The sequence below is a fragment of the Pseudomonas sp. AM4(2022) genome (genome assembly GCF_036346515.1).
GTDB classification, from domain to species: domain Bacteria; phylum Pseudomonadota; class Gammaproteobacteria; order Pseudomonadales; family Pseudomonadaceae; genus Aquipseudomonas; species Aquipseudomonas paracarnis.
On the sequence record NZ_JAOTNW010000002.1, the window covers coordinates 1 to 57,012 of the forward strand.

At 61.3% G+C, this 57,012-nt stretch carries 50 protein-coding genes and 1 pseudogene (1 of these 51 only partly in view); 21 read left to right on the forward strand and 30 right to left on the reverse strand.

Features of this window, described 5'->3' with window-relative positions; all coding sequences use genetic code 11:
- Window positions 1-84: 84 nt before the first annotated feature.
- The 4 genes from rpoH to ftsY form a co-directional block, all read right to left on the reverse strand.
- Entirely contained in the window at window positions 85-939 is an 855-nt protein-coding gene (gene rpoH, locus ODQ19_RS02325) for an RNA polymerase sigma factor RpoH (protein WP_003176698.1), read from the reverse strand.
- A gap of 130 nt (window positions 940-1,069) precedes the next feature.
- Window positions 1,070-2,092 carry a permease-like cell division protein FtsX gene (ftsX, locus tag ODQ19_RS02330; protein WP_330209243.1) on the reverse strand — a complete coding sequence of 341 codons (1,023 nt, stop codon included), beginning with the start codon at window positions 2,090-2,092 and terminating at the stop codon, window positions 1,070-1,072.
- Window positions 2,089-2,760 carry a cell division ATP-binding protein FtsE gene (ftsE, locus tag ODQ19_RS02335; protein WP_003195112.1) on the reverse strand — a complete coding sequence of 224 codons (672 nt, stop codon included), beginning with the start codon at window positions 2,758-2,760 and terminating at the stop codon, window positions 2,089-2,091. The genes ftsX and ftsE overlap by 4 nt, the downstream gene beginning before the upstream one ends.
- Window positions 2,757-4,157 carry a signal recognition particle-docking protein FtsY gene (gene ftsY, locus ODQ19_RS02340; protein ID WP_330209244.1) on the reverse strand — a complete coding sequence of 467 codons (1,401 nt, stop codon included), beginning with the start codon at window positions 4,155-4,157 and terminating at the stop codon, window positions 2,757-2,759. The genes ftsE and ftsY overlap by 4 nt, the downstream gene beginning before the upstream one ends.
- 232 nt (window positions 4,158-4,389) lie before the next feature.
- On the opposite strand from ftsY, the gene ODQ19_RS02345 reads away from it, so the two are divergent.
- The 4 genes from ODQ19_RS02345 to ODQ19_RS02360 all read left to right on the forward strand — a co-directional run bounded on the left by ODQ19_RS02345 (window position 4,390) and on the right by ODQ19_RS02360 (window position 8,941).
- On the forward strand, window positions 4,390-5,745 hold the full coding sequence (locus tag ODQ19_RS02345; RefSeq protein WP_116667649.1) for a M16 family metallopeptidase: 1,356 nt from the start codon (window positions 4,390-4,392) through the stop codon (window positions 5,743-5,745).
- The gene (locus tag ODQ19_RS02350; protein WP_032894697.1) at window positions 5,738-7,228 is read left to right on the forward strand and encodes a M16 family metallopeptidase; all 1,491 of its coding nucleotides are present in this window, start codon (window positions 5,738-5,740) and stop codon (window positions 7,226-7,228) included. Before ODQ19_RS02345 ends, ODQ19_RS02350 begins: the two co-directional genes overlap by 8 nt.
- Window positions 7,228-7,833: a 16S rRNA (guanine(966)-N(2))-methyltransferase RsmD gene (gene rsmD / locus ODQ19_RS02355; protein ID WP_116667648.1), complete on the forward strand. Its 606-nt coding sequence runs from the start codon at window positions 7,228-7,230 to the stop codon at window positions 7,831-7,833. The genes ODQ19_RS02350 and rsmD overlap by 1 nt, the downstream gene beginning before the upstream one ends.
- A 112-nt stretch (window positions 7,834-7,945) precedes the next feature.
- Window positions 7,946-8,941, forward strand: coding sequence for a hydrolase (locus tag ODQ19_RS02360; RefSeq protein ID WP_330209245.1), 996 nt, complete (start codon window positions 7,946-7,948; stop codon window positions 8,939-8,941).
- A 117-nt stretch (window positions 8,942-9,058) separates the two neighbouring features.
- On the opposite strand, the gene ODQ19_RS02365 is transcribed toward ODQ19_RS02360, so the two are convergent.
- Together ODQ19_RS02365 and ODQ19_RS02370 are read right to left on the reverse strand one after the other, a co-directional pair.
- Window positions 9,059-9,913 (reverse strand): sulfurtransferase, encoded by an 855-nt coding sequence (locus ODQ19_RS02365; protein ID WP_330209246.1) that lies wholly within the window; start codon window positions 9,911-9,913, stop codon window positions 9,059-9,061.
- A gap of 33 nt (window positions 9,914-9,946) precedes the next feature.
- Window positions 9,947-10,618, reverse strand: a complete 672-nt coding sequence (locus ODQ19_RS02370) for a TetR/AcrR family transcriptional regulator (protein WP_137204154.1) — start codon at window positions 10,616-10,618, stop codon at window positions 9,947-9,949.
- Between the two features lie 145 nt (window positions 10,619-10,763).
- On the opposite strand from ODQ19_RS02370, the gene ODQ19_RS02375 reads away from it, so the two are divergent.
- The 5 genes from ODQ19_RS02375 (at window position 10,764) to ODQ19_RS02395 (ending at window position 15,413) form a co-directional block, all read left to right on the forward strand.
- Window positions 10,764-12,191, forward strand: a complete 1,428-nt coding sequence (locus tag ODQ19_RS02375) for a coniferyl aldehyde dehydrogenase (RefSeq protein WP_330209247.1) — start codon at window positions 10,764-10,766, stop codon at window positions 12,189-12,191.
- 29 nt (window positions 12,192-12,220) lie between these two features.
- Window positions 12,221-12,766, forward strand: a complete 546-nt coding sequence (locus ODQ19_RS02380; RefSeq protein WP_330209248.1) for a twin-arginine translocation pathway signal protein — start codon at window positions 12,221-12,223, stop codon at window positions 12,764-12,766.
- Between the two features lie 54 nt (window positions 12,767-12,820).
- Window positions 12,821-14,416 carry a GMC family oxidoreductase gene (locus tag ODQ19_RS02385; protein ID WP_330209249.1) on the forward strand — a complete coding sequence of 532 codons (1,596 nt, stop codon included), beginning with the start codon at window positions 12,821-12,823 and terminating at the stop codon, window positions 14,414-14,416.
- A gap of 103 nt (window positions 14,417-14,519) precedes the next feature.
- On the forward strand, window positions 14,520-14,999 hold the full coding sequence (coaD, locus tag ODQ19_RS02390; protein WP_003195136.1) for a pantetheine-phosphate adenylyltransferase: 480 nt from the start codon (window positions 14,520-14,522) through the stop codon (window positions 14,997-14,999).
- A 162-nt stretch (window positions 15,000-15,161) separates the two neighbouring features.
- Window positions 15,162-15,413 (forward strand): YfhL family 4Fe-4S dicluster ferredoxin, encoded by a 252-nt coding sequence (locus tag ODQ19_RS02395; protein WP_003195146.1) that lies wholly within the window; start codon window positions 15,162-15,164, stop codon window positions 15,411-15,413.
- Between the two features lie 123 nt (window positions 15,414-15,536).
- Here ODQ19_RS02395 and mutM read toward each other — a convergent pair whose 3' ends face one another.
- Both mutM and ODQ19_RS02405 read right to left on the reverse strand, forming a co-directional pair.
- Window positions 15,537-16,349 (reverse strand): bifunctional DNA-formamidopyrimidine glycosylase/DNA-(apurinic or apyrimidinic site) lyase, encoded by an 813-nt coding sequence (mutM, locus tag ODQ19_RS02400; protein WP_330209250.1) that lies wholly within the window; start codon window positions 16,347-16,349, stop codon window positions 15,537-15,539.
- Between the two features lie 21 nt (window positions 16,350-16,370).
- On the reverse strand, window positions 16,371-17,183 hold the full coding sequence (locus ODQ19_RS02405; RefSeq protein ID WP_169918568.1) for an HDOD domain-containing protein: 813 nt from the start codon (window positions 17,181-17,183) through the stop codon (window positions 16,371-16,373).
- Window positions 17,184-17,460: 277 nt separating this feature from the next.
- Between ODQ19_RS02405 and ODQ19_RS02410 the strand changes: the two genes are divergently transcribed.
- The 4 genes from ODQ19_RS02410 (at window position 17,461) to ilvD (ending at window position 22,752) form a co-directional block, all read left to right on the forward strand.
- Window positions 17,461-18,657, forward strand: a complete 1,197-nt coding sequence (locus tag ODQ19_RS02410) for a class I SAM-dependent rRNA methyltransferase (protein WP_015886370.1) — start codon at window positions 17,461-17,463, stop codon at window positions 18,655-18,657.
- 223 nt (window positions 18,658-18,880) lie between these two features.
- Complete coding sequence (locus ODQ19_RS02415; protein WP_330209251.1) at window positions 18,881-20,041, forward strand: MFS transporter; 1,161 nt, start codon at window positions 18,881-18,883, stop codon at window positions 20,039-20,041.
- 81 nt (window positions 20,042-20,122) lie between these two features.
- The gene (locus ODQ19_RS02420) at window positions 20,123-20,548 is read left to right on the forward strand and encodes an REP-associated tyrosine transposase (protein ID WP_442962720.1); all 426 of its coding nucleotides are present in this window, start codon (window positions 20,123-20,125) and stop codon (window positions 20,546-20,548) included.
- Window positions 20,549-20,910: 362 nt separating this feature from the next.
- The gene (ilvD, locus tag ODQ19_RS02425; protein ID WP_003195159.1) at window positions 20,911-22,752 is read left to right on the forward strand and encodes a dihydroxy-acid dehydratase; all 1,842 of its coding nucleotides are present in this window, start codon (window positions 20,911-20,913) and stop codon (window positions 22,750-22,752) included.
- 225 nt (window positions 22,753-22,977) lie between these two features.
- Here the strand turns inward: ilvD and ODQ19_RS02430 are convergent, their stop codons facing one another.
- From ODQ19_RS02430 to ODQ19_RS02445, 4 genes are all read right to left on the reverse strand, one after another.
- Window positions 22,978-25,425: a TonB-dependent siderophore receptor gene (locus ODQ19_RS02430; protein WP_330209252.1), complete on the reverse strand. Its 2,448-nt coding sequence runs from the start codon at window positions 25,423-25,425 to the stop codon at window positions 22,978-22,980.
- A 130-nt stretch (window positions 25,426-25,555) separates the two neighbouring features.
- Complete coding sequence (locus ODQ19_RS02435) at window positions 25,556-26,512, reverse strand: FecR family protein (RefSeq protein WP_330209253.1); 957 nt, start codon at window positions 26,510-26,512, stop codon at window positions 25,556-25,558.
- Window positions 26,509-27,042 carry an RNA polymerase sigma factor gene (locus ODQ19_RS02440; RefSeq protein WP_330209254.1) on the reverse strand — a complete coding sequence of 178 codons (534 nt, stop codon included), beginning with the start codon at window positions 27,040-27,042 and terminating at the stop codon, window positions 26,509-26,511. Before ODQ19_RS02440 ends, ODQ19_RS02435 begins: the two co-directional genes overlap by 4 nt.
- A gap of 214 nt (window positions 27,043-27,256) precedes the next feature.
- Window positions 27,257-28,318: a haloacid dehalogenase-like hydrolase gene (locus tag ODQ19_RS02445; RefSeq protein WP_330209255.1), complete on the reverse strand. Its 1,062-nt coding sequence runs from the start codon at window positions 28,316-28,318 to the stop codon at window positions 27,257-27,259.
- Window positions 28,319-28,560: 242 nt separating this feature from the next.
- On the opposite strand from ODQ19_RS02445, the gene ODQ19_RS02450 reads away from it, so the two are divergent.
- On the forward strand, window positions 28,561-29,952 hold the full coding sequence (locus tag ODQ19_RS02450) for an L-cystine transporter (protein ID WP_116667633.1): 1,392 nt from the start codon (window positions 28,561-28,563) through the stop codon (window positions 29,950-29,952).
- Window positions 29,953-29,964: 12 nt separating this feature from the next.
- On the opposite strand, the pseudogene ODQ19_RS28130 reads toward ODQ19_RS02450, so the two are convergent.
- Together ODQ19_RS28130 and ODQ19_RS02455 are read right to left on the reverse strand one after the other, a co-directional pair.
- Window positions 29,965-30,051, reverse strand: a pseudogene (locus ODQ19_RS28130) (outer membrane lipoprotein carrier protein LolA); the annotation flags it as partial.
- 13 nt (window positions 30,052-30,064) lie between these two features.
- Window positions 30,065-30,577 (reverse strand): dihydrofolate reductase, encoded by a 513-nt coding sequence (locus ODQ19_RS02455; RefSeq protein WP_330209256.1) that lies wholly within the window; start codon window positions 30,575-30,577, stop codon window positions 30,065-30,067.
- Between the two features lie 69 nt (window positions 30,578-30,646).
- Between ODQ19_RS02455 and ODQ19_RS02460 the strand changes: the two genes are divergently transcribed.
- Together ODQ19_RS02460 and ODQ19_RS02465 are read left to right on the forward strand one after the other, a co-directional pair.
- On the forward strand, window positions 30,647-32,026 hold the full coding sequence (locus ODQ19_RS02460; RefSeq protein WP_330209257.1) for a DUF2868 domain-containing protein: 1,380 nt from the start codon (window positions 30,647-30,649) through the stop codon (window positions 32,024-32,026).
- Window positions 32,019-33,386: a DUF3482 domain-containing protein gene (locus ODQ19_RS02465; RefSeq protein WP_330209258.1), complete on the forward strand. Its 1,368-nt coding sequence runs from the start codon at window positions 32,019-32,021 to the stop codon at window positions 33,384-33,386. The genes ODQ19_RS02460 and ODQ19_RS02465 overlap by 8 nt, the downstream gene beginning before the upstream one ends.
- On the opposite strand, the gene ODQ19_RS02470 is transcribed toward ODQ19_RS02465, so the two are convergent.
- The 7 genes from ODQ19_RS02470 to ODQ19_RS02500 all read right to left on the reverse strand — a co-directional run bounded on the left by ODQ19_RS02470 (window position 33,383) and on the right by ODQ19_RS02500 (window position 42,459).
- Window positions 33,383-33,940 (reverse strand): phosphonate degradation HD-domain oxygenase, encoded by a 558-nt coding sequence (locus ODQ19_RS02470; protein ID WP_330209259.1) that lies wholly within the window; start codon window positions 33,938-33,940, stop codon window positions 33,383-33,385. The genes ODQ19_RS02465 and ODQ19_RS02470 overlap by 4 nt on opposite strands.
- Window positions 33,937-35,067, reverse strand: coding sequence for a TIGR03364 family FAD-dependent oxidoreductase (locus tag ODQ19_RS02475; protein ID WP_330209260.1), 1,131 nt, complete (start codon window positions 35,065-35,067; stop codon window positions 33,937-33,939). The genes ODQ19_RS02470 and ODQ19_RS02475 overlap by 4 nt, the downstream gene beginning before the upstream one ends.
- Before the next feature lie 123 nt (window positions 35,068-35,190).
- Complete coding sequence (locus ODQ19_RS02480) at window positions 35,191-36,204, reverse strand: putative 2-aminoethylphosphonate ABC transporter substrate-binding protein (protein WP_116667626.1); 1,014 nt, start codon at window positions 36,202-36,204, stop codon at window positions 35,191-35,193.
- A gap of 23 nt (window positions 36,205-36,227) precedes the next feature.
- Window positions 36,228-37,940 (reverse strand): putative 2-aminoethylphosphonate ABC transporter permease subunit, encoded by a 1,713-nt coding sequence (locus tag ODQ19_RS02485; protein WP_116667625.1) that lies wholly within the window; start codon window positions 37,938-37,940, stop codon window positions 36,228-36,230.
- Between the two features lies 1 nt (window position 37,941).
- Entirely contained in the window at window positions 37,942-39,006 is a 1,065-nt protein-coding gene (locus ODQ19_RS02490; RefSeq protein WP_003195180.1) for a putative 2-aminoethylphosphonate ABC transporter ATP-binding protein, read from the reverse strand.
- A 236-nt stretch (window positions 39,007-39,242) separates the two neighbouring features.
- Window positions 39,243-40,106, reverse strand: coding sequence for a LysR family transcriptional regulator (locus ODQ19_RS02495; RefSeq protein ID WP_330209261.1), 864 nt, complete (start codon window positions 40,104-40,106; stop codon window positions 39,243-39,245).
- Window positions 40,107-40,122: 16 nt separating this feature from the next.
- Window positions 40,123-42,459: a heavy metal translocating P-type ATPase gene (locus ODQ19_RS02500; protein WP_330209262.1), complete on the reverse strand. Its 2,337-nt coding sequence runs from the start codon at window positions 42,457-42,459 to the stop codon at window positions 40,123-40,125.
- An 85-nt stretch (window positions 42,460-42,544) separates the two neighbouring features.
- Between ODQ19_RS02500 and cadR the strand changes: the two genes are divergently transcribed.
- Window positions 42,545-42,985, forward strand: coding sequence for a Cd(II)/Pb(II)-responsive transcriptional regulator (gene cadR, locus ODQ19_RS02505; protein ID WP_020301838.1), 441 nt, complete (start codon window positions 42,545-42,547; stop codon window positions 42,983-42,985).
- A gap of 130 nt (window positions 42,986-43,115) precedes the next feature.
- On the opposite strand, the gene ODQ19_RS02510 is transcribed toward cadR, so the two are convergent.
- Both ODQ19_RS02510 and lgt read right to left on the reverse strand, forming a co-directional pair.
- Entirely contained in the window at window positions 43,116-43,949 is an 834-nt protein-coding gene (locus tag ODQ19_RS02510; RefSeq protein WP_330209263.1) for a thymidylate synthase, read from the reverse strand.
- A 51-nt stretch (window positions 43,950-44,000) separates the two neighbouring features.
- Entirely contained in the window at window positions 44,001-44,813 is an 813-nt protein-coding gene (gene lgt / locus ODQ19_RS02515) for a prolipoprotein diacylglyceryl transferase (RefSeq protein WP_003195189.1), read from the reverse strand.
- Window positions 44,814-45,029: 216 nt separating this feature from the next.
- On the opposite strand from lgt, the gene ODQ19_RS02520 reads away from it, so the two are divergent.
- On the forward strand, window positions 45,030-45,776 hold the full coding sequence (locus tag ODQ19_RS02520; RefSeq protein ID WP_330209264.1) for an NRDE family protein: 747 nt from the start codon (window positions 45,030-45,032) through the stop codon (window positions 45,774-45,776).
- Window positions 45,777-45,875: 99 nt separating this feature from the next.
- On the opposite strand, the gene ptsP is transcribed toward ODQ19_RS02520, so the two are convergent.
- Entirely contained in the window at window positions 45,876-48,155 is a 2,280-nt protein-coding gene (gene ptsP, locus ODQ19_RS02525; RefSeq protein ID WP_330209265.1) for a phosphoenolpyruvate--protein phosphotransferase, read from the reverse strand.
- Between the two features lie 22 nt (window positions 48,156-48,177).
- Window positions 48,178-48,657 (reverse strand): RNA pyrophosphohydrolase, encoded by a 480-nt coding sequence (locus ODQ19_RS02530; RefSeq protein WP_003176750.1) that lies wholly within the window; start codon window positions 48,655-48,657, stop codon window positions 48,178-48,180.
- A 143-nt stretch (window positions 48,658-48,800) separates the two neighbouring features.
- Between ODQ19_RS02530 and ODQ19_RS02535 the strand changes: the two genes are divergently transcribed.
- Window positions 48,801-49,457 (forward strand): HAD family hydrolase, encoded by a 657-nt coding sequence (locus ODQ19_RS02535; RefSeq protein ID WP_330209266.1) that lies wholly within the window; start codon window positions 48,801-48,803, stop codon window positions 49,455-49,457.
- A gap of 113 nt (window positions 49,458-49,570) precedes the next feature.
- On the opposite strand, the gene ODQ19_RS02540 is transcribed toward ODQ19_RS02535, so the two are convergent.
- Together ODQ19_RS02540 and ilvA are read right to left on the reverse strand one after the other, a co-directional pair.
- Complete coding sequence (locus tag ODQ19_RS02540) at window positions 49,571-49,984, reverse strand: DUF2269 family protein (protein WP_014720366.1); 414 nt, start codon at window positions 49,982-49,984, stop codon at window positions 49,571-49,573.
- A 40-nt stretch (window positions 49,985-50,024) separates the two neighbouring features.
- Window positions 50,025-51,539, reverse strand: coding sequence for a threonine ammonia-lyase, biosynthetic (ilvA, locus tag ODQ19_RS02545; protein ID WP_003195199.1), 1,515 nt, complete (start codon window positions 51,537-51,539; stop codon window positions 50,025-50,027).
- Between the two features lie 138 nt (window positions 51,540-51,677).
- On the opposite strand from ilvA, the gene rpiA reads away from it, so the two are divergent.
- Complete coding sequence (gene rpiA, locus ODQ19_RS02550; protein ID WP_330209267.1) at window positions 51,678-52,349, forward strand: ribose-5-phosphate isomerase RpiA; 672 nt, start codon at window positions 51,678-51,680, stop codon at window positions 52,347-52,349.
- Between the two features lie 346 nt (window positions 52,350-52,695).
- Window positions 52,696-54,642, forward strand: coding sequence for an autotransporter domain-containing protein (locus tag ODQ19_RS02555; RefSeq protein ID WP_330209268.1), 1,947 nt, complete (start codon window positions 52,696-52,698; stop codon window positions 54,640-54,642).
- Here the strand turns inward: ODQ19_RS02555 and ODQ19_RS02560 are convergent, their stop codons facing one another.
- From ODQ19_RS02560 to ODQ19_RS02570, 3 genes are all read right to left on the reverse strand, one after another.
- On the reverse strand, window positions 54,643-55,551 hold the full coding sequence (locus ODQ19_RS02560; RefSeq protein WP_330209269.1) for an SdiA-regulated domain-containing protein: 909 nt from the start codon (window positions 55,549-55,551) through the stop codon (window positions 54,643-54,645).
- A gap of 121 nt (window positions 55,552-55,672) precedes the next feature.
- Window positions 55,673-56,596 (reverse strand): SdiA-regulated domain-containing protein, encoded by a 924-nt coding sequence (locus ODQ19_RS02565; RefSeq protein WP_330209270.1) that lies wholly within the window; start codon window positions 56,594-56,596, stop codon window positions 55,673-55,675.
- A 247-nt stretch (window positions 56,597-56,843) separates the two neighbouring features.
- Window positions 56,844-57,012 carry the 3' end of a fumarylacetoacetate hydrolase family protein gene (locus ODQ19_RS02570; protein ID WP_034128983.1) on the reverse strand. Its footprint extends 497 nt past the window's final position, so 169 of the gene's 666 nt are visible here — the last part of the coding sequence; the start codon falls outside the window, past its right edge — the gene reads right to left on this strand; its stop codon occupies window positions 56,844-56,846.

Consider the following 57,012-nt stretch of genomic DNA (forward strand, 5'->3'; position numbering starts at 1 on the left):
GTGGACTGCGCTGGGTTTGAAATTTACGAGCACATACAAAAATGCCCCGATCTTTGGACCGGGGCATTTTTTGTTCGCTGCGTGTTAGGCGGCAATCGACAACTTCAGCTTGTTCATCGCGCTTTTCTCAAGCTGACGAATCCGCTCGGCCGACACGTTGTACTTCTGCGCTAGGTCGTGCAGCGTGGCTTTTTCTTCTGCCAGCCAACGCTGGTAGAGGATGTCACGGCTGCGGTCGTCCAGCACTTCCAGCGCTTCGTGCAGATTGTGGTTGGAGTTGTCGCTCCAGTCGGCGTCTTCCAGTTGACGCGCCGGGTCGTACCGGTGGTCTTCCAGGTAGTTGGCCGGCGATTGGAAGGCGCTGTCGTCATCCGCTTCGGCGGCTGGGTCAAAGGCCATGTCATGGCCGGTCAGGCGGCTTTCCATCTCGCGCACTTCACGCGGCTCCACGCCGAGGCTTTCGGCCACGCGGTGGACTTCTTCGTTGTTCAGCCACGCCAGGCGTTTTTTCTGGCTGCGCAGGTTGAAGAACAGCTTGCGCTGGGCCTTGGTGGTGGCCACTTTCACGATGCGCCAGTTGCGCAGGATGAACTCGTGGATTTCCGCCTTGATCCAGTGCACGGCAAACGACACCAGGCGCACCCCCATTTCAGGGTTGAAACGCTTCACAGCCTTCATCAGGCCTACGTTGCCTTCCTGAATCAGGTCGGCCTGGGCCAGACCGTAGCCGCTATAGCTACGGGCGATATGTACGACAAAACGCAGGTGGGCGAGCACCATCTGCCGAGCCGCCCCCAAATCCTGCTCATAGTAGAGACTCTCGGCCAGTTCACGCTCCTGCTCGGGCGTCAGCAATGGAATGCTGTTGACCGTGTGCACATAGGCCTCCAGGTTCGCACCCGGGACCAAGGCATAAGCAGGTTGCAAAGAAGTGGTCATACGAAAAAACCTCCGACTCACATAACTCGTGCAGTTCAGCACTGCGAAAATTGACCTGGGAACCGTAGGACAAGTTCCCTAAACCGCTGATACGGTCAATACAAACGAAACCAGATTAATCTGGCATTAACTACTTCGGCGCCAGCTCACGTAAATGCCGTGCCACCGCAATCCACGCACCGATATACCCCAACAACACCGCGCCAAGCAAGAGACTCAGACCATCGGCTACCGGCACACCGGCCAGCGCGAAATCACTGCCGTAAAGCCCGGCCAAGCCGACAACCGCGTCGTTCAACCAATCCAGGCCAAACGCCAGTACGCCCCAGGACAAGATCCCCGCACCCAGGCCATACAGCGCGCCCATGTACAGGAAAGGCCGACGCACATAGCTGTCTGTGCCGCCCACCAGTTTAATCACTTCTATCTCGGTGCGACGGTTTTCAATATGAAGACGAATGGTATTACCTATCACCAAAAGTAATGCAGACACTAATAACACCGTCAGGCCGAACACAAAGCGGTCACCCAACTTGAGGATTGCGGCCAGGCGCTCCACCCAGACTAGATCAAGTTGCGCCTGTTGCACCTTCGGCATCTCTGCGAGTTTTTGTCGCAGGGCTTCCAGCGCCGGCTTGTCGACCTCGTTCGGCGTTACCAGCACCACGCCCGGCAGGGGGTTCTGCGGCAGCTCCTTGAGCGCCTCGCCCAGGCCGGATTGCTGCTGGAACTCTTCGAGGGCCTGGTCGCGGCTGATGTACTCGGCCTCGGCTACCCCCGGGATGCTCTTGATGTCGTCACGCAGCGCTTCGCCTTCCTTGCTGCTGGTGTCCAGGTTCAGGTACAGCGAAATCTGCGCCGCCCGCTGCCAGGAACCGCCCAGGCGCTCCACATTATTAAGCAATAGCGACAAGCCCATCGGCAGGCTCAAGGCCACGGCCATGACCAGGCAGGTGAAAAAGCTGCCGATGGGCTGCTTGCCCAGGCGTCGCAGGCTGTCCAGCAGGCTGGCGCGATGGCTTTCGATCCAGGCGTGCACCAGGGTGCCGAAGTCCGGGCCGTCGTCGTCGTCGTGTTTTTTCTTTTTCGGTTGCGGGTCGGCCGGTTTCGGCGCCACGCGTTCGGATACTTTAGGGCTGCGTGTAGCACTCATACGCCCGCCTCCCCATCGCCGATCAGGCGGCCGCGTTGCAGGGTGAGCATGCGATGGCGCATGCGAGCAATCAGGGCCAGGTCGTGGCTGGCGATCAATACGCTGGTGCCCAGGCGGTTGATGTCTTCGAACACCCCCATGATCTCGGCCGCCAGCCGCGGGTCGAGGTTACCCGTGGGTTCGTCCGCCAGCAGCAAAGCCGGGCGATGGACGATGGCACGGGCGATACCGACACGCTGTTGCTGACCGGTGGACAGGTCGCCGGGGAAGAGGTCGGTCTTGTCCGACAAGGCCACGCGCTCCAAGGCCGAATCCACGCGTTTGACGATCTCGGCCTTGGACAGCCCGAGGATCTGCAACGGCAGGGCCACGTTGTTGAACACCGTACGGTCGAACAGCAACTGGTGGTTCTGGAACACCACGCCGATCTGGCGGCGCAGGAATGGAATTTGCGCATTGCTGATAGTGGCCAGATCCTGGCCCGCCAGCAGCAACTTGCCGGTCGTCGGGCGTTCCATGGCCAGCAGCAGGCGCAACAGCGTACTTTTGCCCGCGCCCGAATGGCCGGTGACAAACAAGAATTCGCCGCGACGCACTCGAAAGCTCAGCTCATGCAAGCCCACATGCCCGTTGGCATAGCGTTTACCGACCTGTTCGAATCGAATCATGAACGCTCCCGCTCGGCAAACAATGCCTGTACAAAGGGTTCGGCTTCAAAGGTGCGCAGGTCGTCGATGCCTTCACCGACGCCGATATAACGAATCGGCAACCCGAACTGTTTGGCCAGGGCGAAAATCACCCCGCCCTTGGCCGTGCCGTCGAGCTTAGTCAATGCCAGGCCGGTCAGTTGCACGGTCTGGTTGAATTGCTTGGCCTGGCTGATGGCGTTCTGGCCGGTACCGGCGTCGAGCACCAGCAGGACTTCATGGGGTGCATCGGCGTCAAGCTTGCCGATCACGCGGCGCACTTTCTTCAGCTCTTCCATCAAATTGTCTTTGGTGTGCAGGCGGCCGGCTGTATCGGCGATCAGCACATCAATGTTGCGCGCCTTGGCGGCTTGCACGGCATCGAAGATCACCGACGCAGAGTCGGCACCGGTGTGCTGGGCGATCACCGGGATCTTGTTGCGCTCGCCCCACACCTGCAACTGCTCGACGGCTGCGGCACGGAAGGTGTCACCGGCGGCGAGCATGACTTTCTTGCCCTCACCCTGCAGCTTCTTGGCCAGTTTGCCGATGGTGGTGGTCTTGCCTGCGCCGTTTACACCTACAACGAGGATGACGAACGGCTTTTTCGGCGTGATCACCAGCGGCGCTTCAACCGGCTTGAGCATGGCGGCCAGCTCAGCCTGCAGGGATTTGTACAGCGCATCGGCGTCGGTCAACTGCTTACGCGCAACCTTTTGCGTCAGGCTCTGGATGATCACGGCGGTGGCTTCGACGCCCACGTCGGCGGTGAGCAGGCGGGTCTCGATGTCTTCCAGCAGCTCGTCATCAATGACTTTCTTGCCCAGAAACAGGCTGGCCATGCCTTCGCCAATACTGGCGCTGGTCTTGCTCAGGCCCTGCTTGAGGCGGGCGAAAAATCCGGTTTTGCTGGTTTCGGTTGTGGCAGCGGCGGGTTCTGGCTCGATAACAGCAGGTGCGGCAACAACCGGTGCAGGCACTTCAACAACGGGCGGTACTTCAGCCACAACCTCTACCGGCACTGGCTCGACCACTGCAGGAATCGGCGGCACAACGTGCTCGGCCTGAACATCATCCACCAACGCCACGGGCTCTTCGGCCACCGGCAGCTCCAACCAGGGCTTGTGCTCGGGCGCAGGCTCAGGTTCCGGCTCGGCCTCGACGACCGGCTGCAACACCGGCTCAGCCATCGGCAACACCACCGGAACTGGCGTCTCGGCAACCGGTTCGGCTTCTATTACGGGTTCAGGGGTCGGCTCAGCGTGAACCTGTGGCTGTTCGACGACGGTTTCCTGCGGCTTTTTGCGCAGCCATCCGAACAGGCCTTTCTTCTCGCCAGCCGCAGCTGGGGTCTTCTTGTCGTCGTTGGAACCAAACATGGAGACGGCTATCTCAAGGTAGCGACGCGCCACAGGGCGCGTCGGTAAATAAAATTCGATGCGTAACAGACTGTTTTTTAGCCAGCTCGTTCATGCGCAACATTTTGTAAGGCCTAAATAGGGCCTTCACAAGACAGCCGCAGTGGCCGTCCTTAAGTCGGACCAGTATCCTAGCACCTCCTCGCCCGCCGACGCTAAGACCAAGCGGGCAGCCCAACAGGTTTAAAAACGAATGAATGCTCTAGCCCGCCGCGCCGCAGGCCTGCTGTTCAGCACAGTTTGTCTGCCTCTCTCAGCTTTGGCTGCCGATCCACAACCCACCCACGAATTCACCCTCGATAACGGCCTCAAAGTGGTCGTGCGCGAAGATCATCGTGCGCCGGTGGTGGTTTCCCAGGTCTGGTACAAGGTTGGCTCAAGCTACGAAACCCCGGGCCAGACCGGTTTGTCCCACGCCCTGGAACACATGATGTTCAAGGGCAGCGCCAAGGTTGGCCCCGGCGAAGCCTCGCTGATCCTGCGCGACCTGGGCGCCGAAGAAAACGCCTTCACCAGCGACGACTACACCGCGTATTACCAGGTATTGGCCCGTGATCGCCTGGGTGTGGCCTTCGAGCTGGAAGCTGACCGCATGGCCAGCCTGCGCCTGCCGGCCGACGAGTTCAGCCGTGAAATCGAGGTAATCAAAGAAGAACGCCGCCTGCGCACCGACGATAACCCCATGTCCAAGGCGTTCGAGCGCTTCAAGGCCATGGCGTTCCCGGCCAGTGGCTACCACACGCCGACCATCGGCTGGATGGCCGACCTGGACCGCATGAAGGTCGAGGAACTGCGCCACTGGTACCAATCCTGGTACGTGCCGAACAACGCCACGCTGGTGGTGGTCGGCGACGTGACCCCGGACGAGGTGAAAAACCTCGCCCAACGTTACTTCGGCCCGATCCCCAAGCGTGACGTGCCGCCGGCAAAAATCCCGATGGAACTGGCCGAGCCCGGCGAGCGCCTGCTGACCCTGCACGTACAGACCCAACTGCCGAGCGTGTTCCTGGGCTTCAACGTGCCCGGCCTGGCCACCGCCGAAGACAAACGCTCGGTGCAGGCCCTGCGCCTGATCTCAGCCCTGCTGGACGGCGGCTACAGTGCACGGATCTCCGAGCAACTGGAGCGCGGTGAGGAGCTTGTGTCCGCGGCTTCCACCAACTACGACGCCTACACTCGTGGCGATAGCCTGTTTACCCTCTCGGCCACGCCGAACCAGCAGAAGAAGAAAACCGTCGCCCAAGCCGAAGCCGGCCTGTGGCGACTGCTCGATGAGTTGAAGGCCAAGCCGCCGACCGCCGAAGAACTGGAGCGCATCCGTGCCCAGGTGATTGCCGGCCTGGTGTACCAGCGTGATTCCATCACCAGCCAGGCCACGGCCATCGGTTCCCTGGAAACCGTCGGCCTGTCCTGGAAACTCATGGACACGGAGCTTGCCGACCTGCAAAGCGTGACCCCAGACGATATCCAGAAGGCTGCACGCACCTATTTCACCCGCGAACGTCTGAGCGTCGCCCATGTTTTGCCAGAGGAGACCGCTCATGAGTGATCGCAAAAACAGCCGCCTGATCCTGCCCGGCCTGATCGCCGTCACCTTGATGGCGGCCAGCGCCGTTTACTTCTTGCGCCCCAGCGAGTCGGTCGCCAGCCAGGCTCTGGACAAGGCTCAAACAGCCAGCACCCTGCAGTCCCTGGCGGAACTGGATGGCAAGGCACCGACCAACCGCAAGCTCGACGTACAAACCTGGACCACCGCCGAAGGCGCCAAGGTACTGTTCGTCGAAGCCCATGAGTTGCCGATGTTCGACATGCGCCTGCTGTTCGCCGCCGGCAGCAGCCAGGATGGCGACGTGCCAGGCCTGGCGTTGATGACCAACGCCATGCTCAACGAAGGCGTGCCGGGCAAGGACGTCAGCCAGATCGCCAGTGGCTTCGAAGGCCTGGGGGCCGATTTCGGCAACGGCGCCTACCGCGACATGGCGCTGGTGACCCTACGCAGCCTGAGCGACAGCGCCAAGCGCGACGCCGCCCTGTCACTGTTCAACCAGGTGATCGGCCAGCCGACTTTCCCGGCAGACTCACTGGCACGCATCAAGAACCAGATCCTGGCCGGTTTCGAGTACCAGAAGCAGAACCCCGGCAAACTGGCGAGCATCGAACTGTTCAAGCGCCTGTACGGCGACCACCCTTACGCACACCCGAGCGAAGGCACCCCCGAGAGCGTGCCGAAGATTACCCTGGCGCAGTTGCAGGCGTTCCACGCCAAGGCCTATGCAGCGGGTAACGCGGTGATTGCGGTGGTGGGCGACCTGACCCGCGCCGAAGCTGAAGCCATGACGGCCAAGGTGTCCGCGTCGCTGCCCAAGGGCCCGGCCATGGCCAAGATCGCCCAGCCGACCGAGCCAAAAGCCGGCCTGAGCCGTATCGAGTTCCCGTCCAAGCAAACCCACCTGCTGTTTGCGCAGTTGGGCATTGACCGTGCCGACCCGGACTACGCAGCCTTGTCCCTGGGCAACCAGATCCTTGGCGGCGGCGGCTTCGGCACCCGTTTGATGAGCGAAGTGCGAGAGAAACGCGGCCTGACCTACGGCGTTTACTCCGGTTTCTCGCCGATGCAGGTGCGCGGCCCGTTCATGATCAACCTGCAGACCCGCGCCGAAATGAGCGGTGGTACCTTGCGCCTGGTGGAGGACGTGCTGGCTGACTACCTCAAGACCGGCCCGACGCAAAAGGAACTGGATGACGCCAAGCGCGAGCTGGCTGGCAGCTTCCCGCTGTCCACCGCAAGCAATGCCGATATCGTCGGGCAGTTGGGCGCCATGGGTTTCTACAACTTGCCGCTGAGCTATCTGGAAGATTTCATGAAACAATCCCAGGCCCTGACCGTCGATCAGGTCAAGGCTGCAATGAACAAACACTTGAGCGCCGACAAGATGGTCATCGTGACCGCCGGCCCGACGATTGCGCAAAAGCCACTACCGCCCCCCACTGATAAACCTGCCGAGCAGCCGCTCGGGGTTCCGGAGCATTAATGGCCAGTTCATCTCGCCCGAAAAAACCTGTCCACAACGTACATAACGGTGTGGGCCAACTGCGCATCATTGGCGGTGAATGGGGCAGCCGCAAGCTGAGCTTCCCCGACGTCGTGGGCCTGCGCCCGACGCCCGATCGCGTGCGTGAAACCCTGTTCAACTGGCTCGCGCCGTACATTGGCGGGGCCAAGGTGCTGGACCCGTTCGCCGGCAGCGGCGCGCTGTTCCTGGAGGCGCTGTCCCGTGGCGCGGCCCAGGGCCAGGCGCTGGACGCCAGCAATGTGGCAGTGTCCAGCCTCAAGGAGCACCTGGGCACGCTGCGTTGCACCACCGGCCAGGTGCAGACGGCCGACGCGCTGCGCTACCTGGAAACCCAGGCGGCGACTGAATACGACGTGGTGTTCCTCGACCCACCGTTCAACCAGAACCTGCTGCCGGCCGTCTGCACCCTGCTGGAAGAACGCCAGTGGCTGGCACCGGATGCCTGGATCTACACTGAGAGCGAGACCGCGCCCTCCACGCTCGGCCTGCCAAGTGGCTGGCGCCTGCACCGGGAGCAGAAGTCCGGGCGGGTGTATTACGCGTTGTGGCATCGCACCCTGTAGGAGCGAGCTTGCTCGCGAAGATCGAACAGGCGACACGGGCTGTCTGATAGCGCTGCGTTATCGTTAACGTTTTTCGCGAGCAAGCTCGCTCCTACACGGCAGCGGGTAATTCATGATTCCATCTACAGACCGCTTCAAACCCGCCTTCGGCCTTGGCAACCCCCACTTGCAGACACTGTGGGGGCCGCTGTGGCGGCCGACGACCCACATCGAGCGCCAGCGTGAACGCCTGTGGCTGGAAGATGGCGACTTCCTTGATCTTGACTGGCATGGGCCGCATGACGTGCAAGCGCCCTTGGTACTGGTGCTGCATGGGCTGACCGGCTCGTCCAATTCGCCCTACGTGGCCGGCCTGCAAAAAGTCCTGGCCGCCCAAGGCTGGGCCAGCGCCGCGTTGAACTGGCGTGGTTGCTCGGGCGAACCCAACCTGCTGGCTCGCAGTTATCACTCCGGCGCCAGCGAAGACCTGGCGGCGGCGATTGCTCATCTGCGCGCCAAGCGGCCGTTGGCGCCCTTGTATGCGGTGGGTTATTCCCTGGGTGGCAATGTGTTGCTCAAGCATCTGGGGGAAACCGGCAAGGCTTCGGGCTTGCAGGGGGCGGCTGCGGTGTCGGTGCCGTTTCGCCTGGATCAATGCGCCGATCGCATTGGCCTGGGGTTCTCGCGGGTGTATCAGAAGCACTTCATGCGCGAGATGCTCGCGTATATCCGCGTCAAGCAACGCCAATTCCTGCAGGACGGTCGTGAGGATGGGCTCAAAACCCTGGAGGCCCTTGGTTCCCTGGAAAAGATGCGCACGTTCTGGGACTTCGACGGGCGGGTAACCGCGCCACTGCATGGTTTCGTCAGTGCCGAAGACTACTATCGCCGCGCGTCGAGCCGTTATTACCTGGGCGATATCCGCACGCCCACGTTGATTATCCAGGCGGCCGATGACCCGTTTGTGTTTGCGCATAGCTCGCCTGACGCCCGTGAGCTGTCGGACTGTACTGAGTTCGAGTTGCTGGCCAAGGGTGGGCATGTGGGGTTTGTGGAGGGTTCGCTGAAGCGCCCTGGTTACTACCTGGAACGCCGGATACCTGCCTGGTTACTGACACAACGCGGTTAAACATGTGGGAGCGGGCTTGCTCGCGAATGCGGTGTATCAGTCAAACTTGTATCGACTGACACCCTGCATTCGCGAGCAAGCCCGCTCCCACATTTGATTGGGTTTGCAGATCGAGCCTTAGTCGCCCGTTGCTATTTCCCGAGCGGGATCAGTAATCCACTCACTCCACGACCCCGCATACAACTTGCCCAACGGGTACCCCGCCAGGCTCAACGCAAACAGGTTATGGCACGCCGTCACCCCAGAACCGCAATACGCCACCAATTCCTGCGGCGGGCGTCCTTGCAACTGCGCGGCAAAGCGCTGCTTGAGCTGCTCGGCTGGCAGGAAGCGACCGTCGCTGCCCAGGTTTTCACTGAACGCCGCGCATTGCGCGCCAGGGATATGCCCGGCAATCGGGTCGATGGGCTCTACTTCGCCACGAAAGCGCGGCTGGGCGCGGGCGTCGATCAAGGTCAGGCCGGGTTGGCCCAGGCGTTTTTGCAGGTGTTCGGCATCCAGCAACAGACGATGATCCGGCGTACCGGCGAAGGTACCTGGCTCAACCACAGGCGCGTCCAGGCTCAGGGGGAAACCGGCGGCATGCCAGGCCTTGAGGCCACCATCCAGAATAAACACGCCATCACGCTTGCCCAGCCAGGCCAGCAGCCACCAGGCACGGGCGGCGTAGGCACCGGGGCCGTCGTCATACAGCACCACATCGGTGTCGGCACTGATGCCCCAGGCCCGCAGTTGCCTGGCGAACGTGTCCGCCGCCGGCAAAGGATGACGACCGGTCACGCCCTTGGTCACCGGGCCGCTCAGGTGGCGCTCCAGGTCGGCGTATTGCGCGCCCTCGATATGCCCTTCGGCGTAACTGCACAAGCCGTAGTCCGGGTCTTCCAGAGCAAAGCGGCAATCCAGGATCACCCACCCGCTCGACTGTTGGCGCTCGGCCAATTGCTGGGGGCTGATCAGTTGGGCAAGCGGCATGACTGACTCCTGTGAATACAAAGGGGAAAGGTCTTACTTCACTTCTTCCAGTGCCTGATTCAACGGCACGTAAAACTCTTTGAACAAGGCGTCCACCGCCTCTTTGGCCTGCGGCGTGACAAACCCCGCCTCCAGCACCAGCACCTGATAGACCCCACGCTTGATCGCCTCGGCGCTCAGGTGGGTGGATTTTTCATTGGTGGTGCACAAAAAGCGCACCCACGAGGTGAGGATGATCCAGGCATTCAGGGTCAGGGCTTCGGTTTGCACCGGGTCCATATTGAGGATGCCGGCATCGACAAAGCCTTGGTAGATCGCGCCGCCCTGGATCAGGCAACGCTGGGAAAACCGCCGGTAGCCGGTCGCCAGTTCCGGGTCGCTCTCCAGCAGGTGTTCAAGGTCACGGTGCAGGAAGCGATAACGCCACATGCCGGCCAATACGGCTTGCAGGTAAAAGCGTTTATCCTCCACCACCATCGTGCGTCCCTGGGGTGGGCGCAGGAAACTGTCTACCAACGCTTCATATTCGCGGAACAGCACGGCGATGATCGCCTGCTTGTTAGGGAAGTGGTAGTACAGGTTGCCCGGGGAAATTTCCATGTGGGCGGCAATGTGGTTGGTACTGATACTGCGCTCGCCCTGCTGGTTAAAAAGCTCCAGGCTGGTTTGCACAATGCGCTCGCTGGTCTTTACTCGTGGTGCCATAGGGGATCAGCTTCTATACACGGGATGGGGCATCTTACGGCCTAACCCGGCCAGGATAAATCTGGATGTTACTGCAATGTTATTTGACAATTTAGAGCAATGACTCTAAAAATCCAGGCAGACCAATAACAATCGGTGCCGCGCCATGTCTGCCAACGTTGCCTACCTGCAAGACTCCCAGGCGCTGGATCAACTCCAGGACCTGTTCGACGCCCAACGCCGCGCCTATGCCGCCAACCCGATGCCGCCGGCCGGGCAGCGCCAGCAATGGCTCAAGGCTTTGCGGGATCTGCTGAGCGACGAACGCCAGGCACTGATCAATGCAATCAGCCAAGACTTCAGCCATCGCAGCGCCGACGAAACCCTGTTCGCCGAATTGATGCCCAGCCTGCATGGCATTCACTATGCCAGCAAACACCTCAAGCGCTGGATGAAACCTTCCCGCCGCGCTGTAGGCATTGCCTTCCAGCCCGCCTCAGCCAAAGTCATTTACCAGCCACTGGGCGTCGTCGGCGTCATCGTGCCGTGGAACTACCCGTTGTACCTGGCCATCGGCCCGTTGGTGGGAGCGTTGGCTGCCGGTAACCGGGTGATGCTCAAGCTCAGCGAGTCCACGCCGGCCACCGGTGAGCTGCTCAAGGCGTTGCTGGCCAAGATCTTCCCCGAGGACCTGGTGTGCGTCGTGCTGGGCGAAGCTGACGTGGGTATGGCGTTTTCCAAGTTGCGCTTCGATCACCTGCTGTTCACCGGCGCTACCAGCATAGGCAAGCACGTGATGCGTGCGGCGGCAGAAAACCTCACGCCGGTGACTCTGGAGCTGGGCGGCAAATCGCCAGCCATTGTCTCGGCCGATGTGCCACTCAAGGACGCCGCCGAACGCATCGCCTTCGGCAAAACCTTGAACGCCGGGCAAACCTGCGTGGCACCGGATTATGTGCTGGTACCGGAAGATCGCGTGGAGGGCTTTGTCGAGGCGTATTCCAAAGCCGTGCGCGGGTTTTATCCGACGCTGGCCGACAACCCGGACTACACCGCCATCATCAACGAGCGCCAACTGGCCCGGCTCAATGCCTACGCCAAGGACGCCACCGACAAGGGCGCCACTCTGATCCCGCTGTACGAGCAAGGCCAGGCTCGGCGAATGGCCCACAGCCTGCTGCTGAATGTCAGCGACGACATGACCGTGATGCAGGACGAAATTTTCGGCCCGCTCTTGCCCATCGTGCCGTATCGCGGCCTTGACCAAGCCTTTGCCTACATCAACCAGCGCCCACGCCCGCTGGCCCTGTATTACTTCGGCTACAACAAAGGCGAACAAGCGCGGGTGCTCCACGAAACCCATTCCGGAGGTGTGTGCCTGAACGACACCTTGCTGCACGTCGCTCAGGACGATATGCCGTTCGGTGGCATCGGCCCGTCAGGCATGGGCCATTACCACGGTCACGAAGGTTTCCTGACGTTCAGCAAGGCGAAGGGCGTGCTGGTCAAACAGCGCTTGAACGCGGCGAAGTTGATCTACCCGCCCTATGGCAAGTCGATCCAGAAGCTGATCCAGAAGCTGTTTATCCGCTGATAACCGCCACCTTCGGGACAATAAAAACAATGAACCCCAGCCTGACTGATTCACCCGCGCTGTCACGGCGCGGCGTCCTGAAAATCGGCCTGTGTGCCAGCGCCTTCCTCGCCACCGCCGGGTTGGGCGCCAGCCTCAGCGGTTGCTCCATCAGTACGCCGGCCAGCGGCTTTGCGATGTTGCGCACCAGCGACTTGCCGTTCTTGCGGGCGGTAATCCCGGTGCTGCTGGAAGGCGCGGCCAGCGCCGACCACGTGCTTGCCGGTATTGAGGACACTCTGAAAAAGCTCGATTACAGCCTGCAGCACTTGTCGCCCGAAATGTTCAAGCTCACCCAGCAATTATTCGACGTACTGAGCATGGGCATCACCCGCGGCCCCCTGACCGGTGTCTGGGGAAGTTGGGAAAACGCCAGCAGCGAACAGATCCGCAATTTCCTGCACCGCTGGGAAAACAGCTACCTGAACCTGCTGCGCATGGGCCAGGGCTCACTGCTCAAGCTGGTAATCATGGCCTGGTACTTCCGGCCCGAGTCCTGGGCCCATTGCGGCTACCCCGGCCCGCCGAAGATCTAGCCTGGGCAATCCCCCAAAGATTGCATCTTCCTACAAGAATAAGAGTGCACACCTATGCCCGTACCCGATCTGTTCCGCGACGGCCTGGCCCGTGGCTGGAAAACCCACAATGGCGCCGCCCTGGATAACGACCTGACCCTGGAAGCGGATGTCGCCATCATCGGCAGCGGCGCCGGGGGCGGTACCACCGCCGAAATCCTCAGCGCCGCCGGCTACAAAGTGCTGCTGATCGAAGAAGGCCCGCTCAAGACCAGCAGCGACTTCAAGCTACTGGAAGACGAAGCCTACGCCAGCCTTTACCAGGAAGGCATCGGGCGGATGAGCAAGGACGGCGCTATCACCATCCTGCAGGGCCGGGCCGTGGGCGGTACCACCTTGATCAACTGGACCTCCAGCTTTCGCACCCCTGACGCTACCCTCGCGCATTGGGCCAGCGAATATGCGGTCAAAGGCCACAGCAGCGCCGAAATGGCACCCTGGTTCGAAAAAATGGAACAACGCCTGGGCATCGCGCCGTGGGCGCTGCCGCCGAATGCCAACAACGACGTGATCCGCAAAGGCTGCGAAAAGCTCGGCTACAGTTGGCATGTGATCCCGCGCAATGTGCGCGGCTGCTTCAACCTGGGGTATTGCGGCATGGGCTGCCCGGTCAACGCCAAGCAGTCGATGCTGGTGACGACCATCCCGTCCACCCTGGAAAAGGGTGGCGAACTGCTTTACCTGGCCCGCGCCGAACGGCTCATCTACAGCGGCGACATCATCAGCAGCCTCGAATGCGTGGCCATGGACGAACGCTGCGTAGCGCCCACAAGGCGCAAGATCAGCGTGAAAGCCAAGCACTATGTGCTGGCGGGCGGCGGCATCAACAGTCCGGCCCTGCTGATGCGCTCCGACGCACCCGACCCGCACTCGCGGCTGGGCAAGCGCACCTTCCTGCACCTGGTCAATTTCTCCGCCGGGCTGTTCGACGAGGTGATCAACCCCTTCTACGGTGCGCCGCAATCCATCTACTCCGACCATTTCCAGTGGCAGGACGGCACTACCGGCAAAATGTCCTACAAACTGGAAGCACCGCCCCTGCATCCAGGCCTGGCGAGCACCCTGTTTGGTGGCTATGGCAACCAGAACGCCTTGGACATGAATCAATTACCCCACACCCACGCCATGCTCGCCCTGCTGCGCGACGGCTTTCACCCCGACAGCCCGGGCGGCACCGTGGAGTTACGCGGTGACGGCACGCCAGTGCTTGACTATCAGGTCTCGCCCTACGCCTGGGACGGCCTGCGCCGGGCCTTCCACAGCATGGCCGAGATTCAGTTCGCGGCGGGGGCCAAATCGGTCAAGCCCCTGCATCACGACGCGCGCTTTGTGAACAACTTGGCCGAAGCGCGCAGCGTGATCGACGGTCTGAACCTGGAACTGCATCGCACCACCCTGGGCAGTGCCCATGTGATGGGCGGTTGCGCCATGGGTGAAGATCCGAAAAATGCCGTCGCCGACAGCCTGGGTCGCCATCACCAGTTACGCAACCTGTCGATCCACGATGGCTCGCTGTTCCCCACCAGCATTGGCGCCAACCCGCAATTGTCGGTGTACGGGTTGACCGCGCAACTGGCGAGCGCATTGGCCGAACGTCTGAAAACGGCATGAAAAGACAGGGTATTCACGGTATCTATCTACATAAGTCGACTTGGCCCACCGGTAATGCTGCGATACCATCCGGTTCCCCAACGGACTCCGCCAGGACGACGCGATGAACCGAGTGTTGTACCCAGGTACCTTCGACCCGATTACCAAAGGCCATGGCGATCTGGTCGAACGCGCCTCTCGCCTGTTCGACCATGTGATCATCGCGGTCGCGGCCAGCCCCAAGAAAAACCCGCTGTTTCCCCTGGAACAGCGTGTGGAGCTGGCGCAAGAGGTCACCAAGCACCTGCCGAATGTGGAAGTAGTGGGCTTTTCGACATTGCTGGCGCATTTCGCCAAGGAGCAGAACGCCAATGTGTTCCTGCGTGGCCTGCGCGCGGTGTCAGACTTCGAATACGAATTCCAGCTGGCCAACATGAACCGCCAATTGGCGCCGGACGTGGAAAGCCTGTTCCTCACGCCGTCGGAGCGTTATTCGTTCATTTCCTCGACGTTGGTTCGTGAAATTGCCGCTTTGGGCGGAGATATCACCAAGTTCGTGCATCCTGCCGTGGCGGACGCACTGACATTGCGCTTCAAGAAGTAAGACTGCTTGTGGCGAGGGAGCTTGCTCCCGCTGGACTGCGTAGCAGTCCCAATCCTTTCATCCCTCACCACAGAGACAGGCTCGCACTGCGGGCGCCAATGCGGCACAATTGCGCGCATTAGTTTTCAGATGCCTTGGCAGAGTGCCCTGGCAGGAGTTTCCATGTCCCTGATCATCACCGACGATTGCATCAATTGCGACGTCTGCGAACCCGAGTGCCCGAACGCCGCCATTTCCCAGGGCGAAGAGATCTACGTGATCGACCCTAACCTGTGTACCCAGTGCGTCGGTCACTACGACGAACCGCAGTGCCAGCAGGTATGCCCGGTGGATTGCATTCCGCTGGATGAGGCACACCCTGAGACTGAAGAGCAGTTGATGGAGAAGTACCGCAAGATTACCGGTAAGGCCTGAAGGTTTTCGGTGCCTGCAAGGGCGTCATCGCAGGCAAGCCAGCTCCCACACTTGAATGTATTTACATATCCAAATGTGGGAGCTGGCTTGCCTGCGATAGCGATATCAGCCCTCAACCAACAATCAGCTCTGACACCTAGGGCAAAACACACTCGCCCGCTGCCCCAGCACCACATTGCGTAGCTCTGTCCCGCAGACCTTGCACGCCTCGCCGCCCCGGCCATACACGAACAGTTCCTGCTGGAAATACCCCGGCTGCCCATCGCCGCCGATAAAGTCCCGCAACGTGGTACCGCCCCGCTCGATGGCAGCGGCCAGCACCCGCTTGATCTCAATCGCCAGCCTCAAATAACGCCCGCGTGAAATCCCGCCAGCGGCGCGGCGCGGGTCAATCCCCGCTGCAAACAGCGCCTCTGTCGCATAGATATTGCCCACGCCCACCACCACCGCGTTGTCCATGATGAACGGCTTCACCGCCATGGACTTGCCGCGAGACAGCTGGAACAAGCGCTCGCCATCAAACAGGTCGGTCAACGGCTCCGGCCCCAGCCGCATCAGCAGCTCATGGTTGTGCGGGTCGAGGCTCCAGAGCATCGCACCGAAGCGCCGCGGGTCGGTGTAGCGCAGGGCCATACCCGATTCCAGCTCGATATCCACGTGTTCATGCTTCGCCGCGGGCATGCCGACTTCCACCAGACGCAAGTTGCCCGACATGCCCAGGTGGCTGATCAAGGTGCCCACTTCGGCATTGATCAACAGGTATTTGGCCCGGCGCTCCACCAGCACGATGCGCTGCCCCGACAGGCGCACATCCAGATCTTCCGGAATCGGCCAGCGCAGGCGCCGCTCACGCACTACCACGCGGCTGACGCGCTGGCCTTCCAGGTGCGGGGCAATGCCGCGTCGGGTGGTTTCGACTTCTGGTAACTCGGGCATGTGTACCTCTTGAATAACGGGTCAGTGCGCGCCCAGTTCGCGGATCGACAACTTCAGGCTTTCGAAGTCGTAGTCCGACAGGCCCACGTAATCCAGCACCAGATGGCCGATGGCATTCCACTCATGATCCACCGGCTGGTTGCCCAGTACGCGATAGGACGAACAGATATGCTCGGCCATCTTCAAAATGGCCAGCAGGTTCTTGAGCTGCGGGTTGCGCGACGACTCATCGCTGAAAATCGCCAGGGCGTTGTGGTGATTGGCGATGGCGTCGGTCACATGCTCCGGCAGGCGCCAGGACTTGGCGGTGTAGTAGCCAACCACCGCATGGTTGGTGTGGAACGCGTTGTTCTCGGTGTCGACCACGCGGCAATCCGGGCCCGCATTGGCGTAGGCCTCTTCCAGCACCGCCATGTAATTGGGAAAGCGCTTGAGCATCAGCGGCACGCCACAATCATGGAACAGGCCTAAGGCATAGGCTTCGTCCACGGCCTGGGAACCGGTGCGCTTGGCCAGGGTGAGGCAGGTCATGGCCACATCCTGGGCGGTGTCCCAGAAACGGTTGAGCGTGACGATAGTGTCATCGCACATCTCGCCCTTGATCGACTGCGCGTTGATCAAATTGATAATCGAACGGCTGCCCAGCAGGTTCACCGCACGCTGGATCGAAGCGATTTTATTGCTCAGGCCGTAATACGGCGAATTGACGATCTTGAGCAGCGCACCGGACAACCCCGGGTCCTGGGAGATCAGCCGCGCAATCACTTCCAGGTCCGGGTCGGGCATGTACTGCTCCATCTGCAAATCCACCATGATTTGCGGTTGGGGCGGCACGCTGATGCCTTGCAGGGCCTGTTGGATCTGCTCGGGGGAAAGCTCTTGGGACATAAGTACACACTCTGGGCTAGGTGCGAATTCTACCCCTTATGCCGCCGCGGCCGACACCCAAAAACCCAAGTGAAACCCGATCGAATGTGGGAGCTGGCTTGCCTGCGATAGCATCACCACCGTACGTCTGATACACCGCGCCGCCCGCATCGCAGGCAAGCCAGCTCCCACATGAAAGAGTGCGCAAAGGGTATACTCCCGCTCTTTTTTCCGGAGCGACGTCATGTCCCTGCCAAGCCTGCGTCTCAAAGCCAACGCCGATCGTCGTTTGCGCAACGGCCACCTGTGGGTCTACAGCAACGAAATCGACGTGGCCGCCACCCCACTCCACGGCTTCCAGGCAGGCGACCAGGCTATCCTGGAAGCAGCCGGCGGCAAGACCCTGGGCATCGTGGCCATGAGCCCGAACAACCTGATCTGCGCCCGCCTGCTGTCGCGCGACATCAAGTTGCCGCTGGACAAGTCGCTGCTGGTACACCGCCTCAACGTGGCCCTGTCCCTGCGTGACCGCCTGTTCGACAAGCCGTTCTACCGCCTGGTCTACGGTGATTCCGACCTGTTGCCGGGCCTGGTGGTCGACCGTTTCGGCGACATCCTGGTGGTACAAATCGCTTCGGCGACCATGGAAGCGCATAAAGAAGACGTGATCGCTGCCCTGACCCAAGTGCTCAAACCCAGCGGCATTCTGTTCAAGAACGACTCCGCCGCGCGTGACGCCGAAGGCCTCAACCGCTACGTCGAAACCGTATTCGGCCTGGTGCCAGAGTGGGTGGCGCTGGAAGAAAACGGCGTGAAATTCGAAGCCCCGGTGATCCAGGGCCAGAAAACCGGCTGGTTCTACGACCACCGCATGAACCGCGCCCGCCTGGCCCCGTATGCCAAAGGCAAGCGCGTGCTCGACCTGTACAGCTACATCGGCGGCTGGGGCGTGCAAGCTGCAGCGTTCGGCGCCAGTGAAGTGTTCTGCGTCGACGCCTCGGCCTTCGCCCTCGACGGCGTAGAGCGCAACGCCGCCCTGAACGGGGTTGCCGAGAAGATGACCTGCATCGAAGGCGACGTCTTTGAAGCGCTTAAAGAATTGAAAGCCAGCGAAGAACGCTTCGACGTGATCGTCGCCGACCCACCGGCCTTCATCAAACGCAAAAAGGACATGAAGAATGGCGAAGGCGCCTACCGCCGCCTCAACGAGCAAGCCATGCGCCTGCTCAGCAAAGACGGCATCCTTGTCAGCGCCTCGTGCTCCATGCACCTGCCGGAAGACGACCTGCAAAACATCCTGCTGACCAGCGCCCGCCACCTGGACCGCAACATCCAGATGCTCGAACGCGGCGGCCAAGGCCCGGACCACCCGGTGCACCCGGCTATTGTCGAGACGCGGTATATCAAGAGCATTACGTGCCGGTTGCTACCCAATAGCTGATTAAAACCGAATCATCTGTAGGAGCGAGCTTACTCGCGAAGAACGAATAGACGCCACGGGCTACCTGATAGCGCTGCGTTATCGTTAACGTTCTTCGCGAGCAAGCTCGCTCCTACAATGATGGCGCACATCAATACGGGAAAGCTCCTAAAGCGGTTTTGATTGAATTCCATTTTTCGCAGACTAGTATCGGTTTCTGGTTTTACTCCGGAAAACAAAAACAATGTCTGGGCCCACCCTCTCCCGCTTTATCCTTATCACCTGCATTTCCCTGATCAGCTTTTTCCCGATCAATATCCTGCTTCCCTCGTTCCCCGCCCTGTCCACCCAGTTCGACACACCCAGTGCAGACATCGCACTGTCCATCAGCCTGTTCACCCTGGTGTTTTCGATCTCGCAACTGGTCGCCGGCCCGCTGTCGGATAAATGGGGGCGCAAGGAAGTGCTGCTTGGCTGCATCACGCTGTCGATATTTGGCGCAATAGGCTGCGCGATGGCCTCCGATTACCTGACTTTCCTGCTGTTTCGCACAGTGCAGGCCATGGGTTGTGGTTTCTTCGTATTGGGCCATGCGCTGGTGGAAGACCTTTTCGAGGAACAGGACCGAGCCCGCGTGCGCCTCTATTACATGACCCTCAGCGGTTCATTCGTCGCCCTGTCACCTTTGATCGGCTCCTGGCTGCAAACCACATTCGACTGGCAAGGCAGCTTCTACGGCTTTGCACTGATGGCAGCGGGCATGTTGATCCATGCGCTGTGCATCCTGCCCACCAAGTCCGCCAGCCCGCATCGCGCACCGGTACCCATCATCGGCACACTCAAGGCCGTCGCCGCCAATCGCGACTTCCTGCGTTATTGGTGGATCGCCGCGCTGGTGTTCGCCTGCTATTTCGCCTTGATCAGCGTGACACCGCTGATCTTCATGGATGCATTGAAGTTGTCCGAGTACCAGTACGCCTTGGTGCTGATGGTGTACGGCGCGGCCTATTTGCTCGGCGGCGTGGCAGCGTCGTATTTACAAAAACGTATCTCGCTGTCCCGACAGATTAATATCGGCCTCGGCTTGCTCAGTGTTTCCGGCGTGCTGTTGGCGCTGATCATCCACTACGAGGCCATCACCACCCTCACTTTGCTCATTCCCATGCTGATCAGCGCCCTGGCTGTCACGCTGGTGAGGCCTGCCGCCATTTCCGCCGCGATGTTGCTGTTTTCGAGCAGCGCCGGCACTGCCGCCTCAGCCGGCAACAGCATCATGTTCCTCACCGCCGCCGTCAGCAGCGCGGCGCTCGCCCAAGCGGGGAGCAACCTGCTGATGACCATCGCCATCAGCTTCATCGTGTTCAGCGTCTGGGGCGTGGTGACGAATACCAGGGTTGGACGCTAACGACCTCCCATTCCCACTGTAGGAGCGAGCTTGCTCGCGAAAAACCAATAGGCGACGCGGGCTACCTGATAGCGCTGCGTTATCGTTGACGTTTTTCGCGAGCAAGCTCGCTCCTACAGAAAGCCGGGACATATTCAGAACCAGTGTTTAGACGCCAATAGACGCTGCAGCCTCCTACCGTTTCTCTTCCACCCACAGGAAGAGGACGACGGCGAGGCGACTTCGCTGGCCTGGGTGGTGATGCCGGACCATTTCCATTGGCTGGTTGAATTGCACAACGGCGATTTGTCGAGGCTGATGCGAATCACCAAATCGCGAAGCGCCCACGCCATCAACAAAGCGAGGAGTTGCCACGGGGCACTTTGGCAAAAGGGCTACTTTGATCGCGCGCTGCGTCGGGAGGACGACTTGAAGACGATGGCTCGTTATATCGTCGCAAATCCCTTGCGGGCAGGTTTGGTGGAGCATATCGGCCAGTACCCACTATGGGACGCCATCTGGCTCTGACCCACTCTCCACTGTAGGAGCGAGCTTGCTCGCGAAAAACCAATAGACGACGCGGGCCACCTGATGGCGCTGCGTTATCGTTGACGTTTTTCGCGAGCAAGCTCGCTCCTACAATCGCCCGCACTTCCCGTAGCCGCTATCTTCACGGTTTCGCCCATTCCCTCCAGCCACCAGCGGTGTAGAATCGGCCCTATTCATCGCCAGTCATCCCCCGGCGGGTTTATGAGCTCGAGGCCCAAGCAAGCGGCGATCCCGCGATGCGAGTGGCAACTTCCGGACACACGGCCATTTTTCGGGTGTTCCAGTCGTCAATTAGAAGCTCACTCCCCTTTAGTACTTGATTAGCCGCCCGGAGTGCTCCAATGCCTGATTACCGCTCGAAAACATCCACCCACGGCCGCAACATGGCCGGCGCGCGCGCGCTGTGGCGTGCCACGGGGATGAAGGATGACGACTTCAAGAAGCCGATCATCGCGATTGCCAACTCCTTTACCCAGTTCGTACCGGGCCACGTCCACCTCAAGGACCTCGGCCAACTGGTCGCCCGCGAAATCGAACGCGCTGGCGGCGTGGCAAAAGAATTCAACACCATCGCCGTGGACGACGGCATCGCCATGGGCCATGACGGCATGCTGTATTCCCTGCCGAGCCGCGAGATCATCGCCGACTCCGTGGAATACATGGTCAACGCCCACTGCGCCGACGCCATCGTCTGCATCTCGAACTGCGACAAGATCACCCCCGGCATGTTGATGGCTGCCTTGCGCCTGAACATCCCGGTGATCTTCGTTTCCGGCGGGCCGATGGAAGCCGGCAAGACCAAACTCGCGTCCCACGGACTCGACTTGGTCGACGCCATGGTGATCGCCGCCGATTCCAGCGCTTCTGACGAGAAGGTCGCGGAATACGAGCGCAGCGCCTGCCCGACCTGCGGTTCGTGTTCCGGCATGTTCACCGCCAACTCGATGAACTGCCTGGTGGAAGCCCTGGGTCTCGCCCTGCCGGGCAACGGTTCCACACTGGCCACTCACAGCGACCGCGAGCAGTTGTTCCTGCAGGCCGGCCGCACCATCGTCGAGCTGTGCAAGCGCTACTACGGCGAGAACGATGAGTCGGTGCTGCCGCGCAATATCGCCAACTTCAAGGCGTTCGAAAACGCCATGACCCTGGACATCGCCATGGGCGGTTCCACCAACACCATCCTGCATTTGCTGGCTGCCGCCCAGGAAGCCGAGATCGATTTCGACCTGCGCGACATCGACCGCCTGTCCCGTCACGTGCCGCAACTGTGCAAGGTCGCGCCGAACATCCAGAAGTACCACATGGAAGATGTGCACCGCGCCGGCGGGATCTTCTCGATCCTCGGCTCCCTGGCCCGTGGCGGCCTGCTGCACACCGACCTGCCGACCGTGCACAGCAAATCCATCGCCGAAGGCATCGCCAAATGGGACATCACCCAGACTGACGACGAAGCCGTGCACACCTTCTTCAAGGCCGGCCCGGCCGGTATTCCGACCCAGACCGCGTTCAGCCAGTCGACCCGTTGGGACACCCTGGACGACGACCGTGAAAACGGCTGCATCCGCAGTGTCGAGCACGCCTACTCGCAAGAAGGCGGCCTGGCCGTGCTGTACGGCAACATCGCCCTCGACGGCTGTGTGGTCAAAACGGCAGGTGTCGATGAATCCATCCACGTTTTCGAAGGCCGCGCCAAGATCTACGAAAGCCAGGACAGTTCGGTACGCGGCATCCTCGCGGACGAAGTCAAGGAAGGCGACATCGTGATCATCCGCTACGAAGGCCCCAAAGGCGGCCCGGGTATGCAGGAGATGCTTTACCCTACGTCCTACCTGAAATCCAAAGGCTTGGGCAAAGCCTGCGCCCTGCTGACCGACGGCCGTTTCTCCGGCGGCACGTCGGGCCTGTCCATCGGCCACGCTTCCCCGGAAGCTGCTGCAGGTGGTGCGATTGGCCTGGTGCAAGATGGCGACAAGGTGCTGATCGACATTCCAAACCGCTCGATCAACCTGTTGATCAGCGATGAAGAATTGGCGGCACGCCGCGTTGAGCAGGACAAGAAGGGCTGGAAGCCGGTAGAAAAGCGTCCGCGCAAAGTCACCACCGCGTTGAAGGCCTACGCCCTGCTGGCCACCAGCGCCGACAAGGGTGCTGTGCGTAACAAAGCGATGCTCGACGGTCTGTAAGACTCGCGCATAAAAATGCCCCGCCAAGTGCGGGGCATTTTTATGCCTGAAACAATCCTGACGAACAATGGAAACCCCATGTGGGACGGGGCTTACCCTAATGCCAGTGTAGGAGCGAGCTTGCTCGCGAAAAACTCAAAGGCACCGCGTTTATTCAGGAAACACGCGCTATCGTTGACGTTTTTCGCGAGCAAGCTCGCTCCTACAGCAATGACGCGTCAGGCTTTAGAACTGTGGGGTGTAGGTCATGCTGAACATCACGTTACGCGGGTCGCCATAGTAGTTACTGCCCCACGTCGCGTTATACGCAGGGATGTAGTACTTCTTGTCGAACATATTGTTCAGGTTCGCCGCCACGGTGAACTCCTGGTTGATCTTGTAGGCCACCCGCGAATCCCACAGTGCATTGCCGGGTACGCTGAAGTTGCGGTCGTAGGCTTCGGTGCTGCTTTGTGCGGTTACGCCGGCACCGACGCTGAACTGCTGCCAATCGCCCGGCAACTGGTAGTCACCCCAGACCTTGAGCAGGTGCTTGGGTGTCCAGGTGCTGAAGATCTTGCCTTCGTAAGTGTCGTCTTTGAGGAATTTGGTGGTGTTGTAGGTGTAGCTGGAGACCAGTTGCAAACCCGGCAGCACTTCGCCGCTCAAAGTGGCTTCGAAGCCTTGGCTGCGAACCTTGCCCGAGGCGAGCGAGCAGTACCAGCCGCCGCAGACTTTGCCGCCTTGCAGGTCTTGAGCCGCACGGTTTTCCTGGTCATAACGGAAGATGGCGAACGAGGTATTCAGACGACCGTCCGCCAGTTCACCCTTCAGGCCCAGTTCGTAGTTCTGGCCTTCGATGGGCTTGAGCACGGTCAAAGACGTGGTCAGGTTGGTTTGCGGTTCGAACGCGTCAGCGTAGCTGGCGTAGGCTGACCATTGGTCATTGAGGGCGTACACCAAGCCGGCGTACGGGGTAACGTGACCATTGCTCTGCGTGGTGCTGCGGGTGGGGTCGCCATACACACCCCGGGAACCGCTCTCGTCGGTGTAGCCATAGTCATACCAACTGGTACGTGCACCGAGAATCAAGGTCAGTGGGTCCACAACCTTGACGCGCCAAGTGCCATAAACCCCTTTCTGGCGAATGTCATACCAACTTTTCGTAGCATTGCCCGCCTGGAACAGCTGGTTTTTGTCGCGCTGTGGACGATTGTGATCGATGTTGAAGATATCCGCGCCAGCCGTCGCTGCTCGCGCCCACTGGTCGTTGGTGGTGAGCTTGGAATAGTTGGCGCCCAGCACCACCTCCTGTTGCAAGCCCAAACCTTCAAACTTGCCGTTCACGTACACATCCACCCCACGGCTCTTGGTATTGAAGTCGGTGACCCAATCCACATAACGCACATTGCCGGCGGTGCCGGGGTTGGGAACCTCATCCCAGGTCGCCTGGTAGGTCGCGTCGTTGTGTTCATCCATGGCCACGAGGGCAGCTTTCACCTTCCAGTCATCGTTGAAGCGATGCTCGATATCGGCAAACACCTGGGTCTGGTTATTGACGTTGCGGTTCCAGCTGGCGCCGACAAAAGTCGAGCGCGGCAGGCCGATATCGCTGCCATTGGCGTAACGGGGCAGTGACATGAAGTTGGGTCGCGAGTGGCCTTTCTGGTTGCTGACCCCCACACCGACGGTGGTGTTTGGCGTGAAGTCGTAGTCCACGGCGGCATACACCGTCTGATTCCAGCCACCGGCATAGTCAACAAACGAGTCCGTCGTGTCGTAATCCGCCACAAACCGGCCGCGCAGGGTGCCTTCGGCATTGAGCGGGCCACCGGCATCGACCTGGGTGCCGTAGTGGTCCCAGGAGCCGGCTTTTGCAGTGATCGTCACAGTCGGGTCCTGCTGGCCACGCTTGCGCACCAGGTTCATGGTGCCGCCCGGGCTGTTGGCGCCTTGCAGCAAAGCGGCCGGGCCGCGCAGGGTTTCTACACGGTCATAGATGGCCATGTTTTCAGTGAGGTAGCTGCCCAACGCATAGGTGTTACGCGGGATGCCCACGCCATCGTATTGCAGGGTGCCGACCTCAAAGCCACGGGAGAAGATGAACATACCGGGCCCAGGGGATTTGGTCGCTGTCAGGCCGGGGGTGCGCTTGACTACTTCGGACAGCTTGGTGGTGTTCTGGTCATCCATCTGCTTGCGTGTCATGACGCTGACCGATTGCGGGATGTCCTTGAGCTTCTGTTCGCCTTTGCCAAGGGTCACCGCGCCCGTGGTGTAAGAGCCGCTACCCTCGGTGGTGGCGCCCAGGCGTTCGGCGCTGATGGTGGTGGCGCCGACTTCGATGGCCGAACCGCTGGCCACGCGCTTTTCCAGGGTGACCGTATCGGCATTGATAAACGCCGCGCTCAATCCCGTGCCACCAAGCAGTTGCGCGAGCGCTTCGCGCTGACCGAGATTGCCTTTCACACCCGGCGATATCACCCTCTGGGTCAACTCACCCGACACCAGCACCTGAACTCGCGTCACCGCCGAAAACGCCGCCAACGCGCCGTCCAGGCTTTGCCCCGGAATATCAAAACGGTACGTCTGGGCTTGCGTAGTCTCGGCGGCCTGCAAATACATCGATGCAGTGCCACAGGCCATGGAAATGGCCAGTGCCAGCAAGGGCCGTGCGGCGAATCGGTGTGCCATGGATAGTGCTCCCCGGTGCAAAAGTCTGTAATCGGCGCCGCACTACTTGAGAGTGCTTACTATTTACGCCTCAGTGATCAAGGACGAGCGCTTGCGGGAAAACCCTGAAAGTTTTTTCAAAAAATTGTGATTACGACGCCTTGCCTTCGTGCAACACCAGTAAATACGGGGTGTAGTGCTCAGCGCGCAGGTTGAGGGTGTATTCCAGCGCCTTGATCACCGCGTCGGGTTTATCGATTTCAAACACGCCGGAGACCACGCGATTGCGCAAGGCGTCGCCCAGTATCAGGGTCTTGCCCGGCCAATAACGGTTCAGCTCGTTGACCACGTCCGACAGCGGTTGCTGACGAAACACCAGTTGCCGCTGGCGCCAGGCAAACCCGCTGGCCGGGTCGAAACCATGCACCTCGGCCAGGCGCTGCCCCTGATACTCCACCGCCCGACCCGGCTCCAGGTACACCGACGTGTCGCTGCCAGAACTGACCTGTACCTTGCCTTGCGCGACTTGCACGCGAGTCTGGGCATCGCGCCGCGCCACGCTGAATTGTGTGCCGACCACCTTTACCCAACCATCGCCGGACTGCACTACAAACGGTCGCGACGGGTCCTTGGTCACGTCGAAGAATCCTTCGCCCCGCAACAAACGCACCTGGCGCTCGCCCGCACTCATGCGCACCTGTATGGCACTGTCGGTATTGAGCTGCAGGTGGGAGCCATCGGCCAGTTCGATGCTGCGTGACTCGCCGGTGCCAGTGGCATAGTCCGCGCGCATGCGGTCAAGCCAGGGTGTATTTTGCACAGTCAGGCCCACTGCCAGCAGCACGGCCGCGGCGCAGGCCCAGCGCGACCAGCGCCGTGCGGGCTTGCGCCAGGCAGCCTGTTCGGCGCGACGAACGACCCGCGCCGGTTCATGCAAGCCGCCGAGCATCGCCTGCACTTCCTGCCAGGCGGCATCCTGGGCATCGCCCTGCTCCAGCCATATGGCGAAAGCCTGCAGTTCACCAGGTGTGACATCCTCGGCCTGCAGGCGGAAATACCAGGCGCACGCTTCGTCGAACAGTTCGTCGGCAGTGGGGGTAACGGTCATGACCGACGTCCTTGTTCATCACAGGCAAGCCGTTTCTTGATAAAGCCACGGCATTCAATCAAGGCGCGACGCAATTGGTATTCCACACTGCGCGGGCTGATCGACAGGCGTTCGCCGATCTCGCGATAGGAGAGTTCGTCGACATGATAGAGCAGGAAGATCTGTCGAGTCGCTTCAGGCAGCGCCAAAATCGCGTCCTGCATCAACTGTTGCCGTTGATAGGCAGCCAATTGCTCGTCGATATCTGGGTTGTTGCACGGCAATTCTTCGCTGGGCTCGCCGGCATCCAGGCGTTCGCGGCGAATGGCCTGGCGTTGGTGGTCGCGCACCAGGTTGCTGGCAATGGTGAAGAGGAACGCGGGGAGGTTGTCGATCTTCTCGCCGGACTCCAGGCGCGCCAGGCGCAGGAAGGATTCCTGGGTCAGGTCGGCAGCCACCTGGGCACTGCCGGTGCGGCGAGTGACGAAGGCTTCAAGGGCTTTCTTCTGCTCCGCGAACAGGCGCGCGATCTGCGAATTCCAGGAGAGCACGGCACTACCTTGAGAAGAACGTGGGGTTCAGGAGGTGTGCACGCTAGCAGAGGATGAGATTGGTTCGCAATTGATATCTATTTTTGCCTTTGAGTCTGCGGTGTTCTTAAGACCGCCTTCGCGGGCAAGCCCGCTCCCACAGTTGACCGCGCCCCAACATGAGAATGCGGTCGACGGTGGGAGCTGGCTTGCCTGCGATGCAGGCGACTCGGTCTTACTGGATATCGTCAGGCTTGACGATCACCCAGTTCTTGTCCGCCGTCACCGGCAACCCTTCCTTGGCTTGAGCCGCCGCGTGCTTGGCGATCATGCCGTTGAGCTGGGTCATGTATTTGTCTTTGCGGTTGATCCACAAGTGGATACCGCCTTTAGCCACGTCCACATCATGGAACAGCATGTAACCGTCGCTGGTGGGTGTATCACCGCCGACGATCACCGGTTTTTTCCACTCGTCGATATAGGTGAGGATCGCCGCGTGCTTGCCGGCCATCCAGGTCGCCGGGGTCCACAGGTAGGGTGTCAGCTCCAGGCCGAGGTTGGCCTTCTCGTCATATTTGCCCGCGGTGATCTGCTTGCGTGCGGTGGTCAACTCGCCGGTTTTGCGGTCCTTGAGCATCGTGGTCACGCCGATGACGTTCTCGGGCTTTACGTTGTAGCCGTACTTCGGATCGGCCGCGACCATGCGCACCAGCTCCTCGGAAGCGGCGGTCATCACATACACCTCGATGCCGTTTTCCATCAGTTTGTTGTACAGCTCGGCCTGGCCGGTGAAGACTTTTGGCGGCTGCACCTCGGATTTCTTCACCGCGTCGCCTTCAAAATAACTGACCGGCACTGGCTTGCCGGAGGCCATCAGCTCATCCACCTGAACCTTGAGTTCCTTGAGGGTAAAGCCAGAGAACACCTGGGCGACCCACGGGTAGCAGACCATGTCGTCGACTTCACAAAGGCGGTAGTAGTAGCTGAACAGGCTCTCTTTATGCTCGGCGGTGTCTTTGAACGGCATCAGCTTGAGCGACGGGTCGAGGCTGTCGCGGGTGATCAGGCCCTTGTTTTCCATGAACGGCAGCAAGGACTCTTCGAGGTCGTAACGGTAGCTGGTGTTGTCCATGTCGAACACCGCGTAGTTACCCTTGTTGGCGTTGGCGGCGATCATTTCGTTGAGTTGTTTGGCGGCAGGTGCCGGCCAGTGTTTTAACTCGGTGGCGGCAAACGCCTGGCTGGCGAGCCCGAGGCAAAAGGCGGCGGATACCAATAGTTTCGGCGCGAGCTTCATAGGCGTTGTCTCCCTCAAGTGAAAGACATCGACGCTAACAAATCCGTATGACAGTTATCGCCCGGGCACGACCGCGGACGTCGCGATTGCGCCAAGGGCATACGCCTGAGCGTCAAATGCTTATTCCAAAAACGACAGTCACCATTCCATATCGGTATTAAATCAATATATTTCAAGCTGTTAGGCTTCCCGGTTCGCAATCGCAGGCTCACGCGATTGGCTGCCTTCTCAACGGAGCTTCAATGAATCTGCCCCTGATTCTCAATTTATTGGTGTTCGTGGCCCTGTTGCTGGGCCTGGCACAAACTCGCCGTACTAACTGGAGCCTGGCCAAGAAGGTGCTGTTCGCCCTGGTGCTTGGCGTGCTGTTCGGTGCGGCTTTGCACACGATCTACGGCGACGGCAACCCGGTGCTCAAAGCCTCGATCAGCTGGTTTGACCTGGTCGGCAACGGCTATGTGCAACTGCTGCAAATGATCGTGATCCCGCTGGTGTTCGCCTCGATCCTCAGTGCCGTGGCGCGCCTGCACAATGCCTCGTCCCTGGGCAAAATCAGCTTCCTGACCATCGGCACGCTGCTGTTCACCACCGCTATCGCAGCGCTGATCGGCATCGGCCTGACCAACCTGTTCGGCCTCACCGCCGAAGGCCTGGTAGCCGGCACCCAGGAAATGGCGCGCCTGCAAGTGATCCAGAGCGATTACGCTGGCAAGGTTGCCGACCTGAATATCCCGCAGTTGCTGCTGTCGTTCGTACCGGCCAACCCGTTCGCCGACCTGGCCCGGGCCAAGCCGACGTCGATCATCAGCGTGGTGATTTTCGCCGCGTTCCTTGGGGTTGCTGCACTGCAACTGCTCAAGGACGACGTGGAAAAAGGCCAGAAAGTCCTTAACGCCATCGACACCCTGCAAGCCTGGGTGATGCGCCTGGTACGCCTGGTGATGAAGCTGACCCCCTACGGTGTGCTGGCGCTGATGACCAAGGTAGTCGCCGGTTCCAACCTGCAAGACATCATCAAACTGGGCAGTTTCGTGGTGGTGTCGTACCTGGCCCTGGGCCTGATGTTCGTGGTGCACGGCCTGCTGCTGTCCCTGGCCGGGATCAACCCGCTGCGCTTCTTCCGCAAGGTGTGGCCGGTGCTGACCTTCGCCTTCACCAGCCGCTCCAGCGCTGCGAGTATTCCGCTGAGCATTGAAGCGCAAACCCGTCGCCTGGGCATCCCGCAATCCATCGCCGGTTTCGCCGCCTCGTTTGGCGCGACCATCGGCCAGAACGGTTGCGCCGGTCTTTACCCTGCGATGTTGGCGGTAATGGTCGCGCCGACCGTGGGCATCAACCCGCTGGACCCGCTGTGGATCGCAACCCTGGTGGCGATTGTGACCTTGAGTTCGGCGGGCGTTGCCGGCGTCGGCGGCGGTGCGACCTTTGCCGCGCTGATCGTGCTGCCGGCCATGGGCTTGCCGGTGTCACTGGTGGCGCTGTTGATTTCCGTGGAACCGCTGATCGACATGGGCCGCACGGCGTTGAACGTCAATGGTTCGATGACGGCGGGGGCGATTACCAGCCAGATCATGGGGCAGACGGATAAAGCGTTGCTGGATGCCGATGAGCATGCCGAGTTAGCGCAGGCATAAAGGCTTATAACCTGTAGGAGCGAGCTTGCTCGCGAAGAACCTGAGGGCGCCGCGTTCATTCAGAATGCCCGCGTCATCGTTGACGATCTTCGCGAGCAAGCTCGCTCCTACACTAGTTGCGCTCCCACACTTCGAAGTTGTAGGCCGGCTTATCACCTTCGGCTGGATTCTCGACATTCGACACCAGCTTCCACTGGTTCATATCAAACTCTGGAAACCACGCATCCCCTTCCGGGCTCAGCGCTACGCGGGTCAGGTACAAGCGATCGGCCAGTTCCAGCCCCTGCGCATACAACTGCGCGCCGCCGATCAGCATCAGCTCGTCCACGCCTTGTGCCTTGGCCCACTCTTCGGCGCGCTCTACCGCCGCGTCCAGTGACGGAAAAACTTGCGCACCTTCCAACACAAGATCGGTCTGACGGCTGACCACCAGGTTCAAGCGCCCCGGCAGCGGTCGACCCAGGGAGTCCCAGGTCTTGCGCCCCATGATGATCGGCTTGCCGAGCGTGGTGGCCTTGAAATATTTGAAATCCCCCGGCAAATGCCAGGGCATGCTGTTGTCGACGCCGATCACACGGTTTTCACCGAGGGCTGCGATCAGGCTTAAAGGGAGAGTTTTTTTCATGGCGACGAGAATACCAGAGCGGCGAGCCAGCGGTTATGCTCCAACCTCATCAACACGACAGGACGGCGCGTGACTGAACTGACCCCGCTGCACAGACTTTGGCTGACAGAAGCCGTGCGCCTGCGTGAAGAACACGCCGGCCCCCTGGAAGACCTGGAAGCCAACCGCCTGGCCCGCACCGCCGGGGGCGACCTGCCCACGCGCATCCAGCAGCGTGCGCTGCACCTGGCCGAGCGCGATGGCTTGGCCGCCGCGCTCAGCCGCTGGCTGCAAGGCGCACGCCTGGCGCTGGTGTTACTGGCGGTGGTCGCCGTCATCAGCGGCGCCGGTTTGGCGTTCGCCGCGCTGGGCAATGGCCTGGCCCCGGTGAATGTGTTCTGGGCCTTGGGCAGCCTGCTCGGCCTGAACCTGATCTTGCTGATCAGTTGGGCCCTGGGCCTGCTGTTTGCCGGCGAACACAGCGCCAGTCTCGGCCGACTGTGGTTGTGGCTCAGCGAGAAACTGGCGCGTGACGCCAAGGCCGCGCAACTGGCCCCGGCACTGTTGCTGTTGCTGCAACGGCAAAAACTCAATCGCTGGGCAGTGGGTGTGCTGGTCAACAGCTTGTGGTTGCTGGCCTTGCTCAGCGCCCTGGTGATCCTGCTGACCCTGCTCGCCACCCGCCGCTATGGGTTTGTGTGGGAGACCACCATTCTCGGCGCCGATACCTTTGTCGCCGTGACCCAGGCCCTCGGCACACTCCCGGCTCTGCTGGGCTTCAATGTACCTACCGTGGAGATGATCCGCGCCAGCGGCGACTCCGCGCTGAATATCGAAAGCGCCCGCCAGGCCTGGGCGGCCTGGCTGGTGGGCGTGTTGCTGGTCTACGGCCTGCTGCCGCGGCTGATCCTTGCCTTGCTGTGCCTGTGGCGATGGAAACGCGGGCGCGCAGCGTTACGCCTGGACCTCACCCTGCCTGGCTACGCCCAACTGCGCGAACGCCTGATGCCCAGCAGCGAGCGCCTGGGGGTCAACGATGTAGCGCCCGACCACCTGCACCCGATCAGCGGCGGCGCAAGTGAGCTGGAGAGTGATGGCGCCTTGCTGGTCGCCATCGAACTCGACGACCAACACCCTTGGCCCCCCAAACTGCCTGCCAACGTCAAGAACGCCGGCATCCTCGACAGCCGCGAATCACGCAACAAACTGCTGGAGCAACTCAGCCGTTTCCCACCCGCGCGCCTGGCCATCGCCTGTGACCCGCGTCGCTCGCCGGACCGTGGCAGCCTGGCGCTGATCGCCGAGCTGGCACGCAGCGCCACCGACACCCGCGTATGGCTGCTGCAGGCACCACCGGGCCAGGCACTGGACGCCGAGCGCCTGGGCGACTGGCATGCCGCGATGCAACAGCTTGAGCTGTCGTTTGCCGATTGCGCGCCGCTAAGCTGGCTGGAGACCGGTCATGACTAAACCGCTGAAACTCGCCGTGGTCGGCCACACCAACGTGGGCAAAACCTCATTGCTGCGCACTCTCACCCGCGATGTCGGCTTTGGCGAAGTGTCCCATCGCCCCAGCACCACGCGGCATGTCGAAGGCGCACGCTTGTCGGTAGATGGCGAAGCCTTGCTGGAGCTGTACGACACCCCCGGACTGGAAGACGCCATCGCCCTGCTCGATTACCTGGAACGCCTCGACCGCCCCGGCGAACGCCTGGATGGCCCTGCGCGGCTGGCGCGCTTTCTGGAAGGCAGCGAGGCGCGCCAGCGTTTCGAACAGGAAGCCAAGGTGCTGCGCCAGTTGCTGGCCTCCGATGCCGGCCTGTACGTGATCGACGCTCGCGAGCCGGTGCTGGCCAAGTACCGCGACGAGCTGCAAGTGCTGGCCAGTTGTGGCAAACCGTTGTTGCCGGTGCTCAACTTTGTCAGCAGCAGCGACCACCGCGAACCGGACTGGCGCGAAGCCCTGGCCCGCCTCGGCCTGCATGCGCTGGTGCGTTTCGACAGCGTGGCGCCGCCCGAAGACGGCGAACGCCGGCTGTATGAAAGCCTGGCTCTGCTGCTGGAAAACTCACGGCCGCAGTTGGAACGCCTGATCCTCGATCAAGCAGCCCAGCGCCAGGCTCGCCAGCAAAGCGCCGCACGGCTTATCGCCGAATTGCTGATCGACTGCGCCGCCTGCCGCCGCAGTGTGACAACCGAGGATGAGCCCCAAGCCGTCAGCGACTTACGCAAGGCCGTGCGCCAACGCGAGCAAAAGTGCGTCGAAGCCCTGCTCAAACTGTTCGGCTTCCGCCCACAGGACGCCGCCGCCAGCGACTTGCCGTTGCTGGACGGGCGCTGGGGCGACGACCTGTTCAACCCCGAAACCCTCAAGCAACTGGGCGTGCGCGTGGGTGGCGGGATCGCCGCTGGCGCAGCAGCCGGTGCGGGTGTGGACCTCCTGGTCGGCGGCCTGACGCTGGGCGCTGCGGCCCTGGCGGGCGCGATTGCCGGCGGTGCACTGCAAACCGCACGCAGCTATGGCAGCCGCCTGATGGGCAAGATGAAGGGCCAACGCGAACTCACCGTCGATGACAGCGTGCTGCGCCTGCTCGCCCTGCGCCAACGCCAACTGCTCAAGGCCCTGAACCTGCGCGGGCATGCGGCGATGCACAGCATCAAGGTCGATACGCCCCAGGACAAAACCTGGCGCGAAGGCAAGTTGCCGGACGCCTTGAACAAGGCCCGCGCCTATCCGCAATGGTCGTCCCTCAACCCCCACGCCAAACTGAGCCAGGCCGAGCGGCAGGAACAGGTCGAAGCCCTTGCCATGCGCCTCGACGAGACCTAAGCAATCATCAGCACCTGCCGGGCCTTGGCCTTAAGCACCTCAAGGTCCAACACCGGCACCTGCATTTGCTTGGCCTGCTCGTCCCAGTGGCGCATGCGCAAGCTCACGGCATATAGCGGGTCTTGTTCAAAGGCCCGGGCCTCTTCGGCGCTCATGACGCCGCCCTGGTAACCCAGGGTGCGACGGCTGGCTTGGCTCAGGCGGGCGAAATAGTCCGGCTGGCTGAAGGTCAGGTAACGCTTGGCCTGCACGTGGTATTCCACCAGCCTGGCCAGGCGTTCGCTGAAGCCTGCGCGACGCAGGTAATCGGCGCCCAGCCGCTCGTGGCTGACCACGCCATAACCGCCCATGTTCGCGCCGCCCTGGCCGCAGAGATGGCCGATGTCGTGGAAAAACGCCGCCAGCACCACCTCGTCGTCAAAACCTTCGGCCATTGCCAATTGCGCGGCCTGGGACATGTGCTCGATTTGCGACACCGGCTCGCCGATGTAGTCAGCCGTGCCATGCTGCTCGTACAAGCCAAACACCTGGGCAATCGCCTGTTCCGGGCTCATCGCGTCGCGCCCCACAGTGTGCTGATATTACGCTCGGCCATCGCCGGCCCCACGCTCATCCCTACGCCGGTGTGCATCAAGGCAGCGCTGACGCCGGGTGCCGCCTGTACAAACGAAAACGGCCCAGGCCCGCGAGATCCGTAGACACCCTGCCAGCGTTCGACCACCTGGACCTTGCAACCCAGGGTCTGTTGCGCCAGTTCGATCAGCCAGTCATCCACCTGCTCGGCATTGAAGGGCGACGGATCGCTGTCGTAATGGTGGGAATCACCGATGATCAACTCGCCATGGGGCGTTGGGCTGATCAACAGGTGAATACCGTGCTCGTGCAGGTACGGCGCTTCACGCAGGATCTGCGCCTGCACCGCGGCCGCTTCCGGCAGGTCGGCAAAGGCGCCGTAGTGCACGCAGCTTAAGCCGGTGAGCAAGGCATGTTGCAGGTTCAGATTAAGCACCGGCCGGGCGCGCAGCATTTGCAGGCGACAGGTTTGCGGGTTGAGCGCGGCGATGGCGTCGGCCAGCAGGGTCTGATAATCGTGGCCGGAGCAGACGATGATCTGCTCGCCGCGAAAGCGGCCTGCCGTGCTGTGCAACTGGCCCGGTTCCACCTCGCGCACCAGGGTGGAGAAGTGAAACTCCACATTGAGCGCCTGGCTCAGGTAATGGATCAGCGCCGGGATGGCCTCGCGGGAATACAGTTGCTGGTCGTCCTTGCCATGCAGTGCGGCGCGGTGATGACGGAACTGGCCGGCGTACAGGTCGTTCATGGCAGCACCTTGCAGCAGCTCGACGTTGTAGCTGTGCTCCCGCGCGCGCCCGGCGCAGAAGGCTTCGAGCAGATGTTCTTCGGCTTCGGTGCGGGCGAACAGGTAGGAGCCATTGCGCTTGAGCGCCAGGCCCGCCGCTTGCGCCCACTGGCCCCAGATTTCGCGGCTTTCACGCGCCAGGTCGAGCATTGGCCCTGGTGGTTGGCCGGTGACCAGGGCTTGGCCGAAGTTGCGTACAGAGGCGCCCAATGGCGTGGCGCTGCGCTCGAACACCTTGACCTTGAGGCCGCGCCTGGCGGCGGCATAGGCGTGGGAGAGGCCGAGGATGCCGGCGCCGACGACTAACAGATCACTACTCATACTGTCCTCTGGTTCCCGCGCTCCGCGTGGGAATTCATCCGGTGACGCTCCGCGTCACGACCTTTAAAAGCGGACGCGGAGCGTCCAGAGCGGCGTTCCCACGCGGAGCGTGGGAACGATCGGTTACTGTTTTTCCGACTTGCCGTCATAACGCTTACGCCACTCAGCCAGGATGCTGTCACGGTTTTTGGAAGCCCAGACAAAGTCGTTCTTGATCAACCGTTGCTCGTAGTCCGCTGGCAATTCGGTCTGCGGCTTGGCGATACCCGGTTGGGCGAGCACGGCGAAGTTGTCCTTGTACAGATCCATCGCCGCGGTGCTTGCGGAGAAGTCAGCGAGTTTTTTCGCTGCGTCGGCGTGGGCAGTGCCTTTGATCACGGCGGTGGCTTCGATGTCCCAGCCCAGGCCTTCTTTGGGCAGGATAATGTCCAGCGGTGCACCCTGGCGCTTGAGCTGAACCGCCGGGTATTCGAAGGAGATACCGATCGGGAACTCACCGGAGGCCGCCAGCTTGCACGGCTTGGAGCCGGAGTGAACGTACTGGCCGATGTTCTGGTGCAGGTCGTCCATGTACTGCCAGCCTTGCTTCTCGCCGAAGGTCTGGAGCCAGGCGCTGACATCCAGAAATCCAGTGCCCGAAGAGGCCGGGTTGGGCATCACGATCTTGCCCTTGTACTCAGGCTTGGTCAGGTCCTGCCAGCTCACCGGTTTGGTGAGGCCCTGCTTTTCGGCTTCGACGGTGTTGAAGCAAATAGTGGCGGCCCACACGTCCATGCCGACCCACGCCGGAGGGTTGGCGGCGTCGCGGTAATGCTTGCCGATCTTGTCCAGGTCCTTGGGCGCGTAGTTGTCGAGCATGCCTTGCTGATCGAGGATCGCCAGGCTGGAGGCGGCCAGGCCCCACACCACGTCAGCCTGGGGGCGGTCTTTCTCGGCCAGCAGTTTGGCGGTGATGATGCCGGTGGAGTCGCGCACCCACTTGATCTCGACGTCGGGGTTGGCCTGTTCGAAAGCTTTTTTGTAGGTCTTCAACTGCTCGGCTTCAAGGGCCGTGTACACCGTCAACTCGGTCTTGGCGAAAGCATTCAGGCTGAATGCCGTGAGGACTGCAGCGACCAGCGCCAGGGGCTTGAACATGGAGCACCTCCTTCAGGGATGTTTTATTGGCCAGGTGCGCGCTGGCGCCAGGCTTGGGAGCGGCGCAGCGCGCCACGTGAGGCCCACGCCAGCAGCAGCGAGACGCTGGCCGAGGTGAACAGGATCAGGGTCGACATGGCCGCCGCGCCGCCCACATTGCCGGCGTCGTCCATGTTCAGCACGGCGACGGCGGCGAGGATGGTGTCGGGGCTGTAGAGGAAAATCGCGGCGGACACGGTGGTCATCGCCGACACAAACAGGTAGCGCAGAATGTCCAGCAGCGCCGGCAGACAGATCGGCACCGTGACGCGCAGATAATGGCGGTACAACGGTGCCTTGAGGGACAACGCGGCGGCCTCGAACTCGGCGTCCAACTGGCGCAAGGCAGTGGTCGCGGTCATCTGCGCGGTGGTCAGGTAGTGCGCAATGGTGCACACCACCAGCAACACCATGCTGCCGTACAACACATGCAACGGGTTGCCGTTGAGGTTGAAGAAGAACACGTAGCCCAGCCCCAGGACCAGGCCCGGCACGGCCATCGGCACGAAGCTGAGCATGCGCAACGCCAGGTTCAGGTGTTTCTGGCCCTTGGTCTTTTCCATCAGGTAGGCGCCGGTGAAAATCAGCACGCTGCCGATCAACGCCGTGCACAGCGCCATGGTCAGGCTGTTGCGATAGGCCAGCCAGCCGCCACCGGCGGTGTCTTCGAATTGGTAGTGGTTGAGCGACAGCGACAGGTTGTACGGCCAGAATTTCACCAGCGAGGAGTACACCGCCATGCCGAACACCAGCAGCAACGCCGCGCAGATCAGCAGCACGATGGCCAAGTAGCACCCGTCGCGCAGCCGCGATGGCGCTGGCTGGAACACCTGGGCGCGGCCGCTCATCGCGTCGCCATGCCGACGACGCAACCAGGCATCCACGCCAAAGCTGAACAGCGCCGGCAGCAGCAACACCATGCCGATCAACGCGCCGCGACCGAACTGTTGCTGGCCCACCACAGCCTTGTAGGCCTCCAGCGCCAGCACCTGGTAATCACCGCCCACCACCACCGGTACCCCGAAGTCGGTGATGGTCAGGGTGAACACCAGGCAGAATGCGGCGAACACCGCCTGGCGCGTGGCCGGCCAAGTAATGCTGCGAAACGCCCGTGCCGGGCTGGCGCCCATGCTCGAAGCAGCGTCGAACAAACGCGCATCCGCCAGGGACAACGCCGACAGCAAAATCATCAAGGCATGGGGAAAGGTGTAGATTACCTCGCCGAGCACAATGCCCCAGAAACCGTAGATATTCTCCGAGAACAAGCCGCGCAGCAGGCCCTGGTTGCCGAACAGATAAACCAGGGCAATGCCCGGCAGCATCGAAGGCGCCATCAATGGCAGCAATGACAGGCCGCGCCAGATGGACTTGCCGGGGATCAGCGTGCGTTGCAGGGCATAGGCAAACAAGTAGGCCAGCGGCACGACGATGGCCGCAACGCTGAGGGAAACTTTCAGGCTATTGCCCAGCAACCAGTGGAAGTTGGCGCTGCTCAGCAGTTCGCGTGCCGCCACCAGGCCACCGCCCTGCCCGGCTTCGCTGCTGAAGCCGCGCCAGAAGATCGCCAACAGCGGCAACAGCACCGCCACCACTAACAGGCCCAGCCAGAGCCACTTGCCGCCGACCACGAAGAGGCGGTCGCCCCACTCGGCGCGGGACACCTGGCGCGGTACCGGCAATGTCATCACAGCCCCCATCTCAGGCAAACACCTGCAGGCTGCGCGGCGGCAACGCCACCCAGATGTCCTGGGCGCCCAGGCGCGGCATCGCTTCCGGCGCCAGTTCAGCCAACAATGGATGGCCCGGCAATTGTTCCAGCTCAAAGCTCATGCGGCAGCGGTTGCCGAGAAAGGTGATCTCGCGAACCTTGGCCGGGAACAGGTTTTCTTCATGCACCGGCGGGTTGACGCAAATGGCTTCCGGGCGGCAGAACAAGCGGCCGGACTGGGCGACACCCGCGTCCTCAGCCAGGCGCATGTTCAACCCACCCACCTGGGCATGGCTGGCGCTGTTACGGCTGAACGGCAACCAGTTGCCCTGGCCGACAAACTCCGCCACGAACGGCGTGGCCGGGCGGTCGTAGATTTCCTGGGGCGTGGCGTACTGCTCGACCTTGCCGTTGTTCATCACGGCAATGCGGTCGGCCATCAACATGGCTTCGTCCTGATTGTGGGTCACCATCAAGGTGGTGATGCCCAGGCGCCGCTGCAGTTGGCGCAGCTCGGTGCACAGGTGCTCGCGCACGCGGGCATCAAGGGCCGACATCGGCTCATCCAACAGCAATAACGACGGCGCCGGCGCCAGTGCGCGGGCCAGTGCGACGCGTTGTTGCTGGCCGCCGGAGAGTTGGCCGGGGTACTTCTTTTCGCTACCCACCAGGCCCACCAGCTCAAGCATCTGCGCGACCCGCTTGCGCACTTCATCGCGGCCGCTGCCGGTGAGGCCGTAGCCGATGTTCGCTTCAACGCTGAGGTTGGGAAACAACGCATAGGACTGGAACAGGATGCCGTAGTCCCGCGCCTGAGGTGGCAGCAGGGACACGTCCCGCTCGCCCAGATAAAGCTCACCGCTGTCCTGGCGCTCCAGGCCGGCGATGCAGCGCAGCAGTGTGGTCTTGCCGCAGCCAGAAGGGCCCAGCAGGCACACCAGCTCGCCGGCGGCGACGTCCAGGGACACGTTGTCCAGCGCGGTGAACGCGCCAAAGCGTTTCTGGATTGCACGCACTTTCATCGGTGCGCCGGGTTGGGTCAGGGCAGTGTGCATGGTGGCACCTCATCGAACGGATGAAGGCCATGCTAGGGAGGCAATGCGTAGCTGGTGTGGCAGAAAGGCAAAAGGAGGTGATAGTGGTATTGGTGGATTTGTGTAGGACTCAAGGAGATGGGTGACTCATGGTCCGCTATCGCAGGCAAGCCAGCTCCCACACTTGAATAGGTTCACACATCAAAATGTGGGAGCTGGCTTGCCTGCGATGGCCATTTAAAAGCCGCCATCCATGTTCAGAGGGGTGACATTTCCTGAGCCAAGCCAAGGAACGCCGCGGGCAAGCGCGCACCTTTGCGCTCCTTGAGGCAATACAGATACTCCGGAATCTGCGGCGCATTCTCGATGGTCAGCACGCGCAACTGCGGGTCATGGGGCACTTCCTGGCGGGCGATGATGCTGATGCCGATATTGCGCAGTACCGCCTCGCGAATCGACTCACGGCTGCCAATCTCCAACAACGGCCCATACCCCACGCCCGCGCTCTTCAACATCTCTTCCGTCAGCCTGCGGGTGGTGGAGCCCGCTTCACGCATCAGCAAGGTATGCCCGACTAGCGCGCTCAACGGTACGTGATCGAGCTTGGCCAAGGGGTGATTGCGGTGCACCGCCAGCACCAGCGGGTCCGTGCCCAGCACGCGGCGGATCAGACGGGCGTCTTCCAGCAATTGCGATGAGGCCGCGACATCGACGCGGTAATCGTCCAGTGCCTCAAGCACCTGCTGGGAGTTGCCGATTTCCACCGACACGTCCACCTGGGGCAGGCGTTCGCGAAAGGCTTTGACCAGATCGAGGATGTAATATGGCGCCGTCGCCGCAATCCTCAGCGCACCCTGGACCTGGCCGTTGTTGCGCAGGAAAAACTCGATATCCGCTTCCTGCTGCAACAGCGCCTTGACCATCGGCAACAGCCGCGCGCCTTCGTCGCTGACGGTGAGGCGGCGGCCGCCACGGTAGAACAACTCGACGCCGTAGTGGCTTTCCAGGTTGCGAATCTGGGTGGTCACCGTGGGCTGGCTCAAGCCGAGTTTCTTCGCCGCCTGGGTAATGCTACCCAGGCGGGCGACCATGAAAAACGCCTTTAACTCAGCACTCAGCACACCACCCTCTCATCCGCTATTTGCGCACCAGGCGCAGGCCATTGAACACCACCAGCAGGCTCACGCCCATGTCGGCGAAGACCGCCATCCACATGGTCGCCATGCCCATGAACGTGACCGCCAGAAAGATCGCCTTGATCACCAGCGCCAGGGCGATGTTCTGCTTGAGGATACTCGACGTTTGCCGCGACAACCGAATGAAAGCCGGAATCTTGCGCAAATCATCGTCCATCAGCGCCACGTCGGCGGTCTCGATGGCGGTGTCGGTGCCCGCTGCGGCCATGGCAAAGCCGATCTCGGCACGGGCCAGGGCCGGGGCGTCGTTGATACCGTCACCGACCATGCCCACCCGATGGCCCTGGCCGTAGAGGGTTTCGATGGCTTGCAGTTTGTCGGTGGGCAACAGGTCGCCCTGGGCCTGGTCGATGCCGACCTGGGCTGCAATGGCCTGGGCGGTGTGGGTGTTGTCGCCAGTGAGCATCAGGGTCTTGATGCCCAGGTCGTGCAACTGCTGAATGGCTTCGCGGCTGCTCTCCTTGACCGTGTCGGCCACGGCAAACAGCGCCAGCGGGCCGGATTTGTCCAACAGCAACACCACGGACTTGCCTTGTTTTTCCAGGGCGAAGAGTTTCTCTTCCAAGGCCTCGGAACACAGGCCGAGGTCTTCCACCAGGCGGTGGTTACCCAGGTGATAGGTCTGGCCGTTGATATCACCACGCACACCGCGCCCGGCCAGGGCCTCGAAGTTATCCACAGCGTGAGTCGACAGGTTTTTATCCACAGCCGCGTTGGCAATCGCCAGGGACACCGGGTGGTCAGAGCGCGATGCCAAACTGGCCGCCAGGGCCGGCGCGCTGTCTTCGATGTTCGGGAACAGCGGCAGGTAGTCGGTTTGCACCGGTTTGCCGTGGGTGATGGTGCCGGTCTTGTCGAGGGCCAGGTAGTCGAGCTTGTAGCCGCCCTCCAGGTACACGCCGCCTTTGATCAGGATGCCTTTGCGCGCCGCCGCTGCCAGACCGCTGACAATGGTCACCGGGGTGGAGATCACCAAGGCACAAGGGCAGGCCACCACCAGCAGCACGAGGGCGCGGTAGATCCAGTCAAACCACACGCCCGCCATGAACAGCGGCGGAATCACCGCCACACCGAGGGCAAACAGGAAGACGGCCGGGGTGTAGACCTTGGAGAAACTGTCGACAAACCGCTGGGTCGGTGCGCGTGCGCCTTGGGCCTGTTCCACGGCGTGGATGATCCGCGCCAGCGTGGAGTTGTTGGCCGCGGCGGTGACCTTGTACTCCAGGGAACCGGCCTGGTTGATGGTGCCGGCAAACACTTTATCGCCCACGGTTTTCTCAATCGGCAGGCTTTCCCCGGTGATCGGTGCCTGGTCGATGGTGGACTGGCCGGCCGTGACTTCACCGTCGAGGCCGATGCGCTCGCCGGGCTTTACTCGGACAATCGCGCCAAGATCAATGCTTTTGACCTCTTGTTCCAGCCAGGAACCATCGGCCTGGCGTACCGTGGCCTGTTCCGGGGTCATCTGCATCAGGCCGCTGATGGCGTTGCGCGCCCGGTCCAGGGACTTGGCCTCAATCAACTCGGCCACGGTGAACAGGAACATCACCATCGCCGCTTCCGGCCACTGGCCAATCAGGATCGCGCCCGTCACCGCGATGCTCATCAAGGCATTGATATTGAGGTTGAAGTTCTTCAGGGCAATCCAGCCCTTCTTGTAGGTGGTAAGGCCGCCGCTGAGGATCGACACCAACGCCACCAGCGCGATTACCCAGGTGGGCGCCACGCCGGTGAAGTGCAACACCTCGGCCCCCAGGGCACCCACGCCCGACACCGCCAACGGCCACCAATGTTTCTTGGCGGGCGGCGCGGCGGCGGGGCTGCCTTCTTCGATAGGGTCGGCCTGCATGCCGATGGACTTGATTGCCTCAATGATCGGCGCCGTGTTCGGCAGGTCATGGGTGACGCCGAGGATGCGGTTGATCAGGTTGAATTCCAGTTGCTGCACGCCAGCGAGCTTGCCCAGCTTGTTCTGGATCAGCGTCTGCTCGGTAGGGCAGTCCATGGCTTCGATGCGGAAGGTGCTCAGGCGCGAGCCGGCGGTGGGCGCTTCACTCAAGGTCACGATGGCGGGCCCGGCAGCGCCGGAGCAGCAGGAGCCGGAATGGCCGTGGTTATCCACAGGCGTGAGTTTGGCGGGCCCATGGTCGTGTGTATGATCATGGCCGTGGTCATGGCCGTGGTGATGATCGTGATCGTGATCGTGATCGTGATCGTGATCGTGATCGTGATCATGCTTGTGGTCGTGCTTGTGCGGGGTATGAATGGAGTGGCTCATCAGGTCGCGTCCGTAAAGGTGCCTGTTGCCAAGTAAAGACCCTGTAGCCACTATAGGGTCAAGCACCCATTTGGAGATTGCTGCGATGAAGATCGGCGAACTGGCCAAACTCACCGATTGCCCGGTGGAAACCATCCGTTATTACGAGAAGGAAAACCTGCTGCCGCCCCCGGCACGCACCGACGGCAACTACCGCGTGTACACCCAGGCGCACACCGAGCGGCTGACCTTTATCCGCAACTGCCGCAGCCTGGACATGACCCTCGAAGAAATCCGCAGCCTGCTGGGGCTACGCGACAGCCCCCAGGACCAGTGCGAAAGCGTGAATGCGTTGATCGACGAGCATATCCATCATGTGAAAGCGCGGATCGACGGATTGTTGGCCTTGCAGGAACAACTGCTGGACCTGCGCCAACGTTGCGGCGGTGGTAACCAGTGCGGAATCTTGCAGCAGTTGGAAGTCAGCGGCGCGATTGCGGCCAGCGAGGCCGAGCCTTCGCATGTGGGCAGAAGCCACGGCCATTAACTTAGGTGAACACCAAACCCATGTGGGAGCTGGCTTGCCTGCGATAGCGATGGACCAGCGACATTGATGTCGCCTGACACTCCGCCATCGCGGGCAAGCCAGCTCCCACAGTTTCTTACTGCAACAGGCTTTAGATAGCCACGTCGGCCTTGATGCTTGGGTCAGCGTCGTAACCCACGATTTCGAAGTCTTCGAACTTATAGTCGTAGATCGACGCAGGCTTACGCTTGATCACCAGTTCCGGCAGTTTTTTCGGCGTACGCGCCAACTGGGTCTGGATCTGTTCCATGTGGTTGCTGTAGGCGTGGGTGTCGCCCGTGGTGACGATGATCTCGTGAGGGATCAGGTCGCACTGCTGGGCCAGCATGTGGGTCAACAACGCCAGCGCGGCAGTGTTGTACGGCAGGCCCAGGAACACGTCGGAGCTGCGGATATACAACTGCATCGACAGATGGCCGTCATGCACGAACGCCTGGTACAGCAAATGGCAGGGCGGCAGAGCTTGCTTGCCGTTACGCGCGTTCTCCTGCGGGCTCTGGGTTTCGTCCGGCAGGTATTCGACGTTCCAGCCGTGGAACAGGATGCGCCGGCTGTTGGGGTTGGTCTTGAGCGTGTGCACCATGTAGTCGATCTGGTTGATCGTGCCGCCGTCCTTGGTCGGCCAGGCGGTCCACTGCTCGCCGTAGACCGGGCCCAGGTCGCCGTCTTCGGTGGCCCACTCATCCCAAATCTTCACGCCATTTTCGTTGAGCCACTTGATGTTGGTGTTGCCGCTCAACATCCAGATCAGTTCGTTGGCGATGCTTTTGAAGTGCAGCTGCTTGGTGGTCAGCAGCGGGAAGCCGTCGGCCAGGTTATGCCGATACTGACGCGCAAACACAGCCTTGGTGCCGGTGCCCGTGCGGTCGCCCTTGGTCAGGCCATTGGTCACGACGTCCTGCAGCAGTTCGAGATATTGCTTCATGTTTTTACCCGTATCGTTGAAGCCAAGACCTCCTGGTCTTGGCATTCGAATTTAAAGCGCGGCGTTCTTCAGCGGCTGCGGGCGATTGTACGCCCACCACAGCATGCCCAGGCCCGCCAGGATCATCGGCAGGCTAAGCACCTGACCCATGGTCAGCCAGCCCCATGCCAGGTAGCCCAACTGCGCATCCGGTACCCGTACGAATTCGACGATAAAGCGGAAAATCCCGTAGAACAGCGCGAACATGCCCGACACGGCCATGGTTGGGCGTGGCTTGCGCGAGAAGATATACAGAATAAGGAACAGCGCCACACCTTCCAACGCGAACTGGTACAGCTGCGACGGGTGGCGCGGCAGTTGCGCCGGGTCGCTGAACGGCGGGAACACCATCGCCCACGGTACGTCGGTCGGCTTGCCCCACAGCTCGGCGTTGATAAAGTTACCAATGCGCCCGGCGCCCAGGCCGATCGGCACGAAGGGGGCGACGAAGTCCATCAGTTGGAAGAACGACTTGCCATTGCGCCGGCCAAACCACCAGGCGGCGATCATCACGCCGATAAACCCGCCGTGGAACGCCATGCCGCCCTTCCATACTTCGAAGATCAGGGTCGGGTTGGCGAGATACGCAGACAGGTCGTAGAACAGCACATACCCCAGGCGCCCGCCGACGATCACGCCCATCGACATCCAGAACACCATGTCGGAGAGCTTCTCCTTGGTCCAGGTCGGGTCGAAACGGTTCAGGCGCCGGGAAGCCAGCAGCCAGGCACCGCCGATGCCGATCAGGTACATCAACCCGTACCAATGGATTTTCAGCGGACCGATGGCCAGGGCCACCGGGTCGATCTGCGGGTAAGGCAGCATTGCGACTCCTCGTTAAAACATTTAGTCATGACGCACCGGACCATGCCGATGTGCGATTAAGCCTGCGTTACAGCTGCGAGATCAAATTAAGAAGTTCACATACACACCAAACAGCCCGGCATGTTAACGGATCAGAGGTGCGCGGCCCAACTTCGAGACGATGGAACACCGGCGCGTCTGTGGGTAGAGTGGCAAAAACACAAAAGGGGTCACCCGATGTGCCTGATTGTTTTCGCCTGGCGACCGGGCCATGCCCAGCCGTTGATCGTCGCGGCGAACCGCGATGAGTTCTACGCCCGCCCCAGCCTGCCGCTGGCCCAGTGGGCGGATGCGCCCCAGGTCTATGCCGGTCGCGATCAGGAAGCGGGAGGTACGTGGCTTGGGGTGAATGCCGATGGCCGCTTTGCCGCCCTGACCAACATCCGCGACCCGCACCAGCCACCGGCGCGCAGGTCTCGTGGCGAGCTGGTCGCGCGGTTTCTCAGTGGTTCGCTGCCGATTGAGGACTATTTAGCCGATGTGAATGGACGCTCGATTGAATATGCCGGGTTCAACCTGCTGGTGGGCACGCGGGATGAGCTGTGGCACTACAACGCCAACGACACCGAACCGACGCGGTTGAAAGCTGGGGTGTACGGGTTATCCAATGCCGGGCTGGATACGCCCTGGCCGAAGTTGGTGAAAACCAAGGCGGCGTTCAGCGCAGTGCTGGAAAACCCCGAGCCTGAGGCACTGCTGGGAATTCTCAGCGACCCACAGACCGCCCCGTTCGCTGAACTGCCGGACACCGGCGTAGGCCTGGCGACCGAAAGCCTGCTGTCGAGCGTGTTTATCGCCAGCCCCAGTTATGGGACACGGGCGAGCACGGCGCTGATTGTGAATGCCGATGGGACGCGCAGGATACTGGAGCGTAGTTTTGGCCCGCACGGTGGGCGGCTGGGTGAGGTTGAACTGGAAATCTGACGGCGCTTGGACTGGCGTCATCGCAGGCAAGCCAGCTCCCACATTTGGAATGCATTCCACAGGTGGGAGCTGGCTTGCCTGCGATGAAGGCGCCTCGGTTTAGAGGGTTTTGGCCGAGGCCGGGCTGATCATCCGGGTCAACCCCAGGTTTTTCAGCGCCAATTGCAGCGAGCTGTGGATAACTTGCGGGTTATCGATAGTCATCAACTCGGCGAGCAAATCCTTGGCCCTGCTCAATTCCACCTGGCGCAGCATCCACTTCACTTTCGGCAAGTTGGTGGCGTTCATCGACAGGCTGTCAAAGCCCATCGCCATCAGCAGCACCGCCGCGGCCGGGTCGCCGGCCATTTCGCCGCAGATACTCACCGGCTTGCCTTCGGCATGGGCGTCGCGCACCACGTGTTGCAGCGCTTGTAGCACCGCCGGGTGCAGGTAGTCGTAGAGGTCGGCCACCCGTGGGTTGTTACGGTCCACGGCCAGCAGGTACTGGGTCAGGTCGTTGGAGCCCACCGACAGGAAGTCTACCTGCCGCGCTAGTTCCTTGGCCTGGTACACCGCCGCCGGGATTTCGATCATCACGCCAATCGGCGGCATCGGCACATCGGCGCCTTCGTCGCGCACTTCGCCCCAGGCGCGGTGGATCAGGTGCAGGGCTTCTTCCAGTTCATGGGTGCCAGAGATCATCGGCAGCAGGATACGCAGGTTGTTCAAGCCCTCGCTGGCCTTGAGCATGGCGCGGGTCTGGACGAGGAAGATTTCGGGATGGTCGAGGGTAACGCGAATACCGCGCCAGCCAAGGAAGGGGTTGTCTTCCTTGATCGGGAAATAGGACAGTGACTTGTCGCCGCCAATGTCCAGGCTGCGCATCGTCACCGGTAACGGGTGGAAGGCTTGCAGTTGCTCGCGATAAATCGCCAGCTGCTCCTTCTCGCTCGGGAAACGCTGGTTGATCATGAACGGCACTTCGGTGCGGTACAGCCCCACCCCTTCGGCGCCGCGTTGTTGCGCACGGGCTACATCCGCCAGCAGGCCGGTATTGACCAGCAGCGGTACGCGGTGGCCGTCGGGAGTGACACACGGCAGCTCGCGTAGCGAATCCAGGCCCTGGGCCAGTTGCTTCTCTTCTTCCACCACCTCGGCGTATTGCTTGCGCAGCACGTCGCTGGGGTTGGTGAACACCTCGCCGCGATGCCCGTCGACGATCATGTCGATGCCATCGACCTTGGAATACGGCAGGTCCACCAGGCCCATCACCGTCGGGATACCCATGGCCCGGGCCAGGATCGCCACGTGGGAGTTACCCGAACCCAATACCGAAACCAGGCCCACCAGCTTGCCTTCAGGCACTTCGCCAAGCTGGGTGGCGGTCAACTCTTCGCTGACCAGGATGGTGTTATCGGGGAAGACCATGTTGGTGCTGCGGTCTTCCTGCAGGTACGCCAACAGACGGCGCCCCAGGTCGCGCACATCCGATGCGCGCTCGCGCAGGTAGGCGTCGTCCATCATTTCGAAACGGTTGACGTGATCGGTGACCACCTGGCGCAACGCGCCCTGGGCCCACTGGCCGGTCTTGATCACGGTCTTGACTTCGTTACCCAGGGACGCGTCGTCGAGCATCATCTGGTACACGTCAAACAGCGCACGCTCTTCGGGGCGCAGTTGGGTGGCCAGCTTGGTCGACAGGTTGCGCATGTCGGCGCGCACGCCTTCGAGGGCGGTCTTGAACAGTTTGATTTCGGCGTCGATGTCGTGGACGGTCTTGTCCGGCACCACATCGAGGTCGGCTGGCGGCAGCATGACCACCGCAGTACCCACCGCGGCGCCCGGCGAACCCGGTACGCCGACGAACTTGGCTTCCTGGATACCCTTGCCCTGGCGCCCCAGGCCGCGAATCGAGCCAGTGGCTTCGGCATGGGCGATAACCCCGGCCAGTTGCGCGCTCATGGTCACCAGGAAGGCTTCTTCGCCTTCGTCGAACTGGCGACGCTCTTTTTGCTGGATGACCAACACGCCGACAACGCGGCGGTGGTGAATGATCGGTGCGCCAAGGAACGAGGCGTAGCGCTCTTCACCGGTTTCGGCAAAGTAGCGATAACGCGGGTGATCGGCCGCGTTCTCGAGGTTAAGGGGTTCTTCACGCGTCCCCACCAGGCCCACCAGACCTTCATTGGGCGCCATGCTGACCTTGCCGATGGAGCGCTTGTTCAAGCCCTCCGTGGCCATCAGCACAAAACGGTTGGTCTCGGGGTCCAGCAGGTAAACCGAGCAGACCTGGCTGCCCATGGCTTCCTTGACGCGCAACACAATAATCCCCAACGCCGCCTTGAGATCCTTGGCGGAGTTAACTTCCTGGACGATCTTGCGCAGCGTATTGAGCATGGCTCGGGGTCGAACTCCGTCGTCAGTCGCGCGCTAAAAGGCGCGGGGCAAGCTCTTTGAGAGCGCGACGATAAACCTCGCGCTTGAATGTCACCACCTGGCCCAACGGGTACCAATAGCTGACCCAGCGCCAGCCATCGAACTCCGGTTTACCGGTCAAATCCATCCGCACCCGCTGCTCGTTGGAGATCAGGCGCAAAAGAAACCATTTCTGCTTCTGGCCGATGCACAGCGGTTGGCTGTGGGTACGCACCAGGCGTTGCGGCAAACGATAGCGCAACCAGCCACGAGTACAGGCCAGAATTTGCACATCTTCGCGCTCAAGGCCGACTTCTTCGTTCAACTCACGGTACAAGGCGTCTTCAGGGGTTTCGTCGGGGTTGATTCCACCTTGAGGAAACTGCCAGGCATCTTGGTTGATTCGGCGAGCCCATAGCACCTGTCCGGCATCATTCGTCAGAATAATGCCGACATTAGGACGGAAACCATCGGGGTCGATCACGGCAACAACCTCGCAAACGCATGTCGCCGCATTGTTCCACAAAGGTTGTTCCAGCGGCAACGAGGCTTCTTACCTTATGTGCACTCTTGTGAAAAGACCGTATTCTGGGCGCCTTTTTACAGACTTTTCAGCGAGTAACTGCAATGCGCCTGGCTTTATTCGACTTGGACAATACCCTTCTGGGCGGTGACAGCGATCACGCCTGGGGCGATTACCTGTGTGAACGCGGGATTCTCGACGCTGTGGCCTACAAGGCCCGTAACGACGAGTTCTACCAGGACTACCTGGCTGGCCGGCTGGATAACGCCGCCTACTTGAACTTCTGCCTGGAAATCCTCGGCCGCACCGAGATGGCCCAGCTGGACGCGTGGCACAACGACTACATGCGCGACTGCATCGAGCCCATCATGCTCCCCAAGGCCGTTGAACTGCTGGCCAAGCACCGCGCCGCCGGTGACAAGCTGGTGATCATCACCGCTACCAACCGCTTCGTCACCGCGCCGATTGCCGAACGCCTGGGCGTCGAGACCTTGATCGCCACCGAATGCGAAATGGTGGATGGCCGCTACACCGGGCGCAGCACCGACGTGCCGTGCTTTCGCGAGGGCAAGGTGACACGATTGAACCGTTGGTTGGAAGAAACCGGGCACAGCCTGGAAGACAGCTACTTCTACAGCGATTCGATGAATGATTTGCCGTTGCTGGAGCAGGTGACGCACCCGGTGGCGGTGGATCCGGACCCGCATTTGCGCGCTGAGGCTGAAAAACGTGGCTGGCCGGTGATTACACTGCGCAGCTGATAATGCCTTCGCGAGCAAGCCCGCTCCCACACTTGACCGAATTCCAACATAAGAACAGGGTCAAAATGTGGGAGCGGGCTTGCTCGCGAATGAAGCCAACGCGGTTTCAAGCCTTAAACCGGCTTGGCGCCCATAAGCCCTGCAATCGCCACAAACCCCACCAGGCTGACCACCGCCAGCACCAGGGTGAAATTCAGGCTCCCGCCCTCGCCCTTGCGCAGCCGATTGAGCCGCGCCACCAGCCAGAACCAGGCCAGCGCCGCCACGGTGTAGAGGATGCTGGAGCCCAAAATCCAGGTTTGCCCCAATGGCCAGCCGAGCAGGTGCACCAGCCACCAGCCGGTGAACGGCATGCTCACCAGGCAAATGCCCATCAGCAGCCATACAAATGCCCAGGGGCGTTGCACGGTCGCGGCCGGGCCGGCGCTACGTTTACGCCACGCCAATACAGCCAGGCCGAGGCCGCTGAGCAGCAGCAATACGGTGGCGGTGATGTGGATCACCTTGAGGGTGGTCAGCGTTTCCATGGTCTCTATTCCTTATAGGCCGCTCAGTCAGCGTAGTCGCTCAACCGAGGAACAGCTGGTAAGCCGGGTTTTCGCTTTCATCCCAGTAGGGGTAACCGATTTGCGCCAAGGCCGCGGGCACCAGGTGGCGCTCGTCTGCCGGCACTTGCAAGCCCGCCACCACTCGGCCGTCAGCCGCGCCGTGGTTGCGGTAGTGGAACATTGAGATGTTCCAGCGCCCGCCGAGCTTGTGGAGGAAGTTGAACAACGCCCCCGGCCGCTCCGGAAACTCGAAACGAAACACCAGTTCGTCGCTGACTTTGGCCGCATGCCCGCCAACCATATGGCGAATGTGCAACTTGGCCAGTTCGTTCTCGGTGAGGTCCAGCACCGGGAAACCCTGGCTGGTCAGGCTGGCCACCAACGCGCTGCGCGGGTCGTTTTCCGGGTGGGTTTGCACGCCGACGAAAATGTGCGCTTCGCTGCCGGAGTGGTAGCGGTAATTGAATTCGGTGATCTGGCGCTTGCCCACCGCCTCGCAGAAGGCCTTGAAGCTGCCCGGTCGCTCGGGGATGGTCACAGCGATGATGGCCTCACGACCTTCACCCAACTCGGCGCGCTCGGCCACATGGCGCAAACGGTCGAAGTTGACGTTAGCACCCGAGTCGATGGCGACAAAGCTCTGGCCGCTGACGCCACGGGTCTCGACGTACTTTTTGATCCCGGCCACACCCAGCGCACCGGCCGGTTCGGTGATGGAGCGGGTGTCATCGTAGATGTCCTTGATCGCCGCACAGATTTCATCGGTGCTGACGGTGATCACTTCATCCACATAGTCTTTGCAGATGTCGAAGGTATGCTGGCCGATCTGCGCCACCGCCACGCCGTCGGCGAAGATCCCCACAGTCGGCAATACCACACGCTCGCCCGCCGCCATGGCGGCTTGCAGGCAGTTGGAATCGTCCGGTTCCACGCCGATGATCTTGATCTCCGGGCGCAGGTATTTCACATACGCCGCAATCCCGGCGATCAGCCCGCCGCCGCCCACCGGTACGAAAATCGCGTCCAAAGGCCCTGGGTGCTGGCGCAGGATCTCCATCGCCACGGTGCCCTGCCCGGCAATGGTGTGCGGATCATCGTAAGGGTGGATGTACACGTAGCCTTTTTCGTCGACCAGCTTGAGCGAGTAGGCCAGGGCTTCCGGGAAGGAATCACCGTGCAACACCACTTTGCCGCCACGGGAGCGCACGCCTTCGACCTTGATCTCCGGGGTGGTCTTGGGCATCACGATGGTGGCTTTCACCCCCAGCACCTTGGCCGCCAGGGCCAGGCCCTGGGCATGGTTGCCGGCCGACGCGGTGACGACGCCGCGTGCACGTTCTTCGGCACTGAGCTGGGTCAGCTTGTTGTAGGCGCCGCGAATCTTGAACGAGAACACCGGCTGCAAGTCTTCGCGCTTGAGCCAAATCTTGTTACCCAGCCGCTCGGAGAGCTGGCGGGCAGTCTGCAAGGGGGTTTCCACGGCGATGTCGTAAACGCGCGAGGTGAGGATTTTTTTGACGTAGTGTTCAAGCATCGGCAGGCATCTACTTCACGGGTTGGGCAGGGCCAAGGAGTCTAACCCAGCGTTTGGCCGGGCGACCACACGAATCCCGAGGTTTTGTTGGGTTATACTCGCCGCCCTCGTTAATTCCCCGCCCGTTCCGGAGCCCGCATGACCCAGGATCAACTCAAACAGGCAGTGGCCCAGGCCGCTGTCGATTTAATCCTTCCTAAACTCGACGACAAGAGCATCGTCGGTGTCGGCACCGGTTCCACCGCCAACTGCTTTATCGACGCACTGGCCCAGCACAAGGGCGCGTTCGACGGCGCCGTCGCCAGTTCCGAAGCCACCGCTACCCGCCTCAAGGGCCATGGCATTCCGGTGTACGAACTCAACACCGTGAGCGACCTGGAGTTCTACGTCGACGGCGCCGATGAAAGCGACGAACACCTGAACCTGATCAAAGGCGGCGGCGCGGCCCTCACCCGCGAGAAGATTGTCGCGGCCGTGGCCAAGACCTTCATTTGCATCGCCGACGCGAGCAAGCTGGTCCCCGTGCTGGGCACGTTCCCACTGCCGGTAGAAGTCATCCCCATGGCCCGCAGCCACGTGGCCCGCGAGCTGGTGAAGCTGGGCGGCGACCCGGTGTACCGCGAAGGTGTGTTGACCGACAACGGCAACATCATCCTCGACGTGTTCAATATGCAGATCACCAACCCGGTGGAGCTTGAGACGCAGATCAACGCCATTGTGGGCGTGGTCACCAACGGCCTGTTCGCGGCGCGCCCGGCGGATGTATTGCTGCTGGGCACCCCGGAAGGCGTGAAAACCCTCAAAGCTTAAGAGCAAACCGGGCTAGTGTGGGAGCGGGCTTGCTCGCGAATGCGGTGTGTCAGTCACTATTTTTGTTACTGACACACCGCATTCGCGAGCAAGCCCGCTCCCACATTTGTCAGGCGTCGGCTCTAAAGCGATGTAACAAAAACGCTACTTTTCGCAGCACTCCTCGCCAAAACCGTGCGCTCTGTCACGGCATCCCCTGCCCCGCCTGGTATCCAATCCGTTACAAATTACAGCCACGCGACCCACGCGTTTAACAATGCGCCAATTCGCAGCCGCCCAGGGAATGAGGCGCGCATTGTGCAAAGGGTCTGGGCTTGAACGTCCCCCTCACCTCAAGGAAGACCTTGTGATAAAGCCCTTAGCCCTCGCCGTCAGCGTTGCCGGTGCCCTGCTGTCCACGCATACCCAGGCCTACGATTACGGCCAGCATGCCAACACCACCCTGGAAAAACTGATCAACGACTACCCTGGCCGTTATCGCGGCACGGCAAATTTTGCCGGGGCAGCCGACTGGATGCAGAGCCAGATGGGCACGGCCTATAGCATCAGCCGCCAGGACTTCACCTGGAATAACGGCAGCCGGGCTTCGCAAAACGTGGTGGCCTCTGCCGCTGGCACCAAGGCCCAGTACGTGGTGATTGGCGCGCATTTCGATACCTACTTCGGCCGTCCGACCCTGCAAGGCCTGGATGACAACGGTTCCGGCGCCAGCGTGTTGACCGAGGTGGCGAAGAACCTCGGCGGCCTGTCACTGGAAAATGGCCTGCAGGTAGTGGGCTTCGGCGCCGAAGAAGAAGGCCTGCGCGGCTCCCGTGCCTTTGTCGACTCACTCAACACCAGCCAGCGCGCCAACATGCTCGCGATGATCAACCTCGACAGCCTGATCACCGGCGACATGATGTACGCCCACGCCGGCCAGAACAGCACCGCCAACCCGGCGTTGGCCTCCTTGCGTGAGCACACCTTCCAGATCGCCAAGGAGTTGAACATCCCGTTGTTCAGCAACCCCGGCCTCGACCCGCAGTACCCAAAGGGCACCGGCTGCTGCAGCGATGGTGAAGCGTTCGAACCGCTGAATATCCCGATCCTTTATATAGAGGCCACCAACTGGGAACTGGGCGACCTGGACGGCTACACCCAGACCGACAACCCGAAAATCCCCGGCGGCTCGACCTGGCACGATCCGAACGAAGACAACAAAGCCGTGCTGACCGATGCATTCGGCCAGGCGCGCATCGACCAGCGCCTGCGTGACTATTCACGCCTGCTCAGCCGCCTGGTGCTGGAACTGACCAACGCCGACCTGATGGCCTCGACCGCTTCCGGCGGTGCCGTTGCGCGCAATATGCAAGACAACCTGCAGCGCCAGCATCAGGCCCTGGTGCGCCTGCATGATCGCCGTTGGCTGACCCTGCAAGCGGCCAGCCGCGAGGTCGCAAGCTTCGATGGCGAGATCGGCGTGGATGGCGAATACAACCCGGACAGCGGCTTCGACACGGCCCCCAACCCCGAAGCCCGACGCCTGGGTCTGCACGCCCTCGGCGACTACCAACTGACTTCAAGCCTGAATATCGGCGCCAGCCTCAGCTACCTCAATGGGCGCGACAAGCTGGAGCATCGCGGCAAGCTCGACAGCGACACCTGGCAGGCAGCCGTCTATGCGCTGCTCAACGATGGCGGGCCACGCTGGCTGGCCGGTGACCTGAGCGTGGGCCACACGCGCTTCGACTCCAAGCGCAACCTGGTCATCCAGGCCAATGGCGGGCCGATCCTGCTCAACCAGCAACTGACGGGCGACACCGATGCCTTGGCGTTGGGCGCACGGGTACTGGGTGGCTATGACTTTGAGTTTGGCGCGATCAAGAGCGGGCCGTTCGCCGGCCTGGACTACAGCCATTACCGCATCGACAAGTTCCGCGAAAAGCAGAACCTGCGTACGGCCCTGGAGTACGAAGAGCAGTCTTTCGACTCCCTGGAAGCCAGCTTCGGCTGGCGCGTGCGCGGCGCTGTTGCCCTGCCCTATGGCCTGAACCTGATGCCCTACGGCGACATCGCCTGGGTCAAGGAATTGGCCGACGGCCGCCTGGACGACCTGCAACTCACCGCACGCGCCGATGGCCAGGCCCGCACCGCCAGGCTGGGCTCAGTGGACAAGAGCTTTGCTCGCGCACAACTCGGCAGCCAACTGGCGATCACCCCACAGTTGGGCGTGTTTGCCGAGGTCAATGGCCGCCTCGGGCATGCTGAAGGCAGCCAGACCGGTTATTCGCTGGGCGTGCAATGGATGTTCTGATCAGGGTTTCTTGAACACGTAAAACAGGTTCGGCTCGCTGACCATGTACAGCGTGCCGTCGTCATCCATGGCGATCCCTTCGGCCTGGGGCACACGCTTGCTCAGGCCATGGCGCCCTTTAAGCAACGACAGACTGCTTAGAGGGCGACCATCAATATCCAGCTCCAAGACCAGGAACGACTCATCCGACAGCGCCAACAGATGGCCGCTGCGCTCGTCGTATTGCAGGCTCGACAGGTCGCGCACAAACAGCCCGGCATCGCGCTTGGGGTTGTTGATCACATGCACCGAATAGGTTTTTTCCGGCTTGAAATGGGGAAACCCATGCACCTCGTAGATCAGCATGGGGTCGCGCTCCTTGGCCACGAACAGGCGCTTGCCCACCGAGTCGTAGGCCAACCCTTCAAAGCCCTTGTTGCCGCCGACGTGCACGCCCAGGGTCATTTGCTCCGCATCGGCGGCGTCGAGGAACTTCGTGTCGTCATCCACATGCACCTTGATCAAGCGCTGCTGGCGCTCATCACTGATGACGTAGATGTTGTCGCTGATAAATTCCACCGCTTCGGCATCGCCAAAGCCCACCAGGGGAATACGCCGCAGGATCTTGCCCTCCAGCGACAACTCGACCAGTTCGGCGTTTTTATTGGTGACGGTAAATAGGCTTTTGCGCACGGGGTCGTAGGTCAGGGCCGAGACATCGTCGTCGAGCCCTTCGATCACCTGGCCTTCGAGGGTGACGCGATAATCCGCCAGGCCAATGGCGCGCTCATCGGCAGGCTGGTACCACACCCGCCAGTTGAACCAGGCGCGTTCGAACAGACGGAACTGCTGTGCCACCAACCCGGCAGCCACCAGGGCGAGCAGCAGCAGGATGAAAACAACAGGTTTGGGGCGGGCAAATCGGCGCATCGGGGCGGGCTCAGAGAAAAAACTGGCGAATAGATATCAAGGTCACCTGAATTTAAACTTAAACGCACCGGACTGTCTGGCGAATGCCGTTTATAAAGAAAAGTCTGACGTAATTCGTCAGTTATTTCTGCTTTTCAAAACGATAGAACAGGTTTGGCTCACTGACCATGTACAGATTGCCGCTCTCGTCCATGGTCACGCCTTCGGCACGGGGGATCGTGTCTTTCAGGCCATTGAAGCCGCCAAGCAAGGTCATGAAGCTGACTTGCTCGCCCGTTTCATCCAGTTCCAGCAGCAGGTGGGAATCGGCCGACAGCACCAGCAAATGCCCGGTACGTGGGTCGATGGACAGCGCCGAGAGATTGCGCACATCCAATTCGGTGCTGGCCAGTTTTTGCTTGTCGCCGGTCAGCGTATTGCCATCGCTTTTCCAGGTGAACAAGGCCGGCGGGCGCTCTTCGCCCAGAACCAGCTGCTGGTTGCGCTTGTCCCAGGTGACCGCTTCGAAGGCTTTGTTCTGGTCTTTGGACGGGCCCAGGTCATGGCTGGGGAAATCGGCCTTGTTCAGCGCCGTAGTGCCGGCGTCGACCTTGACCACGGTGAGGCTGTGATCGCGTTCATCGACCACCGCCATCAAGCCGTTTTCCATCACCGCCAGGCCTTCCGGGTTGTTCCAGCCGTTGAGCGGCATTTTGCGCAATACATCGCCTTGCAGGCTCAGTTCGACCAGGAAGGGGTTCTTGCCCATCACCGAAAACAGGGTTTTGGTCTGCGGGTTATAGGACAGGTCTGATGCCTCATCCTTCTCCATACCGGGCAGCAACTTGGCGTCGATCACCGCGTGATAGTCCGGCAGCCACACACTTTCCCGGCGTTCGGCAGAACTTTCGAAACGCTCCAGCACCCACAGCAGACCGCGATCGTCCCAGTGCATGGCCCAGGCGACGCCATACAAAATGGCACCGGCCAAAAATACCCAGGAATACCAGCGCATGGACAAGCGGGAGCGGAGCGAGGTTTTCGAAGTGGGCAGAGGTACGACCATTGAGCGCTTTTCCGGAAAGTCAGCTGTAGGGGATAGCACAGGATTCAAGGACCCGCGCGCAAGAGCAGGAAATTATCCGGATGGAGTGTGAAAAAAATGCAAAAGCGAGAATTCAGGATGTAATGAAGATCCAATGTGGGAGCGGGCTTGCTCGCGAATGCGGTGGTCCAGTCGTTGATGCATTGACTGACACTGCGCATTCGCGAGCAAGCCCGCTCCCACAGTTTGATCGTAGTTTGCCTGCTACTTAGCGCACGACGCTTTCGAAACGGTTCACACCCGCCAGCTCCAACACCACTTCATCGCCCACATTCAACGGGCCAACGCCTGCCGGGGTGCCGGTCAGGATCACGTCGCCCGCTTGCAGGGAAAAGCAGCCCGCCATGTACTGAATCATCGGCACAATCGGGTTGAGC

Excerpts from the sequence above, each read along its gene's own strand:
- ODQ19_RS02450 (WP_116667633.1), top strand. The coding sequence starts at position 28,561 with ATGAATCTGCCCCTGATTCTCAATTTATTGGTGTTCGTGGCCCTGTTG.
- ilvD (WP_003195159.1), top strand. The coding sequence starts at position 20,911 with ATGCCTGATTACCGCTCGAAAACATCCACCCACGGCCGCAACATGGCC.
- ftsE (WP_003195112.1), bottom strand. The coding sequence starts at position 2,760 with ATGATTCGATTCGAACAGGTCGGTAAACGCTATGCCAACGGGCATGTG.
- ODQ19_RS02490 (WP_003195180.1), bottom strand. The coding sequence starts at position 39,006 with ATGCACACTGCCCTGACCCAACCCGGCGCACCGATGAAAGTGCGTGCA.
- ODQ19_RS02375 (WP_330209247.1), top strand. The coding sequence starts at position 10,764 with ATGTCTGCCAACGTTGCCTACCTGCAAGACTCCCAGGCGCTGGATCAA.
- ODQ19_RS02345 (WP_116667649.1), top strand. The coding sequence starts at position 4,390 with ATGAATGCTCTAGCCCGCCGCGCCGCAGGCCTGCTGTTCAGCACAGTT.
- ODQ19_RS02415 (WP_330209251.1), top strand. The coding sequence starts at position 18,881 with ATGTCTGGGCCCACCCTCTCCCGCTTTATCCTTATCACCTGCATTTCC.
- rsmD (WP_116667648.1), top strand. The coding sequence starts at position 7,228 with ATGGCCAGTTCATCTCGCCCGAAAAAACCTGTCCACAACGTACATAAC.
- ODQ19_RS02395 (WP_003195146.1), top strand. The coding sequence starts at position 15,162 with ATGTCCCTGATCATCACCGACGATTGCATCAATTGCGACGTCTGCGAA.
- mutM (WP_330209250.1), bottom strand. The coding sequence starts at position 16,349 with ATGCCCGAGTTACCAGAAGTCGAAACCACCCGACGCGGCATTGCCCCG.
- ODQ19_RS02565 (WP_330209270.1), bottom strand. The coding sequence starts at position 56,596 with ATGGTCGTACCTCTGCCCACTTCGAAAACCTCGCTCCGCTCCCGCTTG.
- ODQ19_RS02385 (WP_330209249.1), top strand. The coding sequence starts at position 12,821 with ATGCCCGTACCCGATCTGTTCCGCGACGGCCTGGCCCGTGGCTGGAAA.
- ODQ19_RS02510 (WP_330209263.1), bottom strand. The coding sequence starts at position 43,949 with ATGAAGCAATATCTCGAACTGCTGCAGGACGTCGTGACCAATGGCCTG.
- ODQ19_RS02430 (WP_330209252.1), bottom strand. The coding sequence starts at position 25,425 with ATGGCACACCGATTCGCCGCACGGCCCTTGCTGGCACTGGCCATTTCC.
- ODQ19_RS02445 (WP_330209255.1), bottom strand. The coding sequence starts at position 28,318 with ATGAAGCTCGCGCCGAAACTATTGGTATCCGCCGCCTTTTGCCTCGGG.
- ODQ19_RS02485 (WP_116667625.1), bottom strand. The coding sequence starts at position 37,940 with ATGGGGGCTGTGATGACATTGCCGGTACCGCGCCAGGTGTCCCGCGCC.
- ODQ19_RS02370 (WP_137204154.1), bottom strand. The coding sequence starts at position 10,618 with ATGGCACCACGAGTAAAGACCAGCGAGCGCATTGTGCAAACCAGCCTG.
- rpiA (WP_330209267.1), top strand. The coding sequence starts at position 51,678 with ATGACCCAGGATCAACTCAAACAGGCAGTGGCCCAGGCCGCTGTCGAT.
- coaD (WP_003195136.1), top strand. The coding sequence starts at position 14,520 with ATGAACCGAGTGTTGTACCCAGGTACCTTCGACCCGATTACCAAAGGC.
- ilvA (WP_003195199.1), bottom strand. The coding sequence starts at position 51,539 with ATGCTTGAACACTACGTCAAAAAAATCCTCACCTCGCGCGTTTACGAC.
- rpoH (WP_003176698.1), bottom strand. The coding sequence starts at position 939 with ATGACCACTTCTTTGCAACCTGCTTATGCCTTGGTCCCGGGTGCGAAC.
- ODQ19_RS02500 (WP_330209262.1), bottom strand. The coding sequence starts at position 42,459 with ATGAGCCACTCCATTCATACCCCGCACAAGCACGACCACAAGCATGAT.
- ptsP (WP_330209265.1), bottom strand. The coding sequence starts at position 48,155 with ATGCTCAATACGCTGCGCAAGATCGTCCAGGAAGTTAACTCCGCCAAG.
- ODQ19_RS02560 (WP_330209269.1), bottom strand. The coding sequence starts at position 55,551 with ATGCGCCGATTTGCCCGCCCCAAACCTGTTGTTTTCATCCTGCTGCTG.
- ODQ19_RS02540 (WP_014720366.1), bottom strand. The coding sequence starts at position 49,984 with ATGGAAACGCTGACCACCCTCAAGGTGATCCACATCACCGCCACCGTA.
- ftsY (WP_330209244.1), bottom strand. The coding sequence starts at position 4,157 with ATGTTTGGTTCCAACGACGACAAGAAGACCCCAGCTGCGGCTGGCGAG.
- lgt (WP_003195189.1), bottom strand. The coding sequence starts at position 44,813 with ATGCTGCCTTACCCGCAGATCGACCCGGTGGCCCTGGCCATCGGTCCG.
- cadR (WP_020301838.1), top strand. The coding sequence starts at position 42,545 with ATGAAGATCGGCGAACTGGCCAAACTCACCGATTGCCCGGTGGAAACC.
- ODQ19_RS02410 (WP_015886370.1), top strand. The coding sequence starts at position 17,461 with ATGTCCCTGCCAAGCCTGCGTCTCAAAGCCAACGCCGATCGTCGTTTG.
- ODQ19_RS02475 (WP_330209260.1), bottom strand. The coding sequence starts at position 35,067 with ATGAGTAGTGATCTGTTAGTCGTCGGCGCCGGCATCCTCGGCCTCTCC.
- ODQ19_RS02360 (WP_330209245.1), top strand. The coding sequence starts at position 7,946 with ATGATTCCATCTACAGACCGCTTCAAACCCGCCTTCGGCCTTGGCAAC.
- ODQ19_RS02480 (WP_116667626.1), bottom strand. The coding sequence starts at position 36,204 with ATGTTCAAGCCCCTGGCGCTGGTCGCTGCAGTCCTCACGGCATTCAGC.
- ftsX (WP_330209243.1), bottom strand. The coding sequence starts at position 2,092 with ATGAGTGCTACACGCAGCCCTAAAGTATCCGAACGCGTGGCGCCGAAA.
- ODQ19_RS02380 (WP_330209248.1), top strand. The coding sequence starts at position 12,221 with ATGAACCCCAGCCTGACTGATTCACCCGCGCTGTCACGGCGCGGCGTC.
- ODQ19_RS02455 (WP_330209256.1), bottom strand. The coding sequence starts at position 30,577 with ATGAAAAAAACTCTCCCTTTAAGCCTGATCGCAGCCCTCGGTGAAAAC.
- ODQ19_RS02520 (WP_330209264.1), top strand. The coding sequence starts at position 45,030 with ATGTGCCTGATTGTTTTCGCCTGGCGACCGGGCCATGCCCAGCCGTTG.
- ODQ19_RS02470 (WP_330209259.1), bottom strand. The coding sequence starts at position 33,940 with ATGAGCCCGGAACAGGCGATTGCCCAGGTGTTTGGCTTGTACGAGCAG.
- ODQ19_RS02350 (WP_032894697.1), top strand. The coding sequence starts at position 5,738 with ATGAGTGATCGCAAAAACAGCCGCCTGATCCTGCCCGGCCTGATCGCC.
- ODQ19_RS02535 (WP_330209266.1), top strand. The coding sequence starts at position 48,801 with ATGCGCCTGGCTTTATTCGACTTGGACAATACCCTTCTGGGCGGTGAC.
- ODQ19_RS02365 (WP_330209246.1), bottom strand. The coding sequence starts at position 9,913 with ATGCCGCTTGCCCAACTGATCAGCCCCCAGCAATTGGCCGAGCGCCAA.
- ODQ19_RS02435 (WP_330209253.1), bottom strand. The coding sequence starts at position 26,512 with ATGACCGTTACCCCCACTGCCGACGAACTGTTCGACGAAGCGTGCGCC.
- ODQ19_RS02465 (WP_330209258.1), top strand. The coding sequence starts at position 32,019 with ATGACTAAACCGCTGAAACTCGCCGTGGTCGGCCACACCAACGTGGGC.